Annotated in this window: 53 protein-coding genes (2 of these 53 running past the window's edge); 24 read left to right on the forward strand and 29 right to left on the reverse strand. The window is 55.5% G+C overall.

Annotated features, from left to right (window positions below):
- A protein-coding gene (locus CU041_RS12480) for a short chain dehydrogenase (protein ID WP_101247346.1) crosses the window boundary here: on the reverse strand, window positions 1-567 show its 5' portion. Its footprint begins 33 nt before the window's first position; 567 of the gene's 600 nt are visible here — the first part of the coding sequence; its start codon is at window positions 565-567; the stop codon falls past the left edge of the window.
- Window positions 568-669: 102 nt separating this feature from the next.
- Here CU041_RS12480 and CU041_RS12485 point away from each other — a divergent pair, with 102 nt between their 5' ends.
- Window positions 670-1,605, forward strand: coding sequence for a LysR family transcriptional regulator (locus CU041_RS12485; RefSeq protein ID WP_101247190.1), 936 nt, complete (start codon window positions 670-672; stop codon window positions 1,603-1,605).
- Here CU041_RS12485 and gluQRS read toward each other — a convergent pair.
- The 4 genes from gluQRS to CU041_RS12505 form a co-directional block, all read right to left on the reverse strand.
- Window positions 1,596-2,435 (reverse strand): tRNA glutamyl-Q(34) synthetase GluQRS, encoded by an 840-nt coding sequence (gluQRS, locus tag CU041_RS12490; protein ID WP_101247191.1) that lies wholly within the window; start codon window positions 2,433-2,435, stop codon window positions 1,596-1,598. The two genes, CU041_RS12485 and gluQRS, sit on opposite strands and share 10 nt — an antisense overlap.
- A gap of 18 nt (window positions 2,436-2,453) precedes the next feature.
- Window positions 2,454-4,379, reverse strand: a complete 1,926-nt coding sequence (gene cobT, locus CU041_RS12495; protein WP_068519758.1) for a cobaltochelatase subunit CobT — start codon at window positions 4,377-4,379, stop codon at window positions 2,454-2,456.
- A gap of 51 nt (window positions 4,380-4,430) precedes the next feature.
- Complete coding sequence (cobS, locus tag CU041_RS12500) at window positions 4,431-5,438, reverse strand: cobaltochelatase subunit CobS (protein WP_068519759.1); 1,008 nt, start codon at window positions 5,436-5,438, stop codon at window positions 4,431-4,433.
- Between the two features lie 211 nt (window positions 5,439-5,649).
- A complete protein-coding gene (locus CU041_RS12505) occupies window positions 5,650-6,294 on the reverse strand; it encodes a J domain-containing protein (RefSeq protein ID WP_068519760.1) in 645 nt (214 codons plus the stop codon).
- A gap of 159 nt (window positions 6,295-6,453) precedes the next feature.
- Here CU041_RS12505 and CU041_RS12510 point away from each other — a divergent pair, with 159 nt between their 5' ends.
- The 3 genes from CU041_RS12510 (at window position 6,454) to CU041_RS12520 (ending at window position 8,735) form a co-directional block, all read left to right on the forward strand.
- Window positions 6,454-6,750, forward strand: coding sequence for a BolA family protein (locus CU041_RS12510; RefSeq protein WP_068519761.1), 297 nt, complete (start codon window positions 6,454-6,456; stop codon window positions 6,748-6,750).
- A gap of 141 nt (window positions 6,751-6,891) precedes the next feature.
- Entirely contained in the window at window positions 6,892-8,145 is a 1,254-nt protein-coding gene (locus tag CU041_RS12515) for a PQQ-dependent sugar dehydrogenase (RefSeq protein WP_101247192.1), read from the forward strand.
- On the forward strand, window positions 8,145-8,735 hold the full coding sequence (locus CU041_RS12520) for a c-type cytochrome (RefSeq protein WP_068519763.1): 591 nt from the start codon (window positions 8,145-8,147) through the stop codon (window positions 8,733-8,735). The genes CU041_RS12515 and CU041_RS12520 overlap by 1 nt, the downstream gene beginning before the upstream one ends.
- 25 nt (window positions 8,736-8,760) lie before the next feature.
- Here the strand turns inward: CU041_RS12520 and CU041_RS12525 are convergent, their stop codons facing one another.
- The 6 genes from CU041_RS12525 to CU041_RS12550 form a co-directional block, all read right to left on the reverse strand.
- Window positions 8,761-10,140 carry a type 2 periplasmic-binding domain-containing protein gene (locus CU041_RS12525; protein WP_101247193.1) on the reverse strand — a complete coding sequence of 460 codons (1,380 nt, stop codon included), beginning with the start codon at window positions 10,138-10,140 and terminating at the stop codon, window positions 8,761-8,763.
- Window positions 10,141-10,262: 122 nt separating this feature from the next.
- Window positions 10,263-10,850 carry a DUF2889 domain-containing protein gene (locus CU041_RS12530; protein WP_101247194.1) on the reverse strand — a complete coding sequence of 196 codons (588 nt, stop codon included), beginning with the start codon at window positions 10,848-10,850 and terminating at the stop codon, window positions 10,263-10,265.
- Window positions 10,851-11,024: 174 nt separating this feature from the next.
- The gene (locus CU041_RS12535) at window positions 11,025-11,474 is read right to left on the reverse strand and encodes a CBS domain-containing protein (protein WP_068519766.1); all 450 of its coding nucleotides are present in this window, start codon (window positions 11,472-11,474) and stop codon (window positions 11,025-11,027) included.
- Between the two features lie 231 nt (window positions 11,475-11,705).
- Window positions 11,706-12,980 (reverse strand): HlyC/CorC family transporter, encoded by a 1,275-nt coding sequence (locus CU041_RS12540; protein ID WP_068519767.1) that lies wholly within the window; start codon window positions 12,978-12,980, stop codon window positions 11,706-11,708.
- 163 nt (window positions 12,981-13,143) lie between these two features.
- Window positions 13,144-14,259 (reverse strand): 3-dehydroquinate synthase, encoded by a 1,116-nt coding sequence (gene aroB / locus CU041_RS12545; protein WP_101247195.1) that lies wholly within the window; start codon window positions 14,257-14,259, stop codon window positions 13,144-13,146.
- A 2-nt stretch (window positions 14,260-14,261) separates the two neighbouring features.
- Entirely contained in the window at window positions 14,262-14,873 is a 612-nt protein-coding gene (locus CU041_RS12550; protein WP_068519769.1) for a shikimate kinase, read from the reverse strand.
- Between the two features lie 431 nt (window positions 14,874-15,304).
- Here CU041_RS12550 and CU041_RS20640 point away from each other — a divergent pair, with 431 nt between their 5' ends.
- The 5 genes from CU041_RS20640 (at window position 15,305) to CU041_RS12570 (ending at window position 21,009) form a co-directional block, all read left to right on the forward strand.
- Window positions 15,305-15,442 (forward strand): hypothetical protein, encoded by a 138-nt coding sequence (locus tag CU041_RS20640; protein WP_170310220.1) that lies wholly within the window; start codon window positions 15,305-15,307, stop codon window positions 15,440-15,442.
- A gap of 1 nt (window position 15,443) precedes the next feature.
- Window positions 15,444-17,501, forward strand: a complete 2,058-nt coding sequence (locus CU041_RS12555; RefSeq protein WP_101247196.1) for an antifreeze glycopeptide — start codon at window positions 15,444-15,446, stop codon at window positions 17,499-17,501.
- A 12-nt stretch (window positions 17,502-17,513) separates the two neighbouring features.
- Window positions 17,514-18,464, forward strand: a complete 951-nt coding sequence (gene xerD, locus CU041_RS12560; RefSeq protein WP_101247197.1) for a site-specific tyrosine recombinase XerD — start codon at window positions 17,514-17,516, stop codon at window positions 18,462-18,464.
- A 213-nt stretch (window positions 18,465-18,677) separates the two neighbouring features.
- The gene (locus tag CU041_RS12565; RefSeq protein ID WP_101247198.1) at window positions 18,678-20,516 is read left to right on the forward strand and encodes a GGDEF domain-containing protein; all 1,839 of its coding nucleotides are present in this window, start codon (window positions 18,678-18,680) and stop codon (window positions 20,514-20,516) included.
- A gap of 139 nt (window positions 20,517-20,655) precedes the next feature.
- Window positions 20,656-21,009 (forward strand): hypothetical protein, encoded by a 354-nt coding sequence (locus CU041_RS12570; RefSeq protein WP_101247199.1) that lies wholly within the window; start codon window positions 20,656-20,658, stop codon window positions 21,007-21,009.
- A 21-nt stretch (window positions 21,010-21,030) separates the two neighbouring features.
- Here CU041_RS12570 and CU041_RS12575 read toward each other — a convergent pair whose 3' ends face one another.
- From CU041_RS12575 to CU041_RS12595, 5 genes are all read right to left on the reverse strand, one after another.
- Window positions 21,031-21,681: a GDSL-type esterase/lipase family protein gene (locus tag CU041_RS12575; RefSeq protein ID WP_101247200.1), complete on the reverse strand. Its 651-nt coding sequence runs from the start codon at window positions 21,679-21,681 to the stop codon at window positions 21,031-21,033.
- On the reverse strand, window positions 21,678-22,997 hold the full coding sequence (locus CU041_RS12580) for a CCA tRNA nucleotidyltransferase (RefSeq protein WP_101247201.1): 1,320 nt from the start codon (window positions 22,995-22,997) through the stop codon (window positions 21,678-21,680). The genes CU041_RS12575 and CU041_RS12580 overlap by 4 nt, the downstream gene beginning before the upstream one ends.
- A 73-nt stretch (window positions 22,998-23,070) precedes the next feature.
- Window positions 23,071-23,358, reverse strand: coding sequence for a hypothetical protein (locus CU041_RS12585; RefSeq protein WP_068519776.1), 288 nt, complete (start codon window positions 23,356-23,358; stop codon window positions 23,071-23,073).
- A 38-nt stretch (window positions 23,359-23,396) separates the two neighbouring features.
- Window positions 23,397-24,041 (reverse strand): CoA pyrophosphatase, encoded by a 645-nt coding sequence (locus CU041_RS12590; protein WP_068519777.1) that lies wholly within the window; start codon window positions 24,039-24,041, stop codon window positions 23,397-23,399.
- Entirely contained in the window at window positions 24,038-24,721 is a 684-nt protein-coding gene (locus CU041_RS12595) for a DUF1285 domain-containing protein (RefSeq protein WP_233433098.1), read from the reverse strand. Before CU041_RS12595 ends, CU041_RS12590 begins: the two co-directional genes overlap by 4 nt.
- A gap of 11 nt (window positions 24,722-24,732) precedes the next feature.
- Here CU041_RS12595 and CU041_RS12600 point away from each other — a divergent pair, with 11 nt between their 5' ends.
- From CU041_RS12600 to CU041_RS12615, 4 genes are read left to right on the forward strand one after another with little or no spacing between them, the layout of a single operon-like run.
- The gene (locus tag CU041_RS12600) at window positions 24,733-25,773 is read left to right on the forward strand and encodes an AAA family ATPase (protein WP_068519779.1); all 1,041 of its coding nucleotides are present in this window, start codon (window positions 24,733-24,735) and stop codon (window positions 25,771-25,773) included.
- A complete protein-coding gene (locus tag CU041_RS12605) occupies window positions 25,774-26,727 on the forward strand; it encodes a DUF58 domain-containing protein (RefSeq protein ID WP_101247203.1) in 954 nt (317 codons plus the stop codon).
- A complete protein-coding gene (locus CU041_RS12610) occupies window positions 26,724-29,438 on the forward strand; it encodes a DUF4159 domain-containing protein (protein ID WP_101247204.1) in 2,715 nt (904 codons plus the stop codon). Before CU041_RS12605 ends, CU041_RS12610 begins: the two co-directional genes overlap by 4 nt.
- Window positions 29,435-31,510: a hypothetical protein gene (locus tag CU041_RS12615; RefSeq protein WP_101247205.1), complete on the forward strand. Its 2,076-nt coding sequence runs from the start codon at window positions 29,435-29,437 to the stop codon at window positions 31,508-31,510. The genes CU041_RS12610 and CU041_RS12615 overlap by 4 nt, the downstream gene beginning before the upstream one ends.
- A 180-nt stretch (window positions 31,511-31,690) precedes the next feature.
- On the opposite strand, the gene CU041_RS12620 is transcribed toward CU041_RS12615, so the two are convergent.
- On the reverse strand, window positions 31,691-32,656 hold the full coding sequence (locus tag CU041_RS12620) for a LysR family transcriptional regulator (protein WP_068519783.1): 966 nt from the start codon (window positions 32,654-32,656) through the stop codon (window positions 31,691-31,693).
- Window positions 32,657-32,832: 176 nt separating this feature from the next.
- On the opposite strand from CU041_RS12620, the gene CU041_RS12625 reads away from it, so the two are divergent.
- On the forward strand, window positions 32,833-33,789 hold the full coding sequence (locus CU041_RS12625; protein ID WP_101247206.1) for a glutathione S-transferase family protein: 957 nt from the start codon (window positions 32,833-32,835) through the stop codon (window positions 33,787-33,789).
- A gap of 150 nt (window positions 33,790-33,939) precedes the next feature.
- Here the strand turns inward: CU041_RS12625 and CU041_RS12630 are convergent, their stop codons facing one another.
- The 9 genes from CU041_RS12630 to CU041_RS12670 all read right to left on the reverse strand — a co-directional run bounded on the left by CU041_RS12630 (window position 33,940) and on the right by CU041_RS12670 (window position 43,352).
- Window positions 33,940-34,443, reverse strand: a complete 504-nt coding sequence (locus tag CU041_RS12630; RefSeq protein ID WP_068519785.1) for a F0F1 ATP synthase subunit B family protein — start codon at window positions 34,441-34,443, stop codon at window positions 33,940-33,942.
- 4 nt (window positions 34,444-34,447) lie between these two features.
- A complete protein-coding gene (locus CU041_RS12635) occupies window positions 34,448-34,933 on the reverse strand; it encodes a F0F1 ATP synthase subunit B family protein (protein WP_101247207.1) in 486 nt (161 codons plus the stop codon).
- 74 nt (window positions 34,934-35,007) lie between these two features.
- Window positions 35,008-35,232 carry an ATP synthase subunit C family protein gene (locus tag CU041_RS12640; RefSeq protein WP_033068123.1) on the reverse strand — a complete coding sequence of 75 codons (225 nt, stop codon included), beginning with the start codon at window positions 35,230-35,232 and terminating at the stop codon, window positions 35,008-35,010.
- 60 nt (window positions 35,233-35,292) lie between these two features.
- Entirely contained in the window at window positions 35,293-36,015 is a 723-nt protein-coding gene (locus tag CU041_RS12645; protein ID WP_068519787.1) for a F0F1 ATP synthase subunit A, read from the reverse strand.
- Window positions 36,016-36,049: 34 nt separating this feature from the next.
- Window positions 36,050-36,403 carry an AtpZ/AtpI family protein gene (locus CU041_RS20930; RefSeq protein WP_068519788.1) on the reverse strand — a complete coding sequence of 118 codons (354 nt, stop codon included), beginning with the start codon at window positions 36,401-36,403 and terminating at the stop codon, window positions 36,050-36,052.
- Window positions 36,404-36,845: 442 nt separating this feature from the next.
- Window positions 36,846-38,177 carry a class I SAM-dependent methyltransferase gene (locus tag CU041_RS12655; RefSeq protein WP_170310221.1) on the reverse strand — a complete coding sequence of 444 codons (1,332 nt, stop codon included), beginning with the start codon at window positions 38,175-38,177 and terminating at the stop codon, window positions 36,846-36,848.
- Between the two features lie 109 nt (window positions 38,178-38,286).
- The gene (gene smc, locus CU041_RS12660) at window positions 38,287-41,820 is read right to left on the reverse strand and encodes a chromosome segregation protein SMC (RefSeq protein ID WP_101247209.1); all 3,534 of its coding nucleotides are present in this window, start codon (window positions 41,818-41,820) and stop codon (window positions 38,287-38,289) included.
- 72 nt (window positions 41,821-41,892) lie between these two features.
- Window positions 41,893-42,489 carry a thioredoxin domain-containing protein gene (locus CU041_RS12665; RefSeq protein WP_068519791.1) on the reverse strand — a complete coding sequence of 199 codons (597 nt, stop codon included), beginning with the start codon at window positions 42,487-42,489 and terminating at the stop codon, window positions 41,893-41,895.
- A 257-nt stretch (window positions 42,490-42,746) separates the two neighbouring features.
- Window positions 42,747-43,352: a DUF721 domain-containing protein gene (locus tag CU041_RS12670; RefSeq protein WP_231856781.1), complete on the reverse strand. Its 606-nt coding sequence runs from the start codon at window positions 43,350-43,352 to the stop codon at window positions 42,747-42,749.
- Window positions 43,353-43,429: 77 nt separating this feature from the next.
- Between CU041_RS12670 and mutY the strand changes: the two genes are divergently transcribed.
- Window positions 43,430-44,503 (forward strand): A/G-specific adenine glycosylase, encoded by a 1,074-nt coding sequence (gene mutY, locus CU041_RS12675; protein WP_101247210.1) that lies wholly within the window; start codon window positions 43,430-43,432, stop codon window positions 44,501-44,503.
- A gap of 102 nt (window positions 44,504-44,605) precedes the next feature.
- On the opposite strand, the gene CU041_RS12680 is transcribed toward mutY, so the two are convergent.
- Together CU041_RS12680 and CU041_RS12685 are read right to left on the reverse strand one after the other, a co-directional pair.
- Complete coding sequence (locus CU041_RS12680) at window positions 44,606-44,815, reverse strand: hypothetical protein (RefSeq protein WP_228196116.1); 210 nt, start codon at window positions 44,813-44,815, stop codon at window positions 44,606-44,608.
- A gap of 140 nt (window positions 44,816-44,955) precedes the next feature.
- Complete coding sequence (locus CU041_RS12685) at window positions 44,956-46,056, reverse strand: site-specific DNA-methyltransferase (RefSeq protein ID WP_170310222.1); 1,101 nt, start codon at window positions 46,054-46,056, stop codon at window positions 44,956-44,958.
- A gap of 487 nt (window positions 46,057-46,543) precedes the next feature.
- Here CU041_RS12685 and CU041_RS12690 point away from each other — a divergent pair, with 487 nt between their 5' ends.
- The 8 genes from CU041_RS12690 (at window position 46,544) to CU041_RS12725 (ending at window position 55,949) form a co-directional block, all read left to right on the forward strand.
- The gene (locus CU041_RS12690; RefSeq protein WP_068519796.1) at window positions 46,544-47,548 is read left to right on the forward strand and encodes a BMP family protein; all 1,005 of its coding nucleotides are present in this window, start codon (window positions 46,544-46,546) and stop codon (window positions 47,546-47,548) included.
- Window positions 47,549-47,778: 230 nt separating this feature from the next.
- Entirely contained in the window at window positions 47,779-49,389 is a 1,611-nt protein-coding gene (locus CU041_RS12695) for an ABC transporter ATP-binding protein (RefSeq protein WP_101247213.1), read from the forward strand.
- Window positions 49,386-50,453, forward strand: a complete 1,068-nt coding sequence (locus tag CU041_RS12700) for an ABC transporter permease (protein WP_101247214.1) — start codon at window positions 49,386-49,388, stop codon at window positions 50,451-50,453. The genes CU041_RS12695 and CU041_RS12700 overlap by 4 nt, the downstream gene beginning before the upstream one ends.
- Before the next feature lie 11 nt (window positions 50,454-50,464).
- Window positions 50,465-51,406, forward strand: a complete 942-nt coding sequence (locus CU041_RS12705) for an ABC transporter permease (protein ID WP_101247215.1) — start codon at window positions 50,465-50,467, stop codon at window positions 51,404-51,406.
- Window positions 51,407-51,454: 48 nt separating this feature from the next.
- Window positions 51,455-52,744: an amidohydrolase family protein gene (locus CU041_RS12710; RefSeq protein WP_101247216.1), complete on the forward strand. Its 1,290-nt coding sequence runs from the start codon at window positions 51,455-51,457 to the stop codon at window positions 52,742-52,744.
- Between the two features lie 49 nt (window positions 52,745-52,793).
- Complete coding sequence (locus tag CU041_RS12715; protein ID WP_101247217.1) at window positions 52,794-53,402, forward strand: flavin reductase family protein; 609 nt, start codon at window positions 52,794-52,796, stop codon at window positions 53,400-53,402.
- 168 nt (window positions 53,403-53,570) lie between these two features.
- Window positions 53,571-54,872: an esterase-like activity of phytase family protein gene (locus CU041_RS12720; RefSeq protein ID WP_101247218.1), complete on the forward strand. Its 1,302-nt coding sequence runs from the start codon at window positions 53,571-53,573 to the stop codon at window positions 54,870-54,872.
- 105 nt (window positions 54,873-54,977) lie between these two features.
- A complete protein-coding gene (locus CU041_RS12725) occupies window positions 54,978-55,949 on the forward strand; it encodes an SAM-dependent methyltransferase (RefSeq protein WP_233433099.1) in 972 nt (323 codons plus the stop codon).
- Here the strand turns inward: CU041_RS12725 and CU041_RS12730 are convergent.
- Window positions 55,940-56,350, reverse strand: a complete 411-nt coding sequence (locus CU041_RS12730; RefSeq protein WP_231856783.1) for a GFA family protein — start codon at window positions 56,348-56,350, stop codon at window positions 55,940-55,942. The genes CU041_RS12725 and CU041_RS12730 overlap by 10 nt on opposite strands.
- A gap of 237 nt (window positions 56,351-56,587) precedes the next feature.
- On the opposite strand from CU041_RS12730, the gene nadB reads away from it, so the two are divergent.
- A protein-coding gene (gene nadB, locus CU041_RS12735; protein WP_101247220.1) for an L-aspartate oxidase crosses the window boundary here: on the forward strand, window positions 56,588-57,671 show its 5' portion. The gene runs 563 nt beyond the window's last position; the window shows 1,084 of its 1,647 coding nt (coding positions 1-1,084); it begins with the start codon at window positions 56,588-56,590; the stop codon falls past the right edge of the window.

Raw genomic sequence — 57,671 nt, forward strand, 5'->3', positions numbered from 1 at the left:
ACCTTCGACCGATTTGGCATAGCCAAGAGCCGCACGGGCCGCAGGCACCGGATCATGGCCACGGAAATAGGGGGCGTAGCCTTCCATTGCCTCGGTAATGACGCCGGGGCTGACCGCGTTGATTCGATGTCCCGGCTTCATTTCGATGGCTGCCGACTTCACAAACCCTTCGATTGCACCATTCACCATGGAGGCCGAACTGCCAAACTCGATCGGATCCTTGGCCAGAATGCCGGTAGTCAGGGTGAAGGATGCCCGGTCCGCAACATAGTCCCGCCCGATCAGGACCAGATTGATCTGCCCGAACAGTTTGTCATCAATCCCGATGCGGTATTTGTCTTCGTCCATGTCGGCGAAATCGCCAAAATGGACCTTGCCGGTAGTTGAAACCACCGCATCCACCGCTCCGACCTTTTCAAACATCGCGCGAATGGAAGCCTTGTCTTTCAGGTCGACATTCACATCACCGCTGTTGCGTGATGCGCGGATGATTTCGTGACGCGGCGACAATTCGGCATCAACACCTTTGCCGATAATGCCCGATGCGCCGATCAAAAGAACCTTCATGTCATCCTCCATCCTTGGAAACTGTAATGACTGGATGATTTCACAGAACAGTTCATCCGATAATCTGGATAATCTCGAACCATTCGTTTAGTATTTTAAACGATGAAAGATTATCTTAGCGAAATGCGCAGCTTTGCCGCCATCATCGAACAGGGCAGCTTTACCGATGCCGCCCGCGCCACTGGCGTGTCCAAAGGCCTGATCAGCCAGCATGTCAAACGCCTTGAAGATGTGCTGGGTGCGCAATTGCTGTTTCGGTCGACCCGCAAGCTTGAACTGACAGAAATCGGCGCGACCTTTCTGGGTTATTGCCAAAGCATCACCCAAAGCGCCGATGCCGCGTTCGAGGCGGTCGAAGCCCTGCGCGGGGAACCGGTCGGCACCGTGCGCATCACGGTTCCCGTGTCGTTTGGCGAGATGTTTTTGCAAGACATCATCGTGGCCTTTCAACAGGCCCACCCACGCATTCAGATCGAGATGGAACTGGAAAACACGTTCCGCGACCTGCAATCAGCCCATATCGATATCGCCATCCGCGCCGGGCTGACCGATGATCCCGATCAGGTCGCCATTCCGCTGGGTCAACTTTCCGAATTGATCTGTGCCAGCCCCGAATACTGGCAAGCCCATCCCAAACCGCAGACGCCGGCCGATCTTGTCCATCACAACTGTCTGGTCAATTTCCAGTATTACAAGGACCGCAAATGGGTGTTCTTTTCCGATGACGGACCAACATCCATCACGGCCGAAGGCAATTTGCGCCTGAACCACTATCCGCTGATCCGCAATGCCACGGTTCAGGGACTGGGCGTTGCGCGTTTGCCGCGATATGTCGCCATGCCTGAAATTCGCGCCGGCCGGATTGAAACAGCCCTTGAAAATTATCGGTCACCTTTGCGACCGATCTATCTTGTTTATCCCTATCAGGGGAACCTGCCGATCAAGAACCGGCTGATGATCGATTTCATCCGCAACTGGTTTGCCGATCGCCCGGACTTGCTTGAAACCACATCGACATCGCAAAGCGATCAGAACTGATCCGCCAACAGCCGGACATCATCGGGGCTCATGCCATCTTCGCGCATTGATCGCAGGGTCTTTGACTTGTCGCGTTTGGCAAACCGTTTGCCATCAGGACCGGTCAGAAGCCCGTGGTGGTGATATTCCGGAACGTCATAGCCCAGAAGTTCCTGCAACAAACGGTGCAGATGGCTGGCAAAGAACAAATCCTGCCCGCGGGTGACAAGACTGATCCCCTGAAGATGATCATCATGGGTCACCGAAACATGATAGCTGGTTGGTGTATCCTTACGCGCCAGAACCACATCGCCAAAGATTTCCGGGGTCGCGATCTGTCGCCCGGCGGCGCGGTCAAACCACACCAGTTCGCGCCCGACACGTTTGATCGCGCCATCCATATCCAGTCGCAGGGCAAAGCTTTCCCCGGCCGCAATCCTGTCTGAACGTTCCTGGACGGAACAATGGCGACATGTCCCGGGATAAAGCGCCCCATCGGGCCCGTGCGGTGCATTGCCGATCCGTTCGATTTCGGCCTGAATGTCCTTGCGGGTACAGAAACAAGGATACAGCAACCCCATTTCCGTCAGGCGATCCAGCACCGCCTGGTAATCGGCGAAATGTTCTGATTGAACACGCACCGGTTCTTCCCATCGAAGGCCAAGCCAGGCCAGGTCTTCGAAAATCGCATGCAGATATTCCGGGCGGCACCGGGTTTGATCGATATCTTCGATCCGCAAAAGAAAACGGCCATGCGGCCCGGCCTGTTTCATTGAAAACAGCGCGGATGCCGCATGGCCAAGATGCAGATATCCGGTCGGGCTTGGTGCAAATCGGGTGATCGCCGTCATCCTTTGCGCACCCTGCCCTTACCAGCGGTCGCGGTCACCCGCAGCGCGGTCGCGTGCCTGGCCGCCATCGGCGGGCACATGGCGCATCGGGCGTTTGGGTTGACGCGCACCCTGTTCATCAAACAGGTCCGAAAGCTCGGCAAGCATTGTACCGCCAAGTTCTTCGGGATCATTGATCGTCACGGCACGCCGGTAATAGCGTGTCACGTCATGGCCGATACCAATCGCCAGAAGTTCGACCGGTGATCTGGTTTCGATCCATTCGATCACTTCGCGCAAATGCCGTTCCAGATAATTTCCGGAATTGACCGAAAGCGTCGAATCATCGACCGGCGCACCGTCGGAAATTACCATCAAAATCCGGCGTTGTTCAGAACGACCAAGCAAACGTTCATGGGCCCAAAGCAGTGCTTCGCCGTCGATATTTTCCTTAAGCAGCCCTTCGCGCAGCATCAGACCAAGGTTTTTGCGGGCCCGACGCCACGGCGTATCTGCCGCCTTGTAGATGATGTGGCGCAGGTCGTTCAGACGTCCCGGTTTGGGAGGCTTGCCACTATCGACCCAGCGTTCGCGTGACTGACCACCTTTCCACTGACGGGTGGTGAAACCGAGAATTTCGACTTTTACCCCGCACCGCTCAAGCGTGCGTGCCAGAATATCTGCCGACAGGGCGGCAATCGTGATCGGACGCCCCCGCATGGAGCCGGAATTGTCGATCAGAAGGGTCACGACCGTATCGCGGAAATCGGTATCCTGTTCCTGCTTGAACGACAGTGACGTCGACGGTGTTGCCACGATACGGGCAAGCTTGGCCGCATCAAGAATGCCTTCTTCCAGGTCAAAGTCCCAGCCACGGTTCTGCTGCGCCATCAGGCGACGCTGCAACCGGTTGGCAAGACGCGACACCACGTTCTGAAGGTTGGCAAGCTGCTTATCAAGCATCGCGCGCAACCGCGACAATTCAAGATTTTCGCACAGGTCATCGGCGGTTACGACTTCGTCATATTCGCGCGTGAAGGGCTCATAGCCGCGTTCGACCGGTTCGTTTCGACCATCAAATTCCGGCTGTTCGCCCGGTCCGGCAGGCTTTTCTTCCTGCGACATGGCTTCAAGCTGCTGATCGTCAATATCGCCTTCGCCGGCTTCGGCATCTTCGGACCCGGCTTCCTGTTGCTGGTCACTGCCATCGGGTTCGGAATCGTCATTCTGGCCCTGCTGACCGCCCTGACTTTCCATTTCTTCCTGTTCCGGGTCGTTTTCGCCTTCCTTGTTTTCGTCGTCCTCGCCTTCCTGTTCGGGCGGGGCGTCATCAAGGTCGTCTTCCAGCGACAAATGATCAAGCAAACGGCGCATGCCGCGGGCAAAAGCTTCTTGGTCATCAAGAACATCACGCAGGTCCGAAAGATCAGCCCCGGCGTTTTCTTCGATATGGGTCCGCCACAGATCAATCAGCGGACGAGCACTTTCCGGTGCGCGTTCGCCGGTAAAAATCTCGCGGGCCAGCATGCCGATCGCATCGGCAAACGGTGCATCGTCACGCGATGTCAGACGATGAAAGTTCTTGGCGTGGCAATCCTGTTCGGCATGGTCACGCAGGTTTTTGCGCACCCCGGGGAAATAGCGTGATCCCACGGCCTCGACCCGTGCTGTTTCAAGCGCATCGTAAACAGCCTGAGCCTCGGCTGTTTCGGGCATGCGTTTGGCATGCAGGGCAACGTCGTGGTGGCGCATTTTAAGCGCCCAGCCATCGGCAATGCCGCGCAGGTCTGCGACTTCGTCCTTGGGCAATGCCTGTTTGGGCATGGGCAAACGGACATGTTCGCCATATCCGCCCGGACGCCCGCCTTTGACAAAGCCGACTTCCAGATCATTGCGCCCGGCAAGCGCGCGAAATGTCGCCGCCGTGCCGCGCAAGAACCCGGAAAGAGCCTCATCATTCTTCATCTTACTACTCGCTTGTGGGACCAGCTCGCCAATCTGCTTTAAGGACACGCCTTAGCGCACCATCACATTGATGGCTTCTTCAGGAAGCTCTTCGCCAAAGCAACGCTGATAATATTCCGCCAGGATCGGGCGTTCGACCTCGTCGCAACGATTAAGGAAAGTCACCCGGAACGCATAGGAAATATCACCGAAAATCTTGGCGTTTTCGGCCAGCGTAATCACCGTACGCGGGCTCATCACGGTCGAAATATCGCCAGACACAAATCCCTGACGGGTCAGGTTGGCAAGAGCCACCATTGCTTCGATCTTCTGGCGGCCCTCGGCGGTGTCGAACGCCGGAACCTTGGCGGCAACGATGTTGGTTTCATCGGCAACCGACAGATAGTTCAGTGTGGCGACAATCGACCAACGGTCCATCTGGGCCTGGTTGATCTGCTGGGTGCCGTGATACAGGCCGGTGGTATCGCCAAGACCAACCGTGTTTGACGTTGCAAACAGGCGGAAATGCGAATGCGGATGGATGACCTTGTTCTGATCAAGAAGGGTCAGCTTGCCATCGACTTCCAGAACACGCTGGATCACGAACATGACGTCCGGGCGACCGGCATCATATTCATCAAACACCATCGCGACCGGGCGTTTGAGCGCCCAGGGCAGAATGCCTTCGCGGAATTCGGTGATCTGTTTGCCATCCCTAAGAACGATTGCGTCCTTGCCGATCAGGTCGATACGGCTGATGTGACTGTCAAGGTTGACGCGCACACACGGCCAGTTCAGACGCGATGCCACCTGTTCGATATGGGTAGATTTGCCCGTACCGTGATACCCCTGGATCATCACACGGCGGTTGTGGGCAAAGCCCGCAAGAATGGCCAGCGTGGTGTCGCGGTCAAAACGATAGGTCGGATCAGCGACCGGCACATGTTCGCTGCCCTGGCTGAATGCCGGGACTTCCATATCAACATCAATCCCGAACGTTTCGCGCACGGAAATGGTGGTATCTGGGGCATCAAGCGGATGTTCTGCCGCCGCACCCGTCGCTTCGTAACCTTGGCTCATAAGTACTCGCGCATTTCTCGGACCGACGCTGGTGACGCGGTCGTTTCGTTAAACTTGCTCATTAATAGCGGTTTAGGCGCATCACTCAAAGGGAAGATGCGCAAAAAATCTCTATTACCGCAAAAGGTTTGCTCGATAAGACATCCCCGATACGCAAACCGCAACCAGATTGACCAGATTTTTTGGAATTATTGCAGCGGAACCGGCCCGCTTACAGGGTCACGCGGGCCTCAAGATCGCGGATATAGCTCATAAGCGAACTATAGGCCGCGCTGATCTTTTTAAAGCGTTCCTCAGCAACCTTGTCACCGCCATTGGCATCGGGATGGTATTTTTTGGACAGTGCCTTGTACTTGGCCTTGAGCTCGTCCCGAGTGAACGGCCAGCCAAGATCAAGGGTTGCCATCGCCTGTTGCTGTTCGCTGGGCATGCCAAGGGCACCGGCACGGCGCTGGGCATCTTCGCTTTTGCGGCGCTGTTCGGCACGGGCATCCCCGCCCGGACCATGATGGGTCTGCTCACCGTCTTCGTTAAAGAAGCCGAACCCGTCCTTGAATTTGAAATTGAACGGCTTTTTGGAACCGCGAATATGTCCGAACTTCCAGGTCGGGCGCTGCCAGTGGGTATCGCGACGCACGTCGTTTTCGATATCCTCGGCTTTCATGCCTTCATAATAGTTCCAGGATTTGTTGTATTCGCGCACGTGATCAAGGCAGAACTTGTAATAGTCACGCAGCTTGCGATCCTTGGGCGCGCGGAATTCACCATGGCCGTCACAGCCCGGCCAATCACAATCGGGCAGGATCGGTTCATTGTGATACAGCGTCTTGCGCTTGTTGCGGTGTCCTCGGTTCATCTGGGTCTATATGTTCTGAAAATCGATGCACGCAATATCATACGGATCGATTAAATGCGATAAAAGGCTTGAAAAACTGCCATTGCGTGCCAGAACCTGTCACACAGTTCAAATTTTGCACCCGATTGCAAACATCCGCAGAAAACAGAGGCCCTTATCATGCAGGTAGCCAATCAGATCCGTGACATTCTGACCGAACATTTCAGCCCGGTCGAGTTACAGATCATCGACGACTCCTCCAAACATGCCGGTCATTCCGGTGCCGATCCGCGCGGCGAGTCCCATTTTTCGGTCCTGGTGGTGTCTGAAAAATTCGAAGGTCAGAACCGTGTCAATCGTCAACGCCTGGTTTATGGCGCGCTTGACACCCTGCTTAAGGAACGCGTGCATGCGCTGGCCCTGAAAACCATGACGCCCGATGAATACAAGGCGGCGCTTGCCAATAGAACCAATTAAATACAATTCCATATCGTGAAATCAACCTAGACGTTCACCCCGATTAGGCGCAATGCTTGTGACACAAGCCGGTCCGCAAGCATTGCCGGACCGGCACGGATGCCCGCCAATGGCATCTGTTTCAATCGGGAGGACTACGTAATGACTAAACGCCTGCTGATGGCGAGTATTGCGCTTGCCATTTCCGGATCTGCATATGCCCAGGCACCTGCACCGGACAATCTCGAAAAACTTTCAAACTTCCAATCCACCGGCACCACGGAATTCACCGTCATCGAACAGGGCGGCGATTACGCAGAAGGCATCAAAAGGACACTTGAACGCATCAAGCTTCCAGCCGGTTTCAAAATCGGCCTTTATGCCATCGTGCCAGATGCGCGCCATATTGCTGTTGGCCCGCAAGGTGTCGTGACATTCGTCGGCACGCGCAAGGATAAGGTCTGGTCCGTCACTGACCGCAACAAGGACAGGGTCGCCGACGAGGTCAAGGACTTTGCCCCGTCGCTTCGTTTCAGCATTCCGAACGGTCCGTGCTTCTCGCCCGACGGGATGCTTTATATCGCCGAACAGAACCGCGTGCTGACCTTCCCGGCGGCCGAGTTCTTTTATGAAAGCCCGGATGTCGCGGCCTTTAATGTTGTCAAACAGGGCGACCTGATCCCGCCATCCGAGGAAAGCTATAACCACACGGCACGCGTCTGCAAAATCGGCCCGGATGGCAAACTTTATATCTCGTTGGGGCAGCCCTTCAACGTGGCGCCCGCCGACAAGCTTGATCTGTATCGCGAAGTCGGTATTGGCGGCATCATCCGCATCAATACCGATGGATCAGGGCGCGAAGTTTATACCTATGGGGTGCGGAACTCTGTCGGTCATGACTTCCACCCGGAAACCGGTGAACTGTGGTGGACCGATAACCAGGTTGACGGCATGGGCGATGATATCCCGCCCGGTGAAATCAACCGTCAGACGGCCGCCGGTCAGCATTTCGGTCATCCGTGGTATGGCGGTGGCGATGTTCGCACCAATGAATATGCCGGTCAGGAAGTCCCCTATGACGTGGTGATGCCTGCGGTTGAAACCGTGGCGCATGCCGCTGATCTTGGCATGACTTTCTATACGGGCAAGATGTTCCCGGCCAAATACAAGAATGCGATTTTCTCGGCCCAGCACGGGTCCTGGAACCGCACGACACCTGTCGGTGCACGCGTGATGGTGACCTTCATTGATGCCGAAGGAAACGCCAGCATCGAACCGTTCGCCGAAGGCTGGATCGACGAGAATGAAGAATATCTTGGTCGTCCGGTCGATGTTGCCCAGTTGCGTGACGGATCGATCATTGTTTCCGATGATCTGGCCGGTGCGCTGTATCGCATCTGGTATGAGGGCAATTGATGCGTATTGTGATGATCGCACTTCTCGGCGGGCTTTTGCCCGCCGGGACCTTGATGGCCCAGGACGCATCCACAGACCTTCAGGACGGGCGCAAGGTTGCGGGCATGTGCCGCACCTGTCACGGACTGGATGGCAAGGCCCGTATTCCGATTGCCCCGCATATTGGCGGCGAACCGGTCGATTATCTGATCAGTCAGCTTCAGGCATTCAAAACCGGCAGCCGCGAACATGAAATGATGACGGTGGTCGCACGCGGATTATCCGATGATCAGATCGGCAAGGTCGCCCTGTGGTTCAATCATTTCACGATCAATGCCACCCTGCCCGCTGGCACGTCCGAGGACGACGCGCCGGAACTGTGTGTCGGGTGTCATGGTGTAAACGGTATTTCCGAGCTTGATGATGCGCCCAATCTGGCCGGGGAAACCAACATCTATATCGAAACGCAGCTTAAGGCATTCCGGACCGGCAAACGGACGCATGATGTTATGACCCCGATTGCCCAGGATCTTGACGAGACCGAAATGCAGGAAGCCGCCGACTGGTATAGCAAGATCACCATCGACATCACCGACCCGGCGCCAAAGTAAGGCCCCAATACCCCGGTAAATGGGATCAGCTTTCGGGACGCAAGGCCGCCGAAACATCCAATCCAACGGTCAGCACTGCCAGTGTCTGACCGTTTTCCGGATCCAGAACAGGCACGGTGATCTGTGACAGGAAGGTACGGGTCGATGCATCAAAGCGAATATCATCAATCAGAGCATGTTCGCGATTGATGCTTTGCGCCATTTGATATTGCGGTTCATCGGACTGATCATAGTCCGACGTCAACCGGTTCATGCCGATCGTCTGGCCATAGATATCAAAAACAAAGGCCTCGGCGACCTGTTCCCCGCTTGCCAACTGAAAGGCGCGCAGGAATTCCGACAAACTGTTGCCCAATATTTCGCGCGCCCTGTTACTTGGCTGACCAAGCCTTCCCATGGTTGACCATTCCTCGTCAATCAGACGGCGCTGATCAGCGGGTAAACGCCCTGGCCCAAGCGCCCCGCGCACATTGCGGATTAGATCGGGGGATTTTGCCAATTGTCGAACCATCGGCAACTGAACCCGTTCAATCGCATCGCGTTCCCAGGGTTCAAGATGCATCGGACTGGTTTCGCAAAATTCCAGCACCGTATTCAGACGGTTCACAAGGTCGGGGAATTCCGCCACATACCGTTTCGAGAAATAGACAACCAGTGGCGCATAGCGTTCAAACTGAACCTGAAACTGTTCTGCACCGATGCCAAGTTCATTGCGCGCAATTTCAAAACTGTGCTTGTCGACAAGCACGTAATCAACCCGTCCGGCCGCGACCTGTCCGACCAGGGATGCAATCGATGGCACACGGACAAGGTCGCCATATCCCTGCTCGGCCAGCCATTCGGCTTCGTTTGATCCAAGAATGGCACCAATTGTTTCAAACCCGCCGGGTTTGGGCACTTTGGCACTGACCGGTTCGGCCGTGCGGCGCGATGGCGATACCCACACCCACTTTTCCAATGCCAGCGGGTTTGACGCCACCGCATATTCATCCATGAATTCACTGATACGCGCCAAAAAGAAGCCATCGGCCTGCCCGTTTCGCACCATTTCCCGATTGCGCTGGCGCGGTGCGACAGCCAGACCATAACCGACACCGATATGATCAAAGGCGCAATCAAGCACCGAAACGGAATAACCGCCAAGCGTGCCGTTACGAAGTTCCTGATACGGGGGATGAAGGTTGGTTTGCAGGATCAGGAAATTGTCCTGACTGTCATTGTCAGGTTGGGCGACCTCGACCGGGCGTGACACGATATCGTTGGCCAAAACCGCCGGGGCAACAACACAAAGTGCTGCCATCGCGACCAGACCAGCGCGCAGCGCGTGGCGGGCCGCATCGCGCAGCAGACCGTTTCTTCCCTTATTGTTGTTTTTGGTTATTCCAGCACGCCGTAGGATTGTCATGAGTAACCCGCAAAAACACGTGACGGACCGATTTTGTTGATATTGGGCCCATCAACGTAACTTGCAAGATCGGACCATTTCCCGGGACGAGGTCGATGCTTATTGCCACCAGTTCCCCGTAGTTATTTGTCGCCCGTATAGAATTCCGGGGCAATGCGTTTGACCGCGGCACCGTCACTGCGCCACCCATGACAGGTATTGATCAACGGCATCCGGCGGGCCGGTTTTGATGCGCCGTCAGCTGACGGGTCGTCCTGTTTTTTGGCTTCAAGTGATTCCCGGGCCAGGATCGGGAACACGGTCTGAAAGGCGGTGGTTGCCACCGGCCCCATCAATTCATTGAGATGGGTACAGCCATGCACGCCACCAACCCGATCGCGGACCTGTTTGCGCAACCCCGGACCAAGTTTCAAACCGACCAGATTTTCGTAATTCGGGGTGATTGCGTCGCAGCCATGGAACGGCGCGTAATCGGTGACGGCTTCGACAGCACGGATCACCAGATCATCACCAATTGTCACGCGGATCCACATGCCATGTACCGGTTCGCCGGGCGGAATTTCGCCGCGATCATCATTGGTAAAGGCATAGGTTTTGATATCGGTAATGTGACCTTCGATATCCCACAGGCCATCCTTGCGGCGAAACCCCTGACAGGTGACGGTGCGGGTATGAATATGGTCTCGATCTGCGGGGCGGGACAATGGCATGGGAACTCTCTCCTTTACGTAAACGTAAAGACATTCCCCTATGCGCTGTCAAGCAACAAAGCGTGTCGCAGTGCGACATCCGCGCGGTTTCGGGGCAATGCGCACCCCGAAATCCGCCATGCCGGATCGGCGAATTAAGGCGCGATCCGATGCAACTGTGATGGGAAACAATCGTCAGGCGACGCCGTAATCGGACCCGAAAATGAACTTTTCGCGTTCACGAACATCTTCTTCGAGCTGGGCCTTCACCACGTTAAACAGATCGCGGATCGACACCATGCCAATGACCTTGTCCCCGTCAACAACGGGCAAGTGACGATATCGCCGCGCACTCATCAGATCGAGTGCGTTCATCGCCGTATCGTTGGGGCCAAGTGTATCGGGATCGGCTGTCATGACCTTGGAAAGTGGCACATTGGCCGCATCAAGCCCCTTGCCTACCACACGGTTCACCAGATCACGTTCTGTGAAAATTCCGGCAAGCTTGGCCTGATTATCAACAATGATCACGGCCCCGATCTTGCGTTCGGTCATAAGGTTCACGGCATCCATCACGGAATCGGCGGGATTGAGTGTCGCGAGCGATTGCTCCTTGACCACACCTGGAACGATTTTCGTATCCATTCATCTCTCTCTGCAGATTGCTGTTGCCACATGCCCAAACCCGATCGGATCATCTGGTTCTGCATTGCAAGTCATTGCAATGCAACGGGGCCCTCATTTGCAAGTGGCCCTGCAATCCTTTGGGTCAAGACCTTGAACCAAGATTTTAACCCATAAGTGGAGAAACTTAAAACATTTTGCGCGATAAAGGATCAAACGGCATCACCGGTTGGCGATGCCGTTTTGGCGGTTTTATTCCTGATCCTCGGCGGCCAGATCGGTGACTTCGTTCATGCGAACGCGGGTGATCTGGTTACGGATACGGCGCAGAACTTCGAATTCGAACCCGTGGAACCGGAACTGCTGACCGACATCGGGAATGCGCCGGGTTTCATACAGCAAAAGACCGGCAACCGTTGCGGCTTCTTCGTCTGGCAAACGCCAGCCAAACCGTCGGTTCAGGTCGCGAATCGTCACATCACCACGCACAATCACCGATCCGTCTGCCTGCGGCAGGACACCGACAACCTCGACATCGGTTTCATCGGCAATGTCACCGACGATTTCTTCAAGAATATCTTCAAGCGACACAACCCCTTCGAACGCACCGTATTCGTCAACGACGATGGCAAAATGTTCGTGCCGCTCCTTGAAGGCTTTGAGCTGGTCGGCAAGAGTTGTTGAATCCGGAATGAACCATGGTTCGGCACTTAATGCGCGCACATCTGATGCATTGGCGGGCTTTGCACCGCGAACAATCGCCTTAAGAACCTCGCGGGCATGAAGAACACCGACGATATTGTCGGGGTCTTCTTCATAGATCGGAATACGGGTGTGCGGACTTGCCAGAACCGTATCCAGAATTTCTTCCATCGGGCGGGTGATATCGATCATCTGCACCTTGCGACGATGGACCATGATTTCCCAGACACCGACATCTTCCAGATCAAGCACGCCATGCAACATGGTGCGTTCGGCATGGTGGTTTCCGACCACGACGTCATCGGCATGCAGTTCGATCGCGCCACGCAATTCGCGTTCGCTGTCCAGTCCCGGACCTTCGCCACTGCCAAACAGGCGCAAGGTTGCCTGCACGATCACCTGGATGCTTTGGGTGACCGGGGCAAAGATCACGACAAGAATGCTCATCGGGCGCGCAACCCGCAATGCCATGGTATCGGCATGTTGCAGGGCATAGGTCTTTGGCAGGATTTCCGAAAAGATCAGAACAAGGGCGGTCATCACGGCGGTCGCATAAACAACGCCGTTTTCCCCGAACAGTTCGATCATCACCGACGTCGCCAAGGCCGAGGCCAGGATATTGACCATATTGTTGCCCAGCAGGATCGCCCCGATCAGACGTTCCTGATACTGGCGCAGTCTGTTAACGATCCCTGCACGCTGATCACCATCCTGTTCCTTGTGATGCATCACAGGACGTGACGCAGCCGTCAGCGCGGTTTCCGAGCCAGAAAAGAATGCCGATAACATCAGCAGGAAAAAAATCACGATAATCGTGATTGTCATTCAGGGTCGTCTCCAAAGGGTGATCTCAGCCGGACTACTTTGTCCTGTGTTCACCTATAAGGTCAATTGTCGTTAAACAAGTTAACGACATCACAAATTGCAAAAAAGCAATCCCGACGTCCTTTCGCCCGAAAAAGACGACAAGCCGTCGGGATCGTTATTGTTAGCGGCGGCAGGAACGGGTAATCGCGGCACGCATTTTCTCGACATCCATTGCCTTGGATGTGAATGCCTTGCCGATACCGCGGGTCATGACAAAGGTGATTTCACCATCGCGGACCTTTTTGTCGCGCGACATGTGACCGATCACCTTGTCGATATCCCAATGCATGCCGGTAACTTCGGACGCCGCAACCGGAAGCCCGACCGATTTCAGATGGGAAACGATCCGGTCTTTTTCACCGGCCGGGGCCAAGCCCATAGCACCGCACACGTCATGGGCAATCACCATACCCATGGCAACGGCTTCGCCATGCAGAAGCTTTTCGCCATAGCCGGTTTCGGCTTCGAAGGCATGACCGAATGTGTGGCCAAGGTTCAAAAGCGCGCGCTTGCCGCCTTCGCGTTCGTCTTCGGAAACGATCCGAGCTTTTGCCGCGCAGCTTTTGATCACGGCCTGTCGGCGTTCGGGGCCGTCCGTCGACAGAACCGCCTGACCGTTTTCTTCAAGCCAGGCGAAAAATTCCGGATCATCAATCAAACCGTATTTGACCACCTCGGCATAGCCCGAACGAAGTTCGCGTTCCGGAAGGCTGTCAAGCACCGCCGTATCAGCCAGAACCAGACGCGGCTGATGAAACGCCCCAACAAGGTTCTTGCCCGATTTCGAATTGATCCCGGTTTTGCCGCCAACCGAACTGTCGACCTGCGACAGAAGGGTCGTCGGGATCTGGACGAAATCAAGCCCGCGCAGCAGTGACGCGGCAACATAACCGGCAAGATCACCGACAACACCGCCACCAAGGGCGATAATCAGGGTCGATCGTTCAATCCCCATTGCCAGGATCTGTTCGACGACGTCTTCGAACACGGCAAAGCTTTTGGATTTTTCACCCGACGGCACGATGACTTCGCGATGCGCAATCCCTGCCCCGTCAAGCGATGTCAGAACCGTTGCCAGATGATGTTTGGCCACCACCGCATCACTGATCACGACAACACCGGCCTTTTTGACGAACGGTGCGATATATTTGGCGGTATCGGCCAAAAGGTTGCTGCCAACAAGGATGTCATAGCTGCGCGCGCCAAGTTCGACGCGAAGGGTGTCGTGATTGCTCACTCTCAGGTTCCTGTCTTGATAAGTTGACCGTCATCGTCAAAGGATTTCGCCAACAGTTCGAGAACGGCGTCCCGGGTGGCTTCCTTTGAAGATTCATCACAGTCAAAAACAATGTCTGCCCCGGCATAGACCGGATAACGCGTTTCGATCAGGTTCGCCAGAATCTCGCGCGGGTCGCCGCTATTGAGCAACGGACGGTGGGTCCGGCCACTTGTTCGATGCAGCAGCAATTCAAGATCGGCACGCAGCCAGACAGATATGGATTTTTCAAGAATAAGGTCGCGGGTGCGTTCGCGAATAAACGCGCCGCCACCGGTTGCCAACACAATCGGTTCGCCATCAAGCAAACGGGCTATTACACGTTCCTCACCATCGCGAAATGCCTCTTCGCCATACAGCTTGAAGATATCGGCAATCGAGCAGCCGGCGGCTTCTTCGATTTCGCGGTCGGCATCGACAAAATCCAGTTTCAGTTCCTTGGCAACCATCCGGCCGATGCAGCTTTTTCCAGCCCCCATAAGCCCGATGAAAACCAGTGTCCGGCCCTTAAGGCCGTTACGGATTTTGGCGATCACGTCTTCGTGCAAACCCGACTCGGCAATGTTGCTGTCCATGTTCGGTTTGCAGTCCTGTAGTTCAATCGGTTGATATACAAATTACCCAATTCTTTAGGGCAGCTGAACCCCGAACGCAAGCAAACCGCACATGATCGACGACAAAAAACATCCGTCGATTTTGCATTCTTCGTCACATCGAAGATGTTGACCGCGCATTTTGGCTAATGATGTTGCGGGGCGTTTATTAACCCTCTGTGAGGAACAGCGCCCTATACTGCCTTGAAGTTGCCGGATTGAAATGCGATCCACGCGGTTTGATAACGCCACGGCGCGAAGAAAACCGGTGGGAAAATATCTTTGATGCAGGCTGGTCAGGCGGTCATGAGAACAAATGATCGGCCCTTACTTTCCGTTTCTTGCATCTTTGATTTTCGTGGCCATACTGGTAGCTGCGTCATTTGCTTAAACGCTTCGAAGTCTGGATTAAAATGAGAATCTTATCGCGCATCATCCTGTTGCTGGTCATCGCTGTGATTGTTGGCGGTGCGACGTTCCTTGTTACCTGGGACATTCCGGCACCGACCACCCAAATCGAAGAAACCATCCCGAATTCGAGGTTCAATTAAGATGACGTTGCGTTCCCGCCTGCTGATACAGACCTGTTTACTGGCCATGATGACGGGAACGGGTGTTATCGCCTCTTCTGCGCATGCCCAGACATCGGCCCCTGTGCCGCTGTTTCTCAAACAGGAAGCAGAACGGGACGCAGAACAACGATCTTCTGATCCGGTATCCTCCCCGGACAGTGGCACGGTATCCCAGGGCGGTTTTGGTGCCCCGGCAACCGGGACGCAACCATCGCCCTTCCCGTCCGATCCGAACGCGGTTCAATCACTGTCACTTGGTGCTGTTGATGCCGAGGCGGTCGGGACCCTTGACCGTTCGCGCGGCGGACTGGGCATTGACATGTGGAACGGGGCGACCCGCAAATCCGCGGCCAAGCTGATTTCCGACCTGCCTGCCACACCGGCAACCCATGCCGCACGCGACCTTCAGGTCCGTCTGTTGCTGTCTGCGGCGGCCCTGCCACAAGATTCCAGGGATATCAGCCTGCTTGATGCCCGCGTTGCCAAGCTGATCAATATGGGCGCACTTGACGAGGCGATTGAACTTGTTCGCGCCACGCCACAAGGGGCGCGCGGGGAATTGCTTGCCGAGACCGAGGTCAATGCTCTGATGATCGGGGCACGCCTTGATGAAGCCTGCGCTGCGATTGAAAGTTATAGCGCAAGCTATGACCAGATGTTCTGGCTCAAGGCGGCGGCGATGTGCGCATTTTATGCCAATGATCCGACCGCTGCTGCGTTCTCGGTCGATCTTGTTCGAGAAATGGACGGGGAAAAGGACGCGACTTTCTTTGGGCTGGTTGCGGCCATTCGAAGCGGCACAGCGGTCAAACCCGACCTTCTTGAAGAATTGCGCCCGATTGATCTGGCCCTTCTGGCAATTGCCAAACAGGCTATCCCGACCAGCCAGCTTGAATCAGGTAATCCGACGGCCATCATCGGCATTGCCAATGCCGATGCCACCCCGACCGATGTTCGCCTTGAAGCCGCGCGCAAGGCCGAAAGCCTCGGTTTGATTGATGCAGCCAAACTTGGCGAAATCTATGGTTCGGTCAGTTTCGATGCCGGTGCGCTTGAAAATGCCCTTGATGATGCCGCCGAAGGCATCCAGGCGCGGCAATATGCCAAACTCTATCAGGCTGCGGCCCAAAGTGACGTGCCTGCGGCACGCGCCGAAATTCTTGCCGCCCTGTATGACACCGCCCAGATCGAAGGCGATTTCATGCAGGCCGCCCGACTGAGCGCACCATTGCTGGCTGACATTCCGGTCAATGGTGATTTTTCATGGTTTGCGGTCGCCGCACTTAAGGCATCCTTGGCGGCAAACAGCCTGGAACGCGCTGCCAACTGGCTTTCAGTGGCAAAAAATGGTGCCAATCCGGGCAATGACATCGCATCGCGGCTTAGCATGCTTTATCCGGTTCTGGCCATTTCCGGCCTTGAAGAAACCGGGGCCATCCCCGCATCGGAACAAGTTTCCCAAGCGGAAAACAACGCGCCATTCGGCCTTGACGCCACCGGGTCCAACCCGCAGATGACCACCCAAAGCTTTGGTCTGGGCGGGGCGGTTGCACCGGTAAGCTCGATGGCATCGGCAACCGTGATGCCCAATTCGACGTCCCCCGAAGACATTCAGAAGGCAACCGATCGGGCTGCTGCCCTTGCCCGTCATCGGGCGCGAATGGTCGAATGGCAGGAAATGCAGGCCGCGCGCGGTGATCAGGCTGCGGCAAAACGCTATGCCGAACTGGTTTACACCCTGTTTGAAGGGTTCGGGATCGAAGTTCCCGCCGGGCTTTGGGACAGTCTTCTGAGCGCGCCCTATGCCGAGGACCGCCTGACGATCAGCAGTGCGGTTGCCCATAATCTGGCGGCCTCAGCAAGCGCACAGCACAAGGCAAAAACCGTCGCCATGGCCATTCAGGCACAGCAAATTGCCAATGCCCCGAATGCCGATCCCAAGGTTTTGGCAGATACGGTTGCCGCCCTTGAAATGGTTGGACTGCATAGTGATGCCCAGCATCTGGCGACTGAACTGTTGCTGTCATTTGATCAGTAATGGAAACCGGCCATGGCCAAGGCACCGACAAGTTCGCTGATATCGGCCTTTCTTGAAATGATGGCAGCAGAGCGTGGCGCCAGTGCGCACACGCTTGATGCCTATCGCCGTGATCTTGAAGATTACGCAGCATCACTGTCGGCGGGAAAATCCGATCCAGTGCGTGCAGGTGATGCGGATGTGCGGCGTTATATGTCCCAACTCGGCGCGGCCGGGCTTGCCCCGCGGACACAGGCACGGCGTCTTTCGGCCGTCCGCCAGTTTCACAAATTCCTGTATTCGGACGGGTATCGCAATGACGACCCGTCATCAAATATCGAAAGCCCGCAACAGGGACAGACATTGCCCAAATTCCTGTCGATTGACGAAATCGACCGCCTGATTGCCACCGCATCTGATCATCCGGGCATCAAAGGCAAGCGCCTTCTGGCGATGGTGGAACTGATGTATGCGACAGGCATGCGTGTTTCCGAACTGGTCGAACTGCCCTTCGCCGCTGCGGCCCGCGATCCACGGATGCTGATTGTCCGGGGCAAGGGCAGCAAGGAACGGCTGGTACCGCTGTCTGATCCGGCGCGTGATGCGCTGCGCGATTATCTTGATGTCCGCGATGCCTTCATTCCATCAGACAAATCAACGGGCCATGCCGACCGGCCCGGGCAATCCTCATACTTATTTCCGTCGCGCGGTAAAACCGGGCATCTCACCCGTCAGATGTTTCTGAAAATGATCAAGGATCTGGCGATTGAAGCCGGAATTGCGCCGTCACGTGTATCGCCGCATGTACTGCGCCATTCCTTTGCCAGCCATCTTCTGGCCAACGGGGCCGATTTGCGGTCCCTGCAAAAGATGCTGGGCCATTCCGATATTTCGACAACACAGATTTACACCCATGTTCTCGAGTCCCGACTTCGCGGGCTGGTGCAGGAACATCATCCGCTTGCGCGCGTCAATGCGACCTGATCCGGGGTCGGGATCACCTGATTTGTCTAATACCTTTGCATAGGCAAAAGTCGATTATTTGACAAAAAAACGGACGTTTTCTGCGGATGTCACATATTCGTAATCTAACTGTCATCAAGTTGTTGTCGAACCTGAGCTACGAGCATGATCAAATATTAATGTGACTCCTTCAATCCGGGAATTCAGGCCATTTTTGAAGATCGGGGAACTGCATTGGCGTTTGATGCAGAAGATGAATTGATATCGGATCGACCCAAGACCAAACCGGTCATGCTGCGCAACTGGCAGCAGGTCGTTGAAAAAGTCGACTTTGCGTTCCAGCCCATTGTCAGCCCGCATACGGGTCATGTTTTCGGATATGAGGCATTGTTGCGCCGCTGGGAGGATGCCGGCTTTCCATCCATTCAGGCCCTGTTTGATACCGCGTGGGATACCGGAAACCTGCACAGTGTCGACATGTTGCTGCGGGCCAAGGCCATTCAGAAATTCGCGCGCATGCCTGACGCAAAACGTCTGAAGCTGTTTTACAATTTCGACAATCGCGTCGTAAAAACCGAAGATTACCAGCCCGGCCAGACGGCTGCACTTCTGGCCGATGCCGGTCTTGAACGCGATACGATCTTTCTTGAGATTTCCGAACGCCACGAAATCAGCAATGCCGCCTATCTCAAGGATATTCTGGTGCGCTATCGCAGTCAGGGCTTCAAGATCGCCATTGACGATTACGGCAGCGGCTTTGCCCAATTGCGCGCGCTCTATGAATGCGAACCGGACATCATCAAGATCGACCGGTTCTTTATTGACGGCATTGATCGCGACCGGCGCAAGGAACTGTTTGTTACCCAGATCACGGCCTTTGCCCACATGATCGCAGCCCAGGTCGTTGCCGAAGGCGTTGAAACCCGCGAAGAATTCCTGTGCTGCCGGCGGCTTGGCTGTGATCTGGTGCAGGGCTTCTTTATCGCCCGTCCGTCGACCGATCTTCCCGAACGCACCGATCTGGTTCAGGTCGCAGCCGACATCGCGGCCGATACCCGCCGCCAGTCTGATCGCGACGATGATGTTGTGCGATCTTATCTTCTTGATACGCCAGCCATCCCCAGTGACATCAACCCGGTCGATATCCTGACCTATTTTCAGCAGAACCCCGACATCACCCTGGTTCCGGTGGTCAATCAGGATGGCGAACCGATGGGGGTTGTGCGCGATTCCGAATTCAAGGCTTTCATCTATACGCCGTTCGGGCGCGAGTTGCTGCAAAACCCGGCCAATCGCGCCAATATCAAACGGTTTCTGCGCCGCTGTCCGGTTGCCGACATTCGCACCAGCCTGTCAGAACTTCTGGAAACCTTTGTTGCGACCAATGCGCTTGATGGTGTGATCCTGACGGAAAATGGCCGCTATCTCGGTGTGCTGGATCAAAGTGCGCTGTTGCGCGCGGTCAATGAACGCAACACCCTGAATGCGCGCGATGAAAACCCGCTTACCCGTTTGCCCGGCAACAGCGCGATTTACCGCTATGCCGCCCATGCCCTGTCACAGCCGCGCAAACGGCGATTTGCCGTCTATTTCGATTTTGACAATTTCAAACCGTTCAATGACCGCTATGGATTCCGCCAAGGGGACCGCGCGATCCTTTTGTTCAAGGATATCCTGGGCAAGGTGCTTAGTCAGAATGACTGGTTTGTCGGCCATATTGGCGGCGATGATTTCTTTGCCTATGTCCAGTCGATCGATTTCGAAGTCGCGGTCGAAGCCGTCCAGCGCGCCCAGGCCATGTTCGATGCCCAGATCAAAAGTTTCTATGACCAGGAAACCCGGGATCGCGGATATCTGATCGGCAAGGGGCGCGACAATAATGTCACCCGGTTCGATCTTATGAGTGTCAGTGCCGCCCTTGTGCGCATTCCCCCGGAACGCACCGACATTACCCTTGATCACATTTCGGTCGAGGCCGCCAAGCTTAAGGCGATTGCAAAAAACAGCGAAAACCGCTTTGCCAGCGGCATTTATGACGCCCCCTGCGCCCCCATTCCGGTCAGCGGGAAATAAGCCGCAATCCCCAACCAGCCACGTTCCCGGTTGGCATTACAATCCAACTACAAATTAACGCTTCAATTTATCGGATTGATGGGTAATATTCCGATCAAAGAAGACAACATCAACGATACTGAACGAGCATTCCGCATCAATGGTCAGCGTTTCCTCATCCTCTGATCTGCAAACGGCAATTCCGGTCCGTCCGACCAGTCCGATTGCACAACGCCAGCAGTCCGAACAGGAACTTCAGCAACAGAATCAGGCTGTTGAACGCACAAGCCGTGCGGCTTTGACATCGGATCAGGAAATTGACCGTGCCGTTCAGGCCTATGAACGCGACCGCAACGAGCAGCAACGGTTCGTCAAGGAAGGCGCACAGGACACCGTCCTTGAAAACTATATCGACCAGTTCGATCCGTCGGGTTACGGCAAAAGCGGTTCGGCAAATTCCGCCAGTGCCAACAACGCGGCCGGACGTGGTCAATATATCAATATTCTTGCCTGACCGGGCTTGACCCATCGGGCCCTATTCGATCAGTCCGACGGCCCGTTTCAAGCCATCCCAATCCCAGATCATTTCAGCAAGACGGTCATAACCGGCCTTGTCCGGGTGATAGCCATCCCCGCGACGCAGGGCACGCTGCCAGGTTTCGTCTTCAAGTGTTCGTTGGAACAGATCAAGATAGGGCACATCAAACCCGCGTGCGGTTTCCAGATAAATCTGGTTCAGACCTTCAAGCCGTTCATTGATTTCCTGGCTTGATCTGCTGCCATTGATCACGGCCTGCGGACCGATCCACAAAGTCGGGGCAAGCTCGGCTGCAGCACCGATGATTTCGGCAGCATTCCCCGCAGATTTCGCCGGTGAAACCCGCATCGTGGTTTCTTCGCCGCGATCTTCGGCATGGTTGGCATCATTGACGCCAAAACTGAACATCAGAACTGTCGGGAATTCGGGCACCATGCGAAGCTCGGCCTCGAACTTCCAGCGCGCCTTCAGACCATCGGTGGTTTCCGCACGAATGCCAAGATTATAGATCGTGACTTCGCGTTTGGCTTCGTCAAGCAACCGACGGCCAAGACGCATCGGCCAGCCGCCCTTTTCCCCGTCGCGCACACCATTGACCAGACTGTCTCCAAAACAGCAAATGCGATGTCCGATTGCGCCTGTGCTCATTGCGTCTCCTGTTCGCCAGCTTTCGAAAGACTGGCAAGATATGCCATCAAGTCGTCCGGGCCGGGTGCAAAACCATGATCAAGCCAGTAATTTTCGGCCTGTTTCAAAAGTTCGCCGATCCGTGGTCCCGCCGGGGCGAGCCCGGCGGCAAGAATGTCGCGCCCTTGTATCGGCAATTTGACCGGCTGCCAATTTGTTGCCGCATCAATCAGGCTTTTCCATTCTTCGTTTTCCTGACGCGAACAACGTGGCGGCACAGATGCGCGCGTACTCCAAGCCAGCAACACCGCATCCCGAAATGCATCCGCCCCGATGCGATAAAGATCGCGGCGAATGTCATCAACCGACATGTTCGGATCAATCAGCGGCGCATGGGAAACCATCGCGGCAAACCGTTCCGTTTGTTCATTGGACAGACGCAATGCGCGGGCAAGCTGTTCGGCGGCTTCAAGATTGTCATCCGCACCATTGTCACCCGTGACAAACAGGGACGCCAAGCGGCGCAACGGATCAGGACGAATGGCCGGTACAGCAAGTGCCGTACTATCAAGCCATTGCATGATCCGCAAACAGTCGGTGCGGGCAAGTTGCGGCAAGATCGTCGGCAAGATGCCAAAACCGATCATGTCGCCGACCGTTCCGGCCGGGCTTTTGGCTCGCAAAAGTTTGAACAATTCTTCGCGGATGCGTTCCGCCGAAATATCAAGCAGCCCCTGCGCGCCCTTGCGACAGGCTTCTGCCCCGACCGGATCGATCGGGGGCCGCCCGAACCATGCCTGGAACCGGAAAAAGCGCAAAATACGCAGATAATCCTCGGCGATGCGGTTCTCGGCAACGCCGATAAAGCGTACCCGCCCTTCGCGCAGATCGGTTTCCCCGTCAAACGGGTCATAAACCGTGCCGTCCGGGTCACAGTAGATGGCGTTAAAGGTGAAATCGCGCCGCTTGGCATCGGCAAACCAGCTGTCGGTAAAGGCGACCTCGGCGTGGCGGCCATTGGTTTCGACATCGACCCGCAAAGTGGTGATTTCATAGGAACCGGCATCGGTGATCGCGGTGATTGTCCCATGTTTGAGCCCGGTCGGAACAACCCGGATGCCAACCTTTTCAAGGGCGATCACGGTTTCTTCGGGTTTGAGGTCACAGGCAATATCAACGTCATGCAAATCACGTTTGAGCAACGCATCACGGACAATTCCGCCGACATAGCGCGCCTGACCGCCATGCTGGGCGATGGCGTCAAAAACGCGGGCAGTATCATCGGCAACCATGATCCCGTATGGCTGCAATCTTCCGGTTGGTTCAAGTGCCGTCATCGCACGTTTGGGCTTTCACCGTTTACGGAGTGTAATCTGAAACAGGAGCAGACGGTTGTCCGTCAGACAGGTGTTATTTTTTCGGCTCGAAATAGCCGGGTTCGACAACACCGTCGCGTAATACCGGGGCATGATAAATGGAATCGGGTGGCGCACCAGTCCCCAATGCGGTGAAAATCAAAATCGCCGCCGTCAAGGCGACCCCCGCCCCGAACAGCAAAAGCCACGGGCCCTTGTTCCAGGGCGGAATGATATCGTGGCCTTCACGGATGGCCTTTGCGCGCGCCCATTTCAGCCACAGCCCGTAAATCACAAAGGGCAGGATCAATGGCAGGCCGATCTGGATGATTTGTCGCAACATGTTATTTCGTCCCGAACACTTGGCGTTGGTCGCTTGGCTTATAATTGCACGCTTGGTGCGTTGGCACGGATCACTTCACTGAAATTCACCAGCATCCCGGCGGTCGCCCCCCAGATGTAATATTCCCGATACGGGATTGCAAAATACCGTCGGCGCGTGCCTTCAAACGTGACGGTCTGCAATTTCTGATTTCTGGGATTGAGGATGAATTCAAGGGGTACTTCGAACACTTCGGCCACTTCGTGATCATCCGGTGTCAGATCAAAAGGCGGCGTCACCAGTCCGATCACCGGGGTCACCTGATAGCCGGTCACCGTATAATAGTCGTCAATACGACCGATCAGATCGATATGGCGGCGTGCCAGACCAATTTCTTCTTCGGTTTCGCGAAGGGCCGTTTCTTCAAGAGTTGCGTCTTCCTGTTCCTGACGACCGCCGGGAAAACTGATCTGGCCTGCATGATCACTAAGATGGTCGGTGCGTCTGGTCAGGATTACTTGCAAACCGGCATCGCGTTTGACCAGCGGCACCAAAACAGCAGCCGGGCGCGACACCAGTTCGCCTTCGGCAAAGGCACGCGCACGCGATTTCGAGCCGGGATAATCCACGGCATGATCACCGCGCCGTTGCAGAATGTCGGTCTGTGGGGCCCTGAGGGCAGCTATGATATCATCCGGGTTCATTCAACCGTCTCCATCCGGCCAATTTCGAAGAACTGACCATGACTGTAAACACCGATACGTACCATATTACTGTCGGGATCTTTAATTTCATCAGCCAGTTCAACCAGTTGATAAAATACCGCGCGGTTCAGGCGCGCTTCAAGTCCGCGTTCCAGTCCGATATAGGGCGACGGTTCCCCGGTTTCAGGGTCATGTTCAACGCGTAACGGATGATCCGCATCCAGATCGACCCATTGGTCGATATTGGTGCGAAAACGGATGACCTGATCGGTGCCGTTGCCGTCATTTTGCAACTCGACCACGATAAAGGCGACATCTTCGACATCGATCCGGGCCATTTCGGCCGGGGTGACCAGCCAATGGCCGCCTTCATCGTCACGTTGCAACACAGATGAAAAAAGTTTCACCAGTTCAATTCGACCAATCGGACCACCTTGATAGAACCAGGTTCCATCCCGACCTATAGACATAGGAATATCGCCGCAGATTTGCGGATGTCGGCCGTTACCGGGTTTACCCCCGCGCAGGCGCGACCACAATTTTTCGGCGAGATCGATGGTTTGTTGGTTATCAGTCATGCTGTACAGTTGATCCCGAGCCAGACGTGTTCCCGTAAGGTTTATGTGATCCCATCTGCGTTCTTCGATCTGCTGACATCCACGCTGCAACAAAGGAAGCAAAGTTTCGCATCATGACAAACGCGCCACGTTTCCCCGAAGAAATGGGTTTTTCCCAAGATAGCAGTCTGGAACGCGACGCCGCTCGCCTGGACGAATGCGTCGCGCGGCTGGCCGAAGCCCGCAAAATGGTTTCATCCATTATATTTGGGCAGAATGACGCCGTAGAGCAAACACTTATCGGCATTTTATCAGGTGGCCATGTCCTGATGGTCGGTGCGCCGGGGCTTGGCAAATCATTGCTGGCCCACACATTGGGCAAAGTTCTGGGGCTTCTCGACAAACGTGTTCAGTTCACCCCGGATTTGATGCCGGCCGATATTCTGGGTTCCGAAGTCCTTGAAGAAGGGGCAGACGGCAAACGTGCCTTCCGCTTTATCAAGGGACCGGTATTTTGCCAGTTGCTTCTGGCCGATGAAATCAACCGTGCCAGCCCGCGCACCCAGTCCGCCCTGTTGCAGGCGATGCAGGAGCGCGAAGTATCGGTTGCCGGATACAGTCACAAGCTTCCCGAACCGTTCCACGTAGTCGCAACCCAGAACCCGCTTGAACAGGAAGGCACATATCCGCTGCCCGAAGCACAACTTGACCGCTTCCTGCTTGAAGTGCGGCTGGGATATCCGAATGCGGATGAAGAACGCAAAATCGTGACCGAGACCACCGGACGCTATCCCACCCGCCCGCGGCAGGTTCTTCAGGCCGACGATCTGGTCGAGGCACAGGACTTTGTCCGCCGCCTGCCGATGCCCGACCGGGTACTTGATACCATCATCGCGCTGTGTCGCGAATGCCGCCCCGAAAGCACATCAATTGCCGATATTCGCGACAATGTCGCCTGGGGTCCGGGCACCCGTGCGGCACAGGCGCTTTCGCTGGCATGTCGGGCACGTGCGATGCTGTTTGGCCGGTTTGCACCGTCACTCGAAGATATCGAAGAACTGGCCGTCCCGGTCCTGCGTCATCGATTTGGCCTGACCTATGGGGCCCGTGCCGAAGGCTTCACCGCCAAGGGCCTGATTACCGATGCGCTTGCCCACTTGCAGGAGAAACCATAATTGGCCGTCACTGCCGTGCATGATCATGTTGCAGCCGCACGTGCACTTGCCGCTCGGCTGCCCCAGCTGATTGATGAGTCGCGTCGCACGGCCATCAGTTTGCGCAGCGGCCTGCACGGCAATCGAAAAGTCGGGCCGGGCAGTGATTTCTGGCAATTCCGGCCCTATGTCCCCGGTGATCCGACCAACCAGATCGACTGGCGGCGATCCGCACGCAGCGATCATACCTTTATCCGCCAGACCGAATGGCAGGCCAGCCACAATTACTGGATCTGGCCGGTTTTATCGCCATCCATGTACTGGTCATCAAGTGACAAGATCCCCAGCAAAGCCGAACGTACCCTGATCATTTCGATCGCCCTGGCAGATCTTCTGATTCGCAATGGCGAAACCGTTGGCACATTTGATGGTGAACGCACCCGCATCACATCGGCCGAACATCTTGAAAAACTTGCCCATGCGATGCTGGCAACCCCGCACAGTATTGCCGAACAGGGCGGAAGCATTCATGCCGGGCGCAAACATTCGATCCTGTTGCTTGGTGATTTTCTGGAATTTTCCGATCAAGGGGAAAAAACCGGCAATGTGATCCGCCGTCTGGGCCAATACCAGAATGACGGTGCCTTGGTCCAAATTCTTGATCCGGCCGAAATATCCCCGCCATTTCGCGGGCGGATCAATCTGTTTGATACCGACGATCAGATGATCTATCGCAGCGAACGTTTCGAAGACATCGCCGATGGATTCAGACAACGGGCGCAAAAATGGCGGGCGTCGGTGCGCGATGCGGCACGCCACAATGACTGGCTTTATGACCGGCATGTCACATCGGAAAGTGCCAGCCCGACATTGCTTGCGCTGTATCAACATCTTAGCGAACGGCAAAATCAAAGCGGGTCAAACGGCCGGGGACGCCCGACCCTGCATCGCCATAACCAGCAGGAGACGTCATGAGCCTTGCGGCCATCACATTCCTGCATCCGGCGATGCTGGCGGGCCTTATGGTTTTGCCGATTGTCTGGCTTTTGATCCGGTCGGCCCCGCGCGCACCCAAAAATGTGATCTTCCCGGCCGCACGTCTGTTGCGCGGCCTTAAAAGCCAGCGCCGCGACATTCAGCGCGCACCTATCTGGCAAACCATTTTACGCTGTATCATTCTGACCTTGCTGATTGTTGCAGCCGCCCGCCCGGTCATGAACCGCAATGACTTTGCCGCCAATGACGGGGCCATTCTGATCATTGCCGATAACGGCTGGGAAAGTGCCGCGAACTGGACGCAATACCGCACCGCCCTGCAACAGATTGCCAATCAGGCCCGGTTTGATTTGCAGACCGTCTATCTGGCGCAAACCGCCCCCGAGGCCGCCGGGGCATCCACCTGGAAATTGCCAGAAATTGTCGGTCCGATATCGTCGCAGGGAACGGAAAACCTGATTGACCGGCTGCATCCGCGCCCTTGGAATTCCGATTATGCCGCCCTGTCGGACCTGATTTCCGAAAATCCTGAAATGACCAATGCCATCGGCAGTATTTTGTGGCTGACTGATAATATGAACAGCCCGGGCAAAGCCGACATTGCCAGGGAACTTCTTGATGTTGCGCCAATCACCGTCATTTCACCGCCGCGCACTGACCGGATCGCCATTCGGGCCCTGACCCGGTCACGCACCGGAATGGTTGCAACCATCGCCCATGATCGCAGCGATACCCCGCGTGTGGTCAATCTTCTGGCGCGCGGGGATCGGGGAACGGTTCTTTTGCGCCACAGTGCGGAACTTGCCGCGAATAGCGATCAAAGCGACATTGCGATCTTTTTGCCAAGCGACATCGCCAACGCCATTCAGGCGGTCGGCATCGAAGGCATTGAAAGTGCCGCGACCATGTATCAGACCGGGGCACGATGGCAACAACGGCGGGTTGGTGTGATTGTCAGTTCGGGCGACAGTCCCGGCGTATTGTCCGATCAGTATTTCTTCCTTGATCGAGCCTTGTCGCCCTATGCCGATGTTACATATGCCCCGCTTGGCCAGTTGCTTGAACAGAAGGTCGACATTCTGGTGGCAACCGGGCCGATTTCGGGTCTTGGCAGCCAGTTTGAAACCCTTGAACGCTGGGTCAATGACGGGGGGATGCTGGTGCGCTTTGCCGGTGACAGTTCCACTGAAATCGGCAATGAATTCCTTCCGGTGACCTTGCGGCTGGGCAACCGTGATTTTGGCGGGTCGATGTCGTGGGAAAAACCCAAACGGCTGCTTGATTTCCCCGATAACAGCCCGTTTTACGGCATCACCATTCCAAGCGACATCACGGTCAACCGTCAGCTTCTTGCCGAACCGGACCCCGATATCCTTGGCAAAACATGGGCCCGCCTGACAGATGGAACCCCGTTGATCACCAGTGCGGCACGCAATTCGGGCCGGGTGGTTCTGTTTCATGTAACGCCATGGGCGGACTGGTCGAACCTTCCGATGTCGGGGCTGTTTGTTGAACTTTGGCAAAAGATCCTGCCACTTGCCAGTCCAAGCAACCGGAACGATGCGGAACTGAGCACAAGCCTTCCGCCCCAATCGGTTCTGGACGGGTTCGGGCAAACCCATCAGCCTGATGCGCTGGTTTTGCCGGTGCGTTCGCCACTGCCAGTGCCAAATCCCCGTCATCCACCGGGCATCTATGGGGAAAACGGACAGGCCGTTGCGCTTAACCTTGGTCCGTCATTGACCAATATCGCCGATACCGTGGTTTGGCCATCCGGGGTCACCACGCGCAAGATCACAAGTCAGGATCAGGTCGACCTTGCGGCATTGTGCCTGTTGGGGGCACTTTTGCTGTTGCTGGTTGATGCGTTGATCCTGCTTGCCCTTCATCATCTAAGCTTGCGCCGGAACAGCAAACGCAATGCATTTACCACCATCTTGCTGGTCGTCGGGATTTCCGGTGTTGCAACCGCCATGCTTCTGGCAACAAACGGGACCGGTCATGCGGCATCGGTTCAGGAAGCCGCCCTGCAACCGCGGCTTGCCTATCTCAAGACCGGAGTTGCGCCGGTCGATCGGCTTAGCCATGCCGGGATGACCGGCCTTACGGAATATTTGCGCCGGCGCAGTGCCGCGGACCTTAACACGGTGGACGGGGTTGATCCGGAAACCGACGAGCTCAGTTTCTATCCGCTGATCTATTGGCCGCTTGTTGACGGACAGGCGGCGTTTTCCGAACGCGCGCGCGAACGGTTGAACCGCTATCTGAATAATGGTGGTATGATCCTGATCGATAGCCGCGACCGCGAAGTTCAGCCCGCCCGTCTGCGGCGCTTGCTGGCCGGGTTGGAAGTTCCGCTTCTTGATCGGGCGCCGGGCGACCATATCCTGTTTCGCAGTTTCTATTTGCTTGATCATGCCTATGGCCGGTTTTCGGCCCCGTTATGGCTTGATGCGCGGCCCAATCAGCGCCTGGACGGGGTGGCATCCGTATTGTTTGGCGGCAATGACTGGGCATCGGCCTGGATGATCCCGGAAGGCCGCGATGAAATCCGCACCGAAGACATCGCCCCGCGCCAGCGCGAACTGGCCGTGCGTTTTGGCATCAATCTTGTGATGTATGCGCTGACGGGCAGTTACAAGGGCGATCAGGTCCACCTGCCCGCCATCCTTGAAAGGCTTGGCCGATGAAACAGGGATGGCAGAATTTCCAGATTGCACCGTTGCTTGACGTCACCCTGCTGCAAGGTCTTGCATTGCTGTGCCTTGCGGCAATCATTCTGTTTACCCTGTTGCGGTTGCGCGGCACGGTTTGGCGGGCGGTTGTGATGGTTCTGGTTTTGCTGGCATTGCTTGCACCGCAATTTACCGACCGCGAAAGCGAAAAGCTTAGCGACATTATCCTGGTTCTGGTCGACAGAACCGCCAGTCAGCGCATCGCAAACCGGGCGGCACAAACCGATGCCGCCATCGCCGAAATCAGGGACCGCTTCGCAGATGACCCGTCGGTCGAACTGCGCATCGAAGAAATCAGCGGTGAAACCGACACCCGGATGTTTGCCGTGCTCGACCGGCTTTTGGGCGGGATTCCGCGTGAACGTCTTGGCGGGGTGATGATGATCACCGACGGTCAGGTCCATGATATCCCGACCCGTCTTGACCTTGGCGCGCCGTTGCATGTTCTGATCAGCGGGGCGCGCGATGAACGCGACCGGCGTCTGGTCATTCGCCAAAGTGCCGATTACGGCATTGTCGGCAAACAGGCCGAATTCATGATCGAGGCCATTGACCATGACCTTCCGCCGGGAACGGCAATTCCGGTTCGGATGCTTCTGGAAGACGGCACCGAAGACGAAATTCTTCTTCCGGCCAATGAACAAAGCCGGGTCAGCATTCCGGTACCGCATGCCGGTTCGGTTCTGGCGGAATTGCGCATGGAAGATGCCCCCGAAGAAACCGACAAAAGCAACAATCGCCTGATCCTGGAAACCACCGGCGTGCGTGACCGGTTGCGGGTGTTGTTGCTCTCAGGCGAACCCCATCCGGGGGAACGTGCATGGCGCAATCTGTTGCGGGCTGATCCCGGTGTTGATCTTGTGCATTTCACCATATTGCGCCCTCCTGAAAAGGGCGATGACACCCCGATCAATGAACTTGCCCTGATCCCGTTCCCGATCCGCGATTTGTTTGAGGTCCGTCTGCGGCAATTTGATCTGATCATTTTTGACCGTTATCAGATGCGTGGTGTTTTACCGCCCCACTATCTTGAAAAGGTGGTGGATTATGTCCGTTGGGGCGGGGCGGCACTGGTTGTTGCCGGCCCCGAATATATCGGCCCGGATGGCCTTTCAAGCACAGCACTCGACAAGCTGATGCCTGCCGAGGCGACCGGACGGATCGTTGAACAACCCTTTGTCCCGCGCGTCAATGCGGCCGGCCGGTTGCATCCGGTAACTGCCGCGATTGCCGGATCGCCAACCACGCCCCCCAAATGGGGCCGCTGGTATCGTCAGATCGAAACCCGGGTGTCGGACCCCGATGCCATGACCCTTTTGACCGGGGCCGATGAAATGCCGCTTTTGACCTTGCAACGGGTCGAAGAAGGCCGGGTCGCGATGCTAAGTACCGATCAGATGTGGTTGTGGCAGCGCGGGCATGACGGGGGCGGACCGGTGGCCGAACTTTTGCGCCGCCTGTCCCACTGGCTGATGAAGGAACCCGCCCTTGATGAAAACACCGTCACCACAACGCGCAGCCCGGATGGCGAAAGCCTTATTCTGAACTGGCGTAAAATCGGTGCGGCTCCGGAAATGGCCAATGTCATCAATCCGGAAACCGGTGAACAGATCAATGCCCGGTTCGAACAGCTTCCCGATCAGTCATGGCAGGCAACGGTTCCAATTGCCGAACGCGGTCTGATCCGGGTGGGGGTGCGTGACCGCAATGACCGGCGCCAAACCGCCTTGCATGTTGACCGCGATGTTCTGACACCAGAAACCCAGAACACCAATTCAACACCGGAACTTCTGGCCGATCTTGTCGCGGCGAATGACGGCTTTATCGGCCGGATAGAAGACGGCCTTCCGGATTTCCGCCAGGTGCCCGATGACCGCGTCTGGCATGGCAGCAACTGGGCCGGATTTGTTGAAACCGACAGCTACAAAACCGTCATTGGCGGCATCACCAATCTGTTGCCGCTGCCTGTGATCGCGCTTCTGATCGGGGGAATTTGTCTGTTGGGATGGCGGGCTGAAAGCAACTAGGCCGCCGGTCGCCATATCTGATCACACGATCACCTATCGCAATGTGACCAGTCAATCTGTGCCTTCCGGCCCCGGTCACGGACCGTACTGATTGCAATGCTCTGCCCCCGACGCACAGATGATTGCCAGTTTGCACGCCTTCTGATCCGTTGCTTGCCCGTGTTAACAGGCCTGCTTCCGTTAAGGTGCGGGACGTTGACGGCCGCGGCCCTGTTTATATTCGTGACAGGCGGCCTGATGGAAATTGCACAAGCCGCCGCGGAATTTCTCGACCAGAAAATCGATAAAGACACGGACCTTGCTGGGCAGATGGCGACGTTCCGGATAAACGGCATAGATCCCGCCATTGTTAAGCGGGTCATAATCCTTGAGAATTCGGACAAGGCGGCCTTCGCTTAGTGCTTCGGCGACAATGAATTCCGGTTCGCGCGCAATGCCAAGCCCGCGAATGGCCGCGATCGAGGTGAATTCACCATTGTTGCACGACATGACCGGATTGACCCGCACCGTAACCGGGCCGTCCGGCCCTTCGAAATCCCAGATATTCGGGCTGGCCACGTTGGTATAGGCCAGGGTCTTGTGATCGGCCAGTTCCTGGGGCGTTTTGGGTTCACCAAACTGTTCAAGATAGGCCGGTGCAGCAACCACATGCCCGGTATAATCGGCAAGCTTGCGCGCGATCATGCTCGAATCCTTAAGCCGGGTGATACGGATCGCCATATCGAACCCTTCGGCCACCAGATCGACCATATGGTCGGCCAGATGAATATCCACATGCAGCCCCGGATACATTTCCATGAATTCGGTCACCAGTTGCGGCAAATACATCTGGCCAAATGTCAGCGGCGCAGAAATGCGAAGGGTGCCGCGCGGCGTACCGCGCAAATCAGTCAGCGCATGTTCGGCCGTTTCGATTTCTTCGACGACGCGTGCACAATGCTGATAGAAAGTTGATCCGGCATCGGTCAGGCTAAGACGACGGGTGGTACGATTGAGCAACCGGATACCAAGACTGTCTTCAAGCTTGGTAACATGCTTGCTGACAGCGGATTTCGACATGCCAAGCTTGCGCGCCGCACCGGAAAAACTGCTTTCTTCGACGACACGGGCGAAAACGGTCATTCCGTCCAGATTACCGATCAACATGATGATACTCCTGATCGTATCGCAACCCGACTGTTGCGTATTGGGAAACAAATAAATCTCACAACAGCGGATTGTCTTCAACGCGGAAATGGCAACAATAGCTGAAACAGCAAAATTTCCGGTCTGCCTGATATGACCCGACCGGTCATCGGCAGACCAAAAAATCGGAGAGAGAAATGGGACAACTGGTAGACGGCGTCTGGCAAACGGAGTCCCTGCTTGCCAAGAACCGCAACGGTAAATTCAACCGGCAGGATTCAGCATTTCGCAATTGGCTGTCGGCCGATCCCGATGCAGAATTTCCGGCCGAGCCCGGGCGTTATCATCTCTATGTTTCCTATGCCTGCCCGTGGGCACATCGCACCCTGATCTTTCGTGCGATCAAGGGCCTTGAAGACATGATTTCGGTCTCGGTCGTGCATTGGCATATGGGCGATGACGGCTGGCAGTTTTCACCAGAAGACGGTTTCATCGATGATCTGGGCAACCATGCGCTGCTTCATCAGGTCTATACCGCAGCCAAGCCCGACTACACCGGCAAGGTCACCGTGCCAGTCCTGTGGGATAAGAAATCGGGCCGTATTGTCAGCAATGAGTCATCGGAAATCATCCGCATGCTCAATACCGCCTTTGATGGCCATGGCGCCAAGGAAGGCGATTATTACCCCGAAGATCTGCGCAGTGAAATTGATGCGGTCAATGACCGGGTTTATCACGATGTGAATAACGGGGTTTACAAATCGGGCTTCGCCACCAGCCAGTCGGCCTATGAAGAGGCCGTCACCACCCTTTTTGACACGCTGGACTGGCTTGAAGACCGGTTGGGTCAACAGCCCTACCTTGCGGGCGAGAAGCTGACAGAAGCCGATTGGCGGCTATTCCCGACCCTGTTGCGGTTTGACGCGGTCTATCACGGGCATTTCAAATGCAATCGCAAGATGCTGCACGAATATCCCAATCTCTGGAATTACACCAAGGCGCTTTATCAGCATCCGGGTGTCCGCCAGACGGTGCATTTCGACCATATCAAGAACCACTATTACCAAAGCCACCCGTCCGTTAACCCATCCGGGGTGGTGCCGGTCGGTCCTGATCTTGATTTTGATGGTCCCCATGATCGCGACCGCTTTTAAGGTCCCGGTCACCTGAACGTTGAACCCCGCCCCCTGCCGGCCCGACCACAACGATATCGTGCCGCGATTTGATAAGTCGCCGGCATCCGGACAAACAAAAACCCCGCAAGCAATGCTTGCGGGGTTTTCAATTTCCGAAAACGGAAACTCTTAGTTCAGGCGACCTTTGATTTCCGCAATCGCGTTGTTCACCAACTCGTCTGCCTTGGCACCGGAAACCTTGTCAGTAACAAGGGCGGTGGTTGCCTTTGCTGCGATTTCGGCGACATGCGCACGAACTTCGGCAATGGCCTGGCTTTCAAGGTTGGAGATACGTTCCAGAGCCTGCTGTTCACGGCGTTTGAGTGCCGCTTTGAGCTCAGCCTGGGCGCTTTCAAGCATACGGTCGGCTTCTGCCTTTGCATGCGCGCGGATCTCGTCAGCTTCCTTCAGGGCTTCGCGCTGTTTGGCCTGATAATTGGCCAGAAGCTCTTGGGCTTCTTCGCGAAGACGCTGAGCTTCGTCCAGCTCGTCAGAGATCTTCTGAGCACGTTTATCAAGTGCGCTCGAGATGCCCTTAACAGCCTTGAAACCGCCAAAACCGGCGACCAGGACGAAAGAAAGCGTAGTCCAGGTGTATGGATCGGTAAGGAAAGTAACCTCTTGGGTTGCCATTGTCTTACTCTCCTACAATCGCCGAAACAGCCTTGTCGGCAGTTTTGGCCTGAACCTTGACACCGATAAGTTTTTCGGTTGCTTCGCGGGCGATTTCCGAAGCTGCTTCTGCAACACCGGTCAGCGCGTCCGTTTTGGCATCCGCAATTGCCTTTTCGGCATCAGATGTCTTTTTAGACAGCTTCTTGACCAGTGCTTCGGTTTTTTTGGCTTGCTCTGCAGCAGCCTTTTCCGAGGCTTCGCGAATGTCTGCCTGGGCGGCATCACGAGCTTCTGCCAAAGCAGCCTCGTATTTCGCGATGGCGGCATCGGTTTCGTCTTTCAACGCCCGTGCCTTGCCAAGGTTGTCTTCGATGGTTTTCTGACGGCGCTCAAGCACTTCACCAACTTTCGGCAGCGCGATTTTCGACATCAGGAAATACAAGACGGCGAAAATGACGAACAGCCAGAAGATCTGTGCAGAGAACGTCGCAATATCAAACTGCGGCATAGCCTACTCCCGAATTCAACGACACCGGCGAGGGGGTCCCTCGCCGGGCCGTGTATTCGCTCAAAAGGCGCCGATTAGACGAACAGAACGATCAGCGCAACGACGAGTGCGAACAGTGCAATAGCTTCGGTAACAGCAAAGCCGATCCAGCCATACAGTTCAACGTCGCCTTTTGCAGCCGGGTTACGGCCAACAGTCGCAATCAGGCTCGACCAGATGTTACCAACACCAATACCGGCACCAATCATGCCAATAGCAGCCAGGCCAGCACCGATCATCTTAGCAGCATCGAGTTCCATAACTTCACCCTTTCGAATTTCTTAAAGGCAATCAGAAGAGATCACACCAAACCACACACATCAGTGCATGTGGATTGCATCATGGAGATAGATGCAGGTGAGAATTGTGAACACATAAGCCTGAAGCGCAGCAATGCCGAACTCCAGAACAGTAATCCCCGTCAGCAGAGCAAACGGAAGCACGCCGAGAATGCCAATCAGGCCGACGAACCCACCGATAACTTTCAGCATGATGTGGCCGACGGTCATGTTTGCAAACAGTCGGATAGCCAGGCTGAACGGACGAGAGAAATAGGAGATGATTTCAATCGGGACCAGAATGATCGCGGTCGCAATCGGCGCACCTTCAGGGAAGAACATCCGAAGGTAATGCGTGCCATGACGCATGAAGCCGATGATCGTCACACCGATGAAGATCACCAGAGCCAGCGCGAAGTTAACCGCGATGTGGCTCGTGAAAGTAAAGCTGTGCGGGATCATGCCAAGCAGGTTCCCGAACATGACAAACATGAACAACGTGAAAATGAACGGGAAGTACTTGCGACCCGCGCTTCCGACGTTATCTTTGAGCATATTGGCGACGAATTCGTACATCACCTCGGCAGCACCCTGCCAGCGACCCGGGACCAATGCACCGCGACGCATGGACAGCGTCATAAAGCACGTTACGAGAACGGCTGCGAATACCATCCAAAGTGCGGAGTTGGTGAAGGAAATATCAATGCCGCCAAGCGAAAGCTCGGCCAAGGGCTTGATTTCAAACTGCTCTAGCGGTCCAGCCACCGTAATCCTCGCTCAATATTATAAGGCTTCGGGATTATTTCCCGTCCCCCTGCTTGTGCTCCCTCATCGCACGACCAAGTCCGACAGCACTGTCATAGCCCTTGGCAACACGATAAGCGTTCAAGCCTCCGGCACCTGCCCCGAGAAAGACAAACAGAACAAGCAGCCAAGGCGTCGTATCAAGCACCCGATCCAGCGCCCAGCCAATCAACAAGCCAACAAGAACAGCAGCGATCATTTCCGCCGAAATTCTCATGCCAAGTGCCATCCCCTGGGATGGTTTGCCAGTCGCCCGGTTCGGGCCGTGCTTCTCTTCGCGTTTGCCTGCTACAGCTGCCAGCTTGCTTTCAAGCTCTTCTAATGAAGCGCGATCTTTGTCATCGCTCATTGTCGTGAACCCCGCTTTGGCAACCTTGCAAACGTCGCAAGGAAATGCGCGGGCAACATACTTAGCACCCCATGGGCTGTCAAGCTGTAAAACCCCGCCTGCGAAGCAGGGTCAAAACGCCAATAATTCTTTTTATTACAATAAGTTATATTGAATTATGTGAAGGAAAACACTTTTGCTCTTAGGCAATAGTCGCAGACGAATTTGCCCGGGCTTTGGCAATCACGCCAGCTACAACCGGCAGTTTCCCTTGGTTATCATGTGTTTGGCCTGAAACTGCACAACCGGTTGCAATGTGATCTAATTTCACACAGGCCGGCGATTTTCACCTTTTTTGGTCGATATTTTACGACCTTGGCGTCTGTTTTGACGACCAATTGCACCGCAGGTTGGTCGATTCACACCGCCAGCATATCGCAATCGGGAATCAGTACCGGCGTGCCTATTGCTTGCGGACCGTCAGCTGGCGTTCACTTTCGGCTTTTTGCCAACCTTCCGGCCTGCTGGCCAGCATCCAGTCGAACTTGTGAAACAGTGCCCACACAGCGCCAAGCGTGTTGATGGCAATCGAATTCATATCGATCGGCTGTTTATCAAGGATGTCATCGCGCAAGATCCGGACAAGATCGGCGACCGTGTTCTTGCCATCAAAGACCGCCAAAAGCCGCGCCAGATCAGGTCCTCCCGTCAGGTCGACGGCATTGCCGCTGCCATCTTCGATCAGAACGGGCTGCCCGGCCAGGGCAACAAGATCATCAAAGAAGGACGGGGTCGGTTTGACAAAGAAATAGGGTGCAAGATCCCCATCGGGCAGCATTTCAGCCGCCTGGGCGCGATCAGAACGGGTCAGGTAAAAAGCATGGAGCGGCATCGCACCGCTATATCGTTCACAAAATGCCTGCTGATCACGAAGCGGCATCGCCGACAGTTCGCGCAACAAAGCCGGATCACGCACCAGATTGCCAATCGCATAATGCGCCTTTCCCGTGCCACCAAAACCGAAAAATCCGGTAAAGGCCGCAACATGCAAATCAGCCGATGCGGCAAAGTCATAAACCCCGTGCACGTCATAGGCACATTCAACGGGATGCAACAGCAAATCGACAATTTCAGGATCGTTTTCAAGCAAACCTCTGATAAAGCCCGGACCGCCCCCCATCTTGAGCAACATGTTGTCTTCGGGCAAATTGCCAAGCAGCTTGCGCGTCATGGCAAGCTGTTCGGACAGGTCCTTGTTGTTCAGAAGCGGTTCGATCATTTTGCGCCATTCGGTCACGGCAAGACGCCCATGTTCGCCATAAACCATCACCCCCATCGCACCATCGGGCTTAAGAACCGATGCCAGATCACGAAGCCCTTCCTGCGGGTCTTCAAGATGATGGAGAACCCCGGCGCAATTGATGTAGTCAAACCGGTCGGGTTTTGAGGCGGCGAATTCGGAAATGGTCGCGTTGACATAGGTGACATTTTCAAGACCGCGGGCCTCGGCACGGGCGCGGGCGACCCGGGTGCTTGCCTCGGACGGTTCAAGATAGGTCACCGATCCACCAACGTCGCGCAGCTGTTCGGCAAGCCAGATCATCGCATCGCCCGTTCCGCCCCCGGCAACAAGGGCGCGGAAAGATGCATCAATCACCTTTGTCCCGCCAAAGCAGTAATGATTGACGCGCGACAGGGTATCAAGCGGCGGCATCAACAAACGGTCTTTTTCCTCCTGCGGGTCGCGCAGCGGATAGGGAAACTGTTCGTAAAGTTCGCGCACTTTCTGGGACATCAATCTATTCACCGTCATTGAATTTCAATGCCGGTGTAACATTGACGGTCCTATCAGTTCATTAATTTCCGATAATCTAATCACTGGATGGTGTTCACGGGCACGATCATCAGCTCGTGAAATCAAGCTCGGTCTGTTCTTTTTTCGAATAGACTTCGGCCTGATGCAGATCGACCGATACCAGTGATGACACCCCGCGTTCGGCCATCGTCACCCCGAACAGACGGTTCATGCGGGCCATGGTCATACGGTGGTGCGTAATGACCAGGAAGCGGGTATTGGCATGACGGCCAATTGCTTCGAGCAGTTTGCAGAAACGGTCAACGTTGGCGTCATCAAGCGGTGCGTCAACTTCGTCAAGCACGCAGATCGGGGCCGGGTTGGTCAGGAACACTGCAAACAGCAAGGCAACCGCGGTCAGGGCCTGTTCACCACCAGACAACAGCGACAGATGCTGAAGCTTCTTGCCCGGCGGGGATGCCATGATTTCAAGCCCGGCTTCAAGCGGATCGTCGGCCTCGGTCAGCATCAGATGCGCACCACCGCCACCAAACAGGCGGACAAACAATTGCTGGAAATGTTTGTCGACTTCGTCAAACGCCGTCTTGAGACGTGCACGTGCTTCGCGATTGAGCTGGTTGATGCCATTGCGCAACTTTTCAATGGCAGCAATCAAATCATCGCGTTCGGACACCATGGTGTCTTTCTGTTCCTGCAATTCTGCCAGTTCGACTTCGGCACGCAGGTTCACCGCCCCAAGATTTTCGCGTTCGCGCGACTGGCGTTGCAGGCGGGCTTCGATATCGGCCTCGGCCGGGAGTTCCTTGGTCAGATCAATCTGGCCAAGTTCAACCAGCTGGTCGGGCGTTGCATTGACGCGTTCGCGGATACGCTCGATCAAATCGCGGCGATGTTGTTCGGCCTGTTCAAGCAAAGCCTCGCAGCGCACGCGACCCTCGCGGGCTTCGGCCAGTTTCTGTTCAGCTTCCTTAAGATTATGGTCGGCTTCGCGCTGGGCATTTTCGGCCTTTTGCAGTTCGTCGGCCGCGTCCTTGCGGGTCTGATCGGCCAGTTCGATCCGGTCCGACAGGATCGCACGGCGTTCTTCGATCTCTTCGGGCTTGAGTTCAAGCTCCTCGATCTCCATGCGGGCTTCTTCCTGACGGTCGCGCAATTCGGCAACACGTTCCCCCGCGCCTGACGCACGTTCATTCCAGGTCGCAATTTCGTTTTCAACAAATTCAAGACGCTTGCGCCGGCCCGACATTGCACTTTGCATGCGTTCCAGCATGCTTCTTGCTTCCATCTGATCGGCACGGGCATCGGAAAGATTGGCACGCTGTTCGATCAGCTCGGCCTTGATTTCCATCAGACCTTCGCTGCTTTCTTCAGGCAGTGCTGACAGTTCTTCCTGTTCGGCGATGACTTCGTCAAGGTCTTGCTTGGCGCGCTTTTCGGCTTCTTCGGCGTTTTGCAGGCGGCTTTCAATAGCGCTGGCGTCGCGTTTGATATTGGCGATTTCTTCACGTGCACGCGACAGCGTTCCTTCAGCCTCGCGCACTGCACGGTGGGCTTCCTGTTCGGCGGTGCGTGCGGCTTCGATTTCTTCATCAAGCCGTTCGACATTTTCAGTCGCAATTTCCGAACGCTCAAGTGCGGCTTCGACCACGGCATCGGCTTCTTCAAGTTCGCCGCGCAATTCTTCAAGCCGGTTGCGTTGGCGCAAACGCACTGCTGCGGGCAATTCGGCCCCGGCCAGAATGCGGTACCCGTCCCAACGCCAAAGCGCCCCTTCGCGCGACACCAGCCGCTGCCCGACTTTCAAATTCTTGGACAGGAAGTTGCCCGTGGCATCATCGTCAACAATCCCGATCTGCCACAAACGGCGGTTCAAAAGTGCCGGGGCTTCGACAAATTTGGCAAGTGCCGTCACACCATCGGGCAAGGCCGGATCATCGGTTGCCGGATCAATCGCCGACCAATGCATTGGCGCATCGGCGGCATCGGGCGCATCAAGATCTTCGCCAAGGGCCGCTGCCATCGCCAGTTCAAGACCGCTTTGCACGGTGATGTCTTCGATCACGCCAGAATATTTGTCGTCATCGCCGCCCTTAAGGAGACTTTCCAGCGCTTCGATTTCCGCCATCAGGCGGGCCTTGCGGCTTTCGGCATCGCGCAGGGCATCACGTGCATCGCTTTCGGCCGTTTTAAGACTGTCTTCGCGGTCACGCATTTCCGCCAGCCGCATTTCGGCTTCTTCGACTGCCATCTTGCGCTGTTCGCAAAGCTCTTCGCATTCTTCAAGATGCATGTTTGCTTCTTCAAGGGCCTCGGTAAAGTCGGCCTCGATGCGGATATCATCAAGCTTTGCCACTGCCTCGTCATGGCGTTCAGTCAAACGATTGCGGCGCGCATTAAGTTCACTCAGGCGTTGCTGAACGGATTTAAGACGGGCTTCTTCCTCGGCGACCTTGCTGGTCAATGCTTCGACCGCACCTTCGAGTTCTTCGACACGGATGGCCTTTTCAGCGGCAATTTCACGGGCTTCGTCAAGCTCGTCATCTTCGCCACCCTGGGCTTCGCTCAGTTCTTCGCGTTCACGTTTAAGCTTTTCAAGCGCGCCCTGGGCATCACTTGCCAGTTCGGCTTCGCGGGCAAGGTCGGCGTCAATTTGCTGAATGCGCGCACGAAGCTGGCTCATCTGGGTTTCGATCTGTGCCTTGTCTTTATCAAGGCCTTCGCGTTCGATCAAAAGTCGTTGCAGGGCGGCAGCCGCATCGGCTTCCTTTTTGCGCAAGTCGGGAAGACTTGCGGCAATATGGGCCTGCACCGTTGTCGCCTCGGTCACTGACGAGGTCAGATCACGGACTGCACTTTCGCCAGCGACCAGCAATTCACGCGCATCATTCTGGCGTTTCTGTGCATCGGTCCAGCGGATATGGAACAGCAATGCCTCGGTCTGGCGAATGCTTTCGGACAGTTTGCGATATCGTTCGGCCTGACGGGCCTGCTTTTGCAAACTGGCAATCTGGCCATCAAGCTGCACCAGAACGTCTTCAAGACGTTCCATATTCTGTTCGGCGTTCTTAAGGCGCAATTCGGCTTCGTGACGGCGTGAATGAAGACCGGTGATACCGGCTGCTTCTTCCAGGATCAGGCGCCGTTGGATCGGTTTTGCCCCGATAAGCGCACCGATCTTGCCCTGGGACACCATGGCATTTGATCGCGCGCCGGTCGCGGCATCGGCAAACAGCAACTGCACATCGCGTGCACGGACATCCTTGCCATTGACCTTGTAATTCGATCCGCCGCCGCGTTCGATGCGCCGGGTCACTTCAAGAAGATCGAAATCATTGAACATCGCCGGGGCTTTGCGTTCGCTGTTATCGAGCGTCACGGACACTTCGGCCACATTGCGCGCAGGACGGGACGATGTCCCGCCAAAGATAACGTCGGACATGTCGGAGCCGCGCATCTGCTTGGCCGATGTTTCACCCATCACCCAGCGCAGCGCTTCAACAAGATTGGATTTGCCACAGCCATTCGGGCCGACAACACCTGTCAGCCCGTCTTCAACCAGCAAGTCTGTTGAATCGACGAAGGATTTGAACCCCGTCAGCCGTAGCGATTTAAACTGGACCAATCATGTCCCCCGGTCCGACCTCTGCCCCTGTTGCCGGACACCGCAATACGGTATCCGGCGAAATTGTTTTGCTTAGTCGATAAGATCTTCGACTTTTTCGATGAAGAATTCTGCTTCACGGGCACCGGCAATGGTTTCACCATCAAGGATGAAGCTCGGTGTCGAGGAAACGTTGAATTCCTGTTCGCCTTTCATGCGCGATGCAACGATGGCATCGATCATTGCCTGATCGGCAAGGCAGGCATCAACCGCGTCGCTATTCATGCCCCCGAAACGCACGACCTGTTTGATGCCTTCGATCGGGTCTTCCGAACGCGCCCAGCTCAGCTGCGATTTGAACAGCATGCTCAGAACACCGAAATAACGATCATCGCCCGCACACTGGGCAACGGCGGCTGCGCGCAACGCAACAGCATCAAGCGGATAGTCGCGGAAAACCAGCTTCAGCTTGCCGGTATCAATCAGCTTTTCCTTGATCTCGGGCAGAACCTCATTGTGGAAGGCTGCACAATGCGGGCAGGTCAAAGACGCATATTCAATCATGGTTACCGGGGCATTTTCGTCGCCCAGTACATGTTCTTTCCATTCTGTTGCATGTGCCTGCTGGGTCCCAACGACACCAAGTGCAATCAGAAATGCACCTGCAAGAAACTTAACCGCCTTTAGCAAGGAAACCTCCGTTAAAACAAAGTTTTGTGATTACAAGCCTGTTGCAGCGCGGGAGTCAACACACGCCACAAAACGGCTATTGCACCAACGAGTCGCCAAGGTCGCGTGAAAATGCGGCAAGACCGTGTTCGTTCATTTCAGGAAACTGATTCGATATTTGCAACACGCCAGCCCCGCCATCCAGCACACCGCACAACCATGTCGGCATGCACGCAAAGCATCCCGCGCCCATCATGGAAATATACAATCCGGGTTGATTACTTCTTGCCGGTTTTGGGTTTGAGCCCGCCCGTCGCACCGGCGATATGACGCCCAAGCCGGGTCAGAACTTCACGCAGATGCGGGTCTTCGATCTTGTCGATGCTGGCCTGGTTGTTTTTTGCAATATTGCCTTCGGGAACACTGGTTGGCACATGGACCGTGCGTTCGGGACGGGAAATATCGCCCTGCATCATCTTGATGCGGTCCACCGCCCGATACCCGAAATAGGTATTCACCCGGTCAATGATCTGGGGCATGCGATGTTGCAGTTCGATCGCGACCGGGCCGGTGACACGGATCACCAGCGTTCCGCCACCGGCATTTTCGCCGCGCGGCGGGGAATATTTCACCGGCATGGTGAATTGTTCAAGGTCCCGCCCGACGATTTCGGCCCAATGCAGGATGATTTCCGTCTGGAAAAAACCGCGTTTCCGAACCAGCGGCCGGGTCAGGTTCCCGACCAAGGGCGCGACATTGCGCAAGCCCATCCGGCGTTCGGAACTGCCCATCGGGGTGATGTTCTGACGTTTCTTGACCGCGTTTTTTGCAGCAACCGACGCGGATGTCTGATCCGCACCGGCAGATGTTTTCGTATCAGCCATATCTTTTTGCTTGCTCAAGCCCGGTTCTTTCGTAGGGTCACTCGCAGATTCCAATCACAACATAACACGGGACCGCCGTGCATTTCACCACTGACGATATATCCCGCCTCGGTCAGACCATGCTGGAATGGTATGATCGCCATCACCGCACCTTGCCCTGGCGCGCAGAGCCGGGCGAAACACCCAACCCGTACCACGTCTGGCTTAGCGAAATCATGTTGCAGCAAACTACGGTCCAGACCGTCGGACCATATTTTGCTGCGTTTCTGAAACGCTGGCCAACCGTGACCGATCTGGCCAATGCCGAACTTGATGATGTTCTTCATGCCTGGCAAGGGCTCGGATATTATGCACGGGCGCGCAATCTGCACAAATGCGCCAAGGTGGTCGCAACCGAATATGACGGTATTTTCCCCGATACCGAGGAAGGGTTGCTGAAACTGCCCGGTATTGGTCCCTATACCGCCTGTGCGGTTGCTGCCATTGCCTTTGACCGCCATGCAAGTCCCGTGGATGGCAATATCGAACGGGTGATTTCGCGGTTATTTGCCCTTGAAACACCACTTCCGGACGTCAAACCGGAAATCAAGGAAAAGTCCGCTGCCCTGACCCCGTCAAACCGCCCCGGCGATTATGCCCAGGCGCTGATGGATCTGGGGGCAACCGTTTGCACCCCGCGCAACCCGGCCTGCGGCATCTGCCCCTGGCAGGCCGATTGCGAAGGCCGCAAGGCAGGCATAGCAGCCGATCTTCCCAAAAAACGCAAAAAGGAACCGAAACCAACCCGGGTCGGCTATGCATTCTGGATCCGGCGCGAAGATGATGGTCGCATCCTGATCCGCCGCCGCCCGGAAACGGGATTGCTTGGCGGGCTTTACGAAGTCCCGGGCAGTGACTGGCGCGCGATTGACGCCCCCGATGATGTCATGCTGTCAGAGGCACCGGTTAAAGCCGCCTGGTCGGAACTTGATGGCACGGTCGGGCATACATTTACCCATTTCCATCTCAATGTCAGTGTTCTGGCCACCACCATTCCCGCCGGTCAGGCCGATGAAATGGACGGCAGCTGGACAACAATTGACGGCCTGTCCGACTTTGCCCTGCCGACAATCATGAAAAAGATCGTCCGCCATGCCCTGAAATACCGATAGAGGTTCAGGCATCCACGGGAACGGACAGACCACGATCACAATTGAAAAGGCCCGCGATTTTCATCACGGGCCTTTTTCTTATTATAACCTTGCACGGCGCGATCAGGCGTAAATATCGATCACCTGTCCACGTCCCCCGGTCGGGGCCGGTGCGGCCTGCTGCGAGGTCTGCGTTTCTGCTGTTTGCTCGATCCGCTGTGTCTGCGGCGAATTCAGGTCATTGCTACCCGTTTCTGAAATCGGGGCGGCTGCCTGCTGAATCTGGATCGGGTTGGGTGCATATCCTGCACCACCTACGGCACCTGCCTGCATTGCGGTCTCCATCTATCCTTACGGATAATATTTGATCGTCATTTCATAGCAATTTTTCGCGTAAAAAGCAAAAACCGGTGCAATTTTTCAATCGCACCGGCTTTGGGCATCAAAGATTTAATCGGAAAATCCGATCAGGATCAGGCGGGGACCTGTCCCATTTCCTTGCGCAGCTGACTGCGCAGATTGTCGATCGACACCAGACGTCCGTCACACTTGTAATGCCAATAAGTCCAGCCATTACAAGCCTGTGCGCCCTGAACATGTGCGCCGATCTGATGGATCGAGCCGGCATTGTCCTTATGGCTGATCGAGCCATCCGCACGTACCAGTGCCGCAACATTTCCACGGTTGTCATAGATTTTGTCGCCCGGCGACAACAGACCGCGTTCGATGACCGCACCGAACGGAATCCGCGGCAAGGCGCGTTTCGATTCGGTCAGTTCCAGGCTGTCACCATCAAGCATCTGGACCTTGGCGATGCGGTCACGTGCGGCTTCCGCATAGGCTTCTTCGCGCTCAAGCCCGATGAAGTGACGGCCCAGACGGCGCGCAGCAGCACCGGTCGTTCCCGTGCCAAAGAACGGGTCAAGAACCACATCCCCCTGGCGGGTGGTTGCCATCAGAACACGCTGAAGCAGGGCTTCGGGTTTCTGGGTCGGATGGACCTTTTTGCCCTTTTCATCCTTCAGACGTTCCGAGCCGGAGCAAATCGGCATCAACCAGTCAGAGCGCATCTGCAAGCCTTCATTAAGCTGCTTCATCGCTTCGTAGTTAAAGGTGATGGCTTTTTGCTCTTCGCTTTTGGAACACCACAGAAGCGTTTCATGCGCATTGCAGAAACGTTTGCCGCGGAAATTCGGCATCGGGTTGGTCTTGCGCCAGACAATGTCATTGAGGATCCAGTACCCGATATCCTGAAGCATGTTACCGACGCGGTAAATGTTGTGATACGAGCCGATCACCCAGATCGCACCGGTATCTTTCAACACCCGGCGTGCGGCGGTCAGCCAGTCACGGGTGAATTCGTCATAATGACGGAAACTGTCGAACTGATCCCAATGGTCGTCAACTGCATCGACCTTGGAATTGTTCGGGCGCAGCAGATCCCCCCCAAGCTGCAGGTTATAGGGCGGATCGGCAAAAATCAGATCAACGGATTTTTCCGGCAGGCTGTTCATCAGTTCGATGCAATCGCCAACCAGAACCTGATCAAGTGGTAAAGTTGTTTTTTTAGTCATGATGCCTTCTAGGTTCCCCTCGAAATCTTGAGGAAAGCATCAACCGAAATAGTTAATGAAAGAGTTAACCGACTCCGAAATTTTTCAAGGATTCGCATTGTGTTAGAAAGTGCACCACCTGTTTAGACAATCTTAACCGGTCTGCTCCAAAAACCGGAAGATTTCAGTCCGGCAATCCCCGTCACCGCGCCAGGGTCAAATCCCCGGTCAGACCGGGCGGACTCCGCAGATCCAAAACAGTCTGCTTATCCTGAAATGCCGGCCCGGAAAGTCCCCCATCGCCTTTCAGGTGAAGAAACAATCACTTATACACGCGCCAAGCCGTATTTCCTCGCCCGGACGCGCTAAATGACCGGTTTAAATCACAAAAACTGACCGTTCGGACAGAACACGCTTTGCCTCATTTCTGATCGTGTATACAATCTGCCCACAATCTATGCATAAAAGTTGAACTTCGCATAACGGCAATAACCTTCAGGGGGACAAAATGAAGTCTGGCACTTTCAGCCTTTCCCGTCGTGCACTGCTTTCGGCCGTGGCCGCAGCAGCAGCGGTGGTTTCCTTTGGCTTTGGCACACCGGCACAGGCCGACCCGCTTAAAGTTTCGGCAATCTATACGGTTCCGGTCGAACAGCAGTGGGTTTCGCGCATTCACAAGGCGCTGAACGCCGCCAAGGAACGTGGCGATATTTCCTATGAATTTTCCGAAAACGTCGCCAATACCGACTATGAGCGCGTCATGCGCGAATATGCCGAAAATGGTTCTGACCTGATCGTTGGCGAAGTCTTTGGCGTTGAACGCGCAGCACGCAAGGTTGCCGCACAATATCCCGACACCGCGTTCCTGATGGGGTCAAGCTTTGCCCCGGATGGCGACAATTTCTCGGTGTTTGACAACTTCATCCACGAGCCGAGCTATCTGGTTGGTATGGCTGCCGGTGCGGCAACCAAATCGAACAAAATCGGCATGGTTGGCGGTTTCGCCATCCCGGAAGTCAACCGTCTGATGCATGCCTTCATGGAAGGTGCAAAATCGGTCAATCCGGATGTCGAATTCATGGTGACCTTCATCAACAGCTGGTATGACCCGCCCAAGGCAAAAGAAGCATCCTTTGCCATGATCGATAAGGGTGCCGATGTCATGTATGCGGAACGTTTCGGCGTTTCGGATGCGGCCAAGGAACGCGGCATTCTTGCCGTTGGCAACGTGATCGACACTGCGGCCGATTATCCGGGCACGATCCTTGGTTCGGCACTGTGGCACATGGAAGCAACCATTGACCACGCCATCGAAGCCGTCAAAGCCGGTGAATTCAAAGCCGAAGATTACGGCAAGTTCAGCTATATGGAATATGGTGGCGGCAGTGTCGTTCTTGACGCAAGCCTCCTTCCCGAAGGCACGGTCGCCAAGGTCGAAGCCAAACAGGCAGAAATCCTTGACGGGTCATTCACCGTTAACGTGAATGACGAAGAACCGAAATCTTCGATGTAAGATTTCCTTAAATTTCAGGGGCAGTTCGGTGTAGAAGCCGGACTGCCCCTTATCTGTTTGATCCCGATTTCGGGATTGCGACAATTTGGGAACGTCACCGCATCTTTTCAGGCGCTTGATGCATACCGGGCACAGTCGGCAGGTTTGATCAACTTGCGCTTTGTGTTGCGGTCACGCACCATCGTCCTTTCGCCCCACAGCGTGACGCAAAAACAAAACGGAATGCCCGGATGTCATCTGCTGCGCAAACATCACAACAAACGTCCCAAGACCTGCTGCTTGCGCTGGCAGGCATCACCAAACGATTTGGCCCGCTGATTGCCAATGACGCCATCGACCTGACGGTCCACAAGGGCGAAATTGTTGCCCTGCTTGGCGAAAATGGCGCGGGCAAAACGACCTTGATGAATATTTTGTTCGGTCACTATGTCGCGGACGAAGGCACGGTTACGGTTGCCGCGCGCGACGGCAACCTTGAACAGCTTGAACCGGGCGCCCCGCAGGCTGCCCTGGATGCCGGGATCGGCATGGTTCATCAGCATTTCACACTGGCCGAAAACCTTACCGGCCTTGATAACATCGTGCTGGGAACCGAACCGATTTTCCGCCTGCGCCGCGACCGCACCAAGGCACGCGCCAAATTGGCGGAATTGATGGCCGGATCGGGATTGAATGTCGATCTGGATCAACCGGTTCACAAACTGACCGTTGGCGAGAAGCAACGCGTTGAAATCCTGAAAGCCCTTTATCGCGATGCCCGGCTTCTGGTTCTGGATGAACCGACTGCGGTTCTGACACCGCAAGAAGCCGACAGCCTGTTTGCCGTTCTTCGCAAACTGGCGCAGAACGGTCTGGCCGTCATCATCATCGCCCACAAACTGGCCGAAGTTCTGGCCGTATCGCACCGGATTGCGGTTTTGCGTGGCGGCAAGAAAGTCGGTGAAATGATGACAAGTGATGCCGATCATCGTTCCATCGCCGAATTGATGGTCGGGCGCGAAGTCCCGGTCAGTCGCCGTATCGCCCGCGAACCGGGCCAACCGGTCCTTACCCTTTCCGACGTCACCATTGATCGCGGTGATTCAAGACGATCGCTGCATGGCGTTTCCATCACGGCCCATGAAGGCGAAATTCTCGGCATTGCCGGTGTGTCAGGCAATGGTCAGGCCGCCCTTGCGCAATTGATCGCGGGCCTTGATAAACCCGATCACGGTTCGGTCGAGATTTTTGGCCAAAAGGTCGAAAAATTCGACGCTCATCAATTTGCGCAAAACGGCATCGCCCGCATCCCCGAAGACCGCCATCATGATGGCATGGTCGGATCCATGACGGTGGCGGAAAATATCGCCATCGAAGATGTCCGCAATGCCGGTTATCAGAAATTCGGTTTCCTTGATTTTGAGGCAATCCGCAAACGTGCCGAACATGCCATCACCGATTATGATGTGCGTTGCCCCGGCCCGGATGCCCCGGCCCGCCTGTTGTCGGGCGGTAATATCCAGAAACTTATTCTCGCACGCGTTCTGGAAAAATCGCCGAAACTGATCCTTGCCAATCAGCCGTCCCGCGGCCTTGATGTCGGCGCACAATCCGAGGTCCACCGCCGTTTGCTTGAAGCCCGTCAAAACGGGGCGGCGGTGATCCTGATTTCAGAAGACCTTGATGAACTTCTGACCATTTCCGATCAGATCGCCGTTATCCATGCCGGTCACATCACACCGGCAATGGCGACCGATACCATTGATCGATCCGAACTTGGATTGATGATGGCCGGCCAGAAGAAAACCCATCATGCCCCGACCAACCAAAAGACCACCACGCATTCGGGAGAGACGGCATGATCCGCTTTGAACCCCGCGCCAATCCCGGCCCTGTTCTGACCTATGGCGTTCCGGTCATTGCCGCTGCCATTGCCATTTTGCTGGCGGCCATTCCGCTTGCACTGGCCGACGCCCCGATCATTCGCGCCTATGGCCTTATGATCAGTGGTGCATTCGGGTCGGTCTTTTCGATTTCCGAAATGTTGACCCGTGCGACACCCCTGATCCTGACCGGCCTGGCAGCAGCCATCGCATTCCGCGCAAAACTTTGGAATATCGGTGCCGAAGGCCAGCTTTATATGGGGGCCATGGCCGCCGTGGCCATCGGATCGGGTGTGATTGATGGTCCCAGCTGGATCATGATCCCGGTCGTGATGATTGCCGGTGCAATTGCCGGTGCCCTGATGCTGATCGGCCCGACTTTGATGAAAACCCGGTTGGGTGTTGATGAAGTCGTTACCACGCTTCTTTTGAACTTCATCGTTCTTCTGTTTGTTCAGATGATGCTTGAAGGGGCGCTTAAAGACCCGATGTCGATGGGCTGGCCGCAATCCGAGCCGATTATCGACAGTGCGGTTTTCCCGCCACTGATCGAACGGATGCGTGTTCATTTCGGCCTGATCATCGCGCTGGTGTCGGCCATTGCCCTGGCCGTCTTTGTCAAACGGACTGTTTGGGGCTTTGAAATTCGTGCAGTCGGTGAAAATGCCGCAGCCGCCAAATTCGCCGGTATTTCGGTCACCAAAACAATGATCCTTGTTGCCGCCCTTTCGGGCGGTTTAGCTGGACTGGCCGGGGTTGCCGAAGTGGCCGGAACACGCGGTTATCTCGCAACCGACCTGTCACCGGGTTATGGCTATGCCGGGATTGTTGTTGCCATGCTGGCGCGTTTGTCGCCGGTCGGTGTGATTGCATCGGCCCTGTTTGTGGCATCGGTGTTTGTCGGTGCAGATTCCATGAGCCGCGCCATTGGCGTTTCCAGTTATCTGGCTGATCTGATTGTCGCGATGGCGTTGCTTTGTGTTTTGATTGGCGGCTTCTTGACCCGGTTTACGGTTCATTTTGATCGCAAGACAGCCGGTTAAGGAGAACAGACATGGAAATCATCGACATTCTTCTTGCCGCCAGCTTTTGGGAAGCCGCCATTCGTATCGCGACCCCGCTGATCTTCGGGGTGCTGGGTGCGCTTGTTTGCGAACGCGCCGGGGTTCTTAACCTTGGTATCGAGGGGATCTTTACCGCAGGGGCCATGGCCGGATGGATGGCTGTTTGGCTGGGTGCCGGACTTTGGGCTGGCGTGCTTGTTGCCGCCCTGGCCGGTGCGTTCTTTGGCCTGATCCATGCGATCCTGACCGTGCCACTTGGCCTTAGTCAGCACGTATCAGGTATTGGTGTGACGCTTCTTGCGACCAGCCTTTCCTATTTCACCTATCGCACGGCCCTGCCCGATGTGTCATCACCGCCGCGCATTGAACCGTTCCGTCCGCTTGATATTCCGTTCCTGTCAGATTTGCCATTCATTGGTCAGGCGCTGTTTTCACAAACCGCGATGACGATGCTGGCCCTTGTTCTAGTGTTTGTTACCGGCTGGGTTCTGTATCGCACACCACTTGGCCTTGCGATCCGTGCGGTTGGCGACAACCCGTCCTCGGTCGAGGCGCAGGGGCTTTCGGTTTATGGTCTGCGGATTGGTGCGGTTGTTGTCGGTTCATCCCTGATGGCACTGGGCGGCGCGTTCCTGACCATGTCGGCCTTTGATGCGTTCTTCTTTGGCATGATCAATGGCCGTGGATGGGTTTGCATTGCACTGACCGTGTTTGCAAGCTGGCGTCCGGGCAAGGCATTGATCGGTGCCCTGTTATTCGGGGCCTTTGATGCGTTTCAGGTTCGCCTGCAAACCGAAGTGGGCGCATTCCTGCCATCGCAGGTCTTCCTGATGATGCCTTATATCCTGTCGATCATTGCCCTGATTGTTGTTGCCCGTAAGGCCGATTATCCCAAGGCGCTTCTGGTCCCCTGGTTCAAGGGCCAGCGTTAATCGCACCAATCCGTTTCTGACCGCCACCACAAGACCAAGGATGACGCCATGCAAGCCGATCTGATTTTGAAAAATGCCAATATCGCCAATGGACAGGCGGGCGTTGATATCGCTTGTAGCAATGGAAAGATTGTCGATATTGGCCAGAACCTGAACATCCCCGCGACCGAAGAAATCGATTGTGGCGGCATGCTGGTCAGTCCACCCTTTGTCGACAGTCACTTCCACATGGATGCCACCCTGTCGCTTGGTCTGCCACGCATGAATGAGTCGGGCACCCTGCTGGAAGGCATCGCACTGTGGGGCGAACTTAAACCGCTTCTGACACCCGAAGCCGTGATTGAACGCGCCCTTAAATATTGCGACCTTGCGGTATCCAAGGGTCTGCTTGCCATTCGCAGTCACGTTGATGTTTGTGATGACCGGTTGCTTGCGGTTGATGCGTTGCTTGAAGTTAAAAAGCAGGTCGCACCCTATATCGACCTGCAACTGGTTGCCTTCCCGCAGGATGGCTATCTGCGCAGCAAAACAGCCAAGGAAAATACCATCCGCGCGCTGGACAAGGGCGTTGATGTTGTCGGCGGCATCCCGCATTTCGAACGGACGATGGCCGACGGTGCGCAAAGCATTGCGGAACTTTGTGAAATGGCGGCCGACCGTGGCCTGATGGTCGATATGCATTGCGATGAGTCAGATGATCCGCTGTCGCGTCATATCGAAATGCTGACCTATGAAACCCAGCGTTTGGGGCTTCAGGGCCGGGTGGCCGGATCGCACCTGACATCGATGCATTCGATGGATAATTACTATGTGTCCAAGCTGATTGCCCTGATGGCCGAGGCTGAGGTTTCCGCCATTGCCAATCCGCTGATCAACATCACCCTTCAAGGCCGTCATGATACCTATCCCAAACGCCGTGGCATGACCCGTGTGCCGGAACTGCGCAAGGCGGGTTTGACCGTGGCGTTCGGCCATGATTGTGTGATGGATCCCTGGTATTCGATGGGGTCGGGTGACATGCTTGAAGTCGCATCCATGGGGCTTCATGTTGCCCAGATGACATCACGTGATGATATCCGGGCCTGCTTTGATGCCGTGACCAAGGAACCGGCCAAGATTTTGGGCCTTGATGGATATGGCATCGAGGTTGGCAACAATGCCGATTTCGTTATCCTGCAAGCCCGCGATACGATTGAAGCCATCCGGATGCGGGCCAACCGCCTGTTTGTCATTCGGCGCGGTAAAATCATTGCCGAAACGCCGATGGCCCAGACCCGCCTGCATCTGGCCGACCGTCCGGATCATGTGCGTGAACATGAATATGCGCCGGGCCAGTAATTGGTCCGGTTCGGATTTGAAGACAACCTGCTGCTGAACGGATGCCGCCATGTTCTATGAACCGGGAAAAACGCCACATAACCTGCCCCATGATCCGTTCAAGGCCTGTGTGGCACCGCGTCCGATCGGCTGGGTTTCGACCCTTGATAAGAACGGGCGTCCCAACCTGGCGCCCTATTCGTTTTTCAATGCGGTGCTTGGCACCCCGCCGATGGTGATGTTTTCATCAGGTGGTTCGATTGACAGTCTGCAAAACGCCCGTGATACCGGCGAATTTGTTGTTGGCGTTGCCCCGCGTGCAATGCTTAAGGAACTGAATTTTTCCTCGTCCCCACTGCCGCCGGATGAAGACGAATTTGAATATGCCGGACTTGAAAAGCTTCCGGCCAAATGCGTCAAACCGCATCTGATCAAGGGTGTTCCGATCCATATGGAATGCACGGTCTATCAGATTGTCGATCTGCCCAGTGCCTTTCCCGATAAACGGCCCTGTGCGATGGTGATCGGCACTGTGGTCGGGTTGCACATTGATGATGACATCATTCGCGATGGCATGGTCGATATCACGCTGTTTGAACCGCTGGCCCGGCTTGGCTATCAGGAATATGCGAGCGTATCGGAAACCTTTACGGTCCGCCGCGAGGATTTCTGGAAATAGAAAACCCGTTAACCGGTTGATTGGTTTCATCAAAACGACGCGCAAGCGCAAACAAACTGTCACAGAGAATCTCTAATGTGAACAAGAACACAGTTCGCTCGAACATTTACGGGCTTGAGCTGTGGGTTCTTGCACTTTTTTCAGATTTTTCTGTGGGGGATTTATTCCATGAAACGGACGTTTGCAGCGGGCGTTGCCGGCTTTGCAGCCTTGCTTCTTGCCAGCGCGGCCATGGCAGGGGACGCCAGGGTTTTTGAAACCAAAAGCGCGATCAACAATCTTTCGACCGTGATGGTTGATGGCGGCAAGGCCCGTGATCTGACCATTGGTCTGGGCTCCGGTGCATATCGTCGTCCGGGTGATCCGGCCAACATGTTCTATGCGGTTTCCGACCGTGGTCCGAACTTTGTTTGCGGTGACGTTCAGGACGTTCTTGGCGTTGCCGAAGACGTCGTATGCAAAGGCAAGAAAGTCCGTATCTATCCGACCCCGGATTATTCCCCGTCAATCTACACCATTTTCCTCAATGACGATGGCAGCTTTGACATCAAGGATGTCATCACCATCAAGGATCAGAATGGTGTTCCTCTGACCGGCCTTACCAACAAGCTGACCGTTGCCAAAACCGAAAAGCCGGTTGATGCCAACGGCAACCCGCTTGAACAGTCCGTATCGTCAATCGATGCCGAAGGCATCATTCGCCTGTCTGATGGCACCTACTGGATTGGTGAAGAAAACGGCCCGTCCGTATTGCATGTTGCCGCAGACGGTACCGTGATCGAACGCATCGTTCCGGCCGGATCGGAAAAAGATTTCGACGGTGCCGCCTATAAGGTATCGGGCGGACTTCCGGCCATTCTGGTGACGCGCCAGACCAACCGCGGCATTGAATCCATGGCCGTTTCGCCAGACGAAACCAAGCTGTATTTCATGGTTCAGAACCCGCTGGCCAATCCGAATGCCGATGCCTACAAGGCGGCCAAGAACACCCGTCTGTTCGTTTATGATCGTGTGGCACAGAAGCTGACTGGCGAATATATCTATCAGCTTGATGATCCGCAGACCTTCCGCAACGATCCGTCCAAGAAACAGAATGCCCCGCGCATTTCCGAAGTCCTTGCCCTTGGCAATGACCGTCTGCTGGTTCTCGAACGGACCGACAAGACCACCAAGCTGCATGAAATCAAGCTTGATGGCGCGACCAACATCCTCGCAACCCGCTGGGATGACATGTCCACCAGCCCGTCACTTGAACAGCAAAATGACCTGTCGACCATTGATCTGGTTGCGGTGAACAAGACCCTTCGCTTTGACAGTGCCGATTACCCGGAAGCACCGAACAAGCTTGAAGGCCTTGCCATCATGGGCGACGGCGCACTTGCCATGATCAATGACAATGATTTCGGCATCAAGGGCGACCCGACCAAGGTGATCCTGATTGGCGGTCTGGTTCAGGCCGACAAATTCTGATTTGATCTGTTGCCACCTTGGCAACTGCCACATCGCGGCAGGAAAGCTGTTATGCAGCTTTCCTGCTTTTTTATTGGCTGAAATGGGCGTAAAAGCAGGCCCATGATGACAAACACACAGACATTCGACACTCCGGACGGCATTGATGCCGTTATTGAACCCATGGATGCAACCGGTTACCTCGCCCCTGTCGGGTTTGAGGATCAGCTGTTCAATGAACTGGGCGATGTCATTGAACGCCATGACCGGTTGATGTTCGCACCCGGCCCGGAACGCCGCGTTTTCTGGGCGCAGAATGTCTGGCGCAATCCGGTCCGGATCGCCATCCCGTCGATCAAGGGTGCGGCCAAGATCCTGAAATTCAATCAGCGCAACTGGGCCCTGTTCAAGTTTGATCATTTTTCCCGCGCCAAGCTGATCGAAGGGCACCTGCCCCATGTATCGGCAAAGCGTCAGGTATTTGGCGAACCGGCCCCGACCGCGCCGCTTGGTTCATGGACGCTGATTGATCCCGATACGATCATCGCATCGGCTGATTGTTCCAGCCCCTGGAAAAACGGCGATGTCGAATTTGAAGAAGACAAGGTCACACCGCCAAACCGCGCGTACCTGAAACTGTGGGAAGCATTCACACGGCTTGGTGCCTATCCGCAGCCCGGACAACGCACCATGGATCTGGGCGGAAGCCCGGGTGGATGGACCTGGGTTCTGCATGAATTTGGCACCGATGTCATTTCCATCGACAAGGCGCGGCTGGACAGCAAAATTGCCAACTTGCCGCGCGTTGATTTCCGTCAGGAAAGTGCCTTTGGCCTCAATCCACAGGAAATCGGCCATATCGACTGGCTGTGCTCGGACGTGATTTGTTATCCTGATCGCCTGTTCACACTGGTCAATCAGTGGATGGATGCAGGCATGGCGACCAACTTTATCTGCACCATCAAATTGCAGGGCGATACGGATTACTCCGCCATCACCCAGTTTGCCGATATTCCCGGATCAAAGGTCGTGCATTTGTATAACAACAAGCACGAACTGACCTGGATGAAGGTGCCCGGCGTTACCGATCAGGATTGATCAAGCTGCTTGATCGCCGGATCAAGCGGGTAATAGTCCCCCTTGTCCGCACAGAAAATCTGACCGGCTGTCGTCATGTTAGCGCTATCATCAAGGGTCCCTGGCATCACCGCCATATGATCGGTGCGCACCGGTCGCCAGAACAAACCGGTGCCGCATTCCTTGCAAAAACCGCGATCGGTTTTTTCCGACAAACGATACCAGCGCAACCCGTCATCGCGGATCAGATCAAGATGATGGCGATCAAACCGGGCATAGGAACTGACATGGCCGTGCAGTTTGCGACACAGATTGCAATGGCACATGACCGTATCATCGACCGGTCCATTGATTTGATAGCGCACGGCACCGCAATGGCACCCACCGTGATAGCCGGTTTTTTCGGCTGAGTGTTTGTTCACCGCGACCTCCCCCGATCGGTGATGAATGGTACCTTTTTTATCTGTCATGGTGTGCCGATAATGCAAGCACTGTGACACAGACTTTCCGTTCAACCCGTATTCATCACACCATTTCAGACAAATATGTTTGAGATTGATGAAAAGCAGTCCTATTCTGCGGCTTCTGTTCGGAGCCAGATGATGACGCCACCGCGCCATTCCCTGCCATCTGACCCCGCCCGAAAGTGATGGGATAAAATGTCCGAAAATTCTTTCCATTATGATGTGCTTGTCATCGGTAGTGGTGCTGCCGGTCTGTCCACTGCACTTAAACTCGCCCCGCATGTAAAGGTCGCTGTCCTGTCCAAGGGCAAGATCGATGACGGATCGACAAACTGGGCCCAGGGCGGGATCGCAGCGGTTCTTGATGCGACTGACAGCATCGAAAACCATGTTCGCGATACCCTGATTGCCGGTGCCGATCTGTGCAAACGTGAAACCGTTGAATTTGTTGCCGCCAATGCGCCGCGTGCGATTGCCTGGCTTGACGAACTTGGCATCCAGCTGACCCGTGATCCCGATGGCGACAACAGTCAGCCATTCCATCTGACCCGCGAAGGCGGGCACAGCCACCGGCGCATCGTCCATGCCGCCGACGCCACCGGCCGTGCGGTTCAGACCACCCTGCAAAGCCAGGCGGTCAATCATCCGAACATCAAGATTTTTGAAAATTATCTGGCGATTGATCTGGTCACTGATCGCAAATTCGGCGGCGAAGGTCGGCGTTGCATCGGTGCCTATGCGCTTGATCTTGAAACCGGCAAGGTAAAATCATTCAATGCCCGCACGGTTGTTCTGGCAACCGGTGGTGCCAGCAAGGTTTACCGTTTCACATCCAACCCGGACGGATCGACCGGGGATGGTATCGCCATGGCATGGCGTGCGGGTTGCCGTGTGATGAACATGGAATTCAGCCAGTTCCATCCGACCTGTCTTTATCACCCGCAGGCCAAATCATTCCTGATCACCGAGGCCGTGCGCGGTGAAGGCGGCAAGTTGCTGTTGCCAGACGGCACACGGTTCATGGACCGGTTTGATGAACGTGGTGAATTGGCCCCGCGTGATATTGTCGCACGCGCCATTGACCATGAAATGAAGCGTCTGGGTGCTGATTGCGTCTATCTCGACATCACGCACAAGGGCAAGGATTTCATCAAGGAACACTTCCCGACGATTTATGAAACCTGCCTTGGTTATGGCATCGACATGACCAAACAGCCGATCCCGGTTGTTCCGGCCGCCCATTACACCTGTGGCGGGGTTCTGACCGATCTGCGCGGGC

The organism is Thalassospira povalilytica (assembly GCF_002844235.1).
GTDB classification, from domain to species: Bacteria; Pseudomonadota; Alphaproteobacteria; order Rhodospirillales; family Thalassospiraceae; genus Thalassospira; species Thalassospira povalilytica.

Excerpts from the sequence above, each read along its gene's own strand:
- CU041_RS12515 (WP_101247192.1), top strand. The coding sequence starts at position 6,892 with ATGACTAAACGCCTGCTGATGGCGAGTATTGCGCTTGCCATTTCCGGA.
- CU041_RS12570 (WP_101247199.1), top strand. The coding sequence starts at position 20,656 with ATGGTCAGCGTTTCCTCATCCTCTGATCTGCAAACGGCAATTCCGGTC.
- CU041_RS12485 (WP_101247190.1), top strand. The coding sequence starts at position 670 with ATGAAAGATTATCTTAGCGAAATGCGCAGCTTTGCCGCCATCATCGAA.
- CU041_RS20930 (WP_068519788.1), bottom strand. The coding sequence starts at position 36,403 with ATGAGCGATGACAAAGATCGCGCTTCATTAGAAGAGCTTGAAAGCAAG.
- cobS (WP_068519759.1), bottom strand. The coding sequence starts at position 5,438 with ATGAGCCAAGGTTACGAAGCGACGGGTGCGGCGGCAGAACATCCGCTT.
- CU041_RS12520 (WP_068519763.1), top strand. The coding sequence starts at position 8,145 with ATGCGTATTGTGATGATCGCACTTCTCGGCGGGCTTTTGCCCGCCGGG.
- CU041_RS12540 (WP_068519767.1), bottom strand. The coding sequence starts at position 12,980 with ATGACAATCACGATTATCGTGATTTTTTTCCTGCTGATGTTATCGGCA.
- CU041_RS12555 (WP_101247196.1), top strand. The coding sequence starts at position 15,444 with ATGACGTTGCGTTCCCGCCTGCTGATACAGACCTGTTTACTGGCCATG.
- xerD (WP_101247197.1), top strand. The coding sequence starts at position 17,514 with ATGGCCAAGGCACCGACAAGTTCGCTGATATCGGCCTTTCTTGAAATG.
- CU041_RS12725 (WP_233433099.1), top strand. The coding sequence starts at position 54,978 with ATGACAAACACACAGACATTCGACACTCCGGACGGCATTGATGCCGTT.
- CU041_RS12600 (WP_068519779.1), top strand. The coding sequence starts at position 24,733 with ATGACAAACGCGCCACGTTTCCCCGAAGAAATGGGTTTTTCCCAAGAT.
- CU041_RS12705 (WP_101247215.1), top strand. The coding sequence starts at position 50,465 with ATGGAAATCATCGACATTCTTCTTGCCGCCAGCTTTTGGGAAGCCGCC.
- CU041_RS12535 (WP_068519766.1), bottom strand. The coding sequence starts at position 11,474 with ATGGATACGAAAATCGTTCCAGGTGTGGTCAAGGAGCAATCGCTCGCG.
- CU041_RS12695 (WP_101247213.1), top strand. The coding sequence starts at position 47,779 with ATGTCATCTGCTGCGCAAACATCACAACAAACGTCCCAAGACCTGCTG.
- CU041_RS12715 (WP_101247217.1), top strand. The coding sequence starts at position 52,794 with ATGTTCTATGAACCGGGAAAAACGCCACATAACCTGCCCCATGATCCG.
- CU041_RS12635 (WP_101247207.1), bottom strand. The coding sequence starts at position 34,933 with ATGCCGCAGTTTGATATTGCGACGTTCTCTGCACAGATCTTCTGGCTG.
- CU041_RS12590 (WP_068519777.1), bottom strand. The coding sequence starts at position 24,041 with ATGAACCCGGATGATATCATAGCTGCCCTCAGGGCCCCACAGACCGAC.
- CU041_RS12710 (WP_101247216.1), top strand. The coding sequence starts at position 51,455 with ATGCAAGCCGATCTGATTTTGAAAAATGCCAATATCGCCAATGGACAG.
- cobT (WP_068519758.1), bottom strand. The coding sequence starts at position 4,379 with ATGAAGAATGATGAGGCTCTTTCCGGGTTCTTGCGCGGCACGGCGGCG.
- CU041_RS12550 (WP_068519769.1), bottom strand. The coding sequence starts at position 14,873 with ATGGACAGCAACATTGCCGAGTCGGGTTTGCACGAAGACGTGATCGCC.
- gluQRS (WP_101247191.1), bottom strand. The coding sequence starts at position 2,435 with ATGACGGCGATCACCCGATTTGCACCAAGCCCGACCGGATATCTGCAT.
- CU041_RS12690 (WP_068519796.1), top strand. The coding sequence starts at position 46,544 with ATGAAGTCTGGCACTTTCAGCCTTTCCCGTCGTGCACTGCTTTCGGCC.
- CU041_RS12575 (WP_101247200.1), bottom strand. The coding sequence starts at position 21,681 with ATGAGCACAGGCGCAATCGGACATCGCATTTGCTGTTTTGGAGACAGT.
- CU041_RS12505 (WP_068519760.1), bottom strand. The coding sequence starts at position 6,294 with ATGAACCGAGGACACCGCAACAAGCGCAAGACGCTGTATCACAATGAA.
- CU041_RS12615 (WP_101247205.1), top strand. The coding sequence starts at position 29,435 with ATGAAACAGGGATGGCAGAATTTCCAGATTGCACCGTTGCTTGACGTC.
- CU041_RS12685 (WP_170310222.1), bottom strand. The coding sequence starts at position 46,056 with ATGACTAAAAAAACAACTTTACCACTTGATCAGGTTCTGGTTGGCGAT.
- CU041_RS12680 (WP_228196116.1), bottom strand. The coding sequence starts at position 44,815 with ATGCAGGCAGGTGCCGTAGGTGGTGCAGGATATGCACCCAACCCGATC.
- CU041_RS12700 (WP_101247214.1), top strand. The coding sequence starts at position 49,386 with ATGATCCGCTTTGAACCCCGCGCCAATCCCGGCCCTGTTCTGACCTAT.
- CU041_RS12620 (WP_068519783.1), bottom strand. The coding sequence starts at position 32,656 with ATGTTGATCGGTAATCTGGACGGAATGACCGTTTTCGCCCGTGTCGTC.
- CU041_RS12720 (WP_101247218.1), top strand. The coding sequence starts at position 53,571 with ATGAAACGGACGTTTGCAGCGGGCGTTGCCGGCTTTGCAGCCTTGCTT.
- CU041_RS12585 (WP_068519776.1), bottom strand. The coding sequence starts at position 23,358 with ATGTTGCGACAAATCATCCAGATCGGCCTGCCATTGATCCTGCCCTTT.
- CU041_RS12580 (WP_101247201.1), bottom strand. The coding sequence starts at position 22,997 with ATGACGGCACTTGAACCAACCGGAAGATTGCAGCCATACGGGATCATG.
- CU041_RS12640 (WP_033068123.1), bottom strand. The coding sequence starts at position 35,232 with ATGGAACTCGATGCTGCTAAGATGATCGGTGCTGGCCTGGCTGCTATT.
- CU041_RS12530 (WP_101247194.1), bottom strand. The coding sequence starts at position 10,850 with ATGCCATTGTCCCGCCCCGCAGATCGAGACCATATTCATACCCGCACC.
- CU041_RS12610 (WP_101247204.1), top strand. The coding sequence starts at position 26,724 with ATGAGCCTTGCGGCCATCACATTCCTGCATCCGGCGATGCTGGCGGGC.
- CU041_RS12510 (WP_068519761.1), top strand. The coding sequence starts at position 6,454 with ATGCAGGTAGCCAATCAGATCCGTGACATTCTGACCGAACATTTCAGC.
- CU041_RS12655 (WP_170310221.1), bottom strand. The coding sequence starts at position 38,177 with ATGTCCCAGAAAGTGCGCGAACTTTACGAACAGTTTCCCTATCCGCTG.
- CU041_RS20640 (WP_170310220.1), top strand. The coding sequence starts at position 15,305 with ATGAGAATCTTATCGCGCATCATCCTGTTGCTGGTCATCGCTGTGATT.
- CU041_RS12630 (WP_068519785.1), bottom strand. The coding sequence starts at position 34,443 with ATGGCAACCCAAGAGGTTACTTTCCTTACCGATCCATACACCTGGACT.
- CU041_RS12670 (WP_231856781.1), bottom strand. The coding sequence starts at position 43,352 with ATGGCTGATACGAAAACATCTGCCGGTGCGGATCAGACATCCGCGTCG.
- CU041_RS12525 (WP_101247193.1), bottom strand. The coding sequence starts at position 10,140 with ATGACAATCCTACGGCGTGCTGGAATAACCAAAAACAACAATAAGGGA.
- CU041_RS12625 (WP_101247206.1), top strand. The coding sequence starts at position 32,833 with ATGGGACAACTGGTAGACGGCGTCTGGCAAACGGAGTCCCTGCTTGCC.